Source organism: Herminiimonas sp. (assembly GCF_030655415.1).
The window spans coordinates 1-45,093 of record NZ_JAURVN010000008.1 but is presented as its reverse complement, the minus strand read 5'-3'; the positions used below and the strand labels follow the sequence as shown (position 1 = coordinate 45,093).

Here is a 45,093-nt window from a genome sequence, read left to right as displayed (position 1 = left end):
GGCGAAAAGGTAGCTGGGCCAGTGTCGAAGAATTCAATAAGTCGCAACGACGGTGGTCCATTGCCGGCGTAGTACTCCTCGTCGCGTCAATTGCAATTAATGTCCTGCTGGGGTTTTACAAAGAGGGGCATAAGACACCGTCACCAAGAAATGAAGCAGTGGCAGGAATGGATTTGTCCATGCCACCAATCACATCAGAGAACGTGGCACCGCCTGAACATGTGCATGATGAAACTACCTTGGCTAACGTAGATAAAGAGGGAGTAGATTTATTAGAAACGCGTTACGGTCATCTCACGACCAATGAACATGCTCAACTCATCCTCAATGGTCGTTTGGTAAAGCCAGCAGTCCAGGCGAATTCATCACTGTCGATCAAAGAATCATTTCGCATTGGAGAGGATCATCTCGTCCTTATTGAAAATCGTGGCGGATCGGCATGTCCCGCACTCTTTAATTTCGTCGCAGTTCGGGCGAACGGTGCGCAGAGCTACCCGACATTCGGAACATGCTCTGATATTTACCAGGTCGAGCGTATTGATAACTCCGTGGTCTTGACCATGCAGGGAGCAAGTAATCAGGCGCATCGATACGTATTTGTAAACGGCTTACTTATAGACAATGGCAAACAAGTAGGAACGCAGCCAACAAAGGATTTTTCTGTTGAGGCCGTCATTGACGACCCGGACGGTTTCACAAACGTACGCGCCCAAGCCAATGGAAAAAGCGCCATCATTGGACGTGTCGAGAGTGGAGATACATTCCAGACACATCCGCAAAATTCGGATTGGTGGAAGGTACAGATAGCAGGAGGCGCTGAAGGATTCATTCACCGCAGCCGCATCGTTCTAGTGCAGCAGAGGTTCTAACATCCTTCAATCAAAAAGGGATCAGATAAGAGCCGTTCAGAACTTGCAATAACCAAACCCAAAATTAATCAAGACCGCTTCGGCGGTCTTTTTTATTTTCGACTTTATATTTCAGCATAACCAGGAAGTGCCTACCTTTTATTGGCGTGCACTCTCCTCTGCTTGGAGAAACACATGACAAGAATTACTAACGCATGCGTAGAGCAAAAAGACGTAGACGTTCTCCGTCCCTGGAGCCAATTACTGCAGGACCTTACTGCAGTAGACGCCTGGATTGTACACAGGGCAATTGAAATCCTGGATGAACAAGTGATCAAACACGGTCCAAGATTAAGTAGTCCACAGGACGTAAAAGACTATTTGCGTCTGCAACTCATCAATGAGCAGCGAGAGGTATTTGCGGTGGTTTTCATGGACACCCAAAGTCGCGTCATTGCCTACGAACCCCTGTTTTTTGGAACAGTCCACCAGACGTCTGTCTATCCGAGAGTGATCGTTCAACGCGCGATGTCATTGAATGCGGCATCAATGATCTTGGCACACAACCATCCTTCTGGTAGCACAAAACCGAGTGACGCCGACAAGCAACTTACCAATCGGCTTAAATCGCTTCTGGAGTCGATCGACGTTCGCGTGCTAGATCATTTCATTATTGGAGAGGACGGCACATTCTCATTTGCAGAGCACGGACTACTCTTTTAAACCATATCGCGTCCTAAGCATGGATGATTTTTACTTGTCTACAGATGTTATGCGAGAGAGTAATACAACGAATACATAGCAGAGATAAAAGACAATTGAATGAGCCCAATCTACCAAGGGGGTGATAAAAGGACGCGCACTTAACCTTTCTCCATATCACCTCATAAAACGACAAGTATTACCTCATCGCTCAAACGCAGCCAGCGAAGCAACTCGCTGGCTTTTTTACGTAGACATAGAGGTAAATAAAATGGCAAGTTTTCATCATTGCATCAAGAGCGGAAAGAAAGGTACTGCAGCGGATCACGCTGCCTACATTGGTAGAAAAGGCAAATACAACCAACGTGAAGATTTGATTGTAGAAGGCCACGGCAATATGCCTGAATGGGCAAATAGCAATCCATACGCATTCTGGAGAGCAGGAGATAAACACGAACGCGCTAATGGTGCGGTCTACCGCGAACATGAAATTGCACTACCTTCCGAACTCACGCTTGAACAGAATCTAGACCTGGTCAAGGACATCATCGAAACCCTCATCGGCGACAAACCTTATCAATACGCAGTCCATGCACCTTGCTCGTCAATTGAAGGAGCAACCAACACACATGTACATCTGATGTTTTCTGATCGGTTGCAAGATGATATTGATCGACCACCACTATTCAAGCGATACAACGCGAAGCAACCAGAGAATGGTGGATGCAAGAAAGACAGTGGTGGTAAGAGTAGGATTTTGCTAAGGAAAGAATTGATTCAAACACGCAAGAACTGCGCAGATCTCCAAAATGCGATGCTTGAAAGTCATGGTCATACTAGCCGTGTTGATCATCGCACACTCAAAGCACAAGGCATTAATCGGTTACCCGAATATCATCTCGGTTCCACTCGTATTCAGGCACTGTCAGCCGATGATAAGGCCGATATCGTCAATGCCAGGAAAATTCACGGTCATTCTAGGCCGGAGTAAGCACATCTCTATTGATCTCTTCGAATCGTTCTCGTACTAAGAACTAGGTAGCGATGGCGTTTTAACACCTGACATATAAAAATGAGGGCGATTCGTGCGACTAATCGCGCAAATCGCATGCTTTTCTTGCGGCCCAAATTTTTTATGAATCTTTATGGTCGTTTTCTCCTCACGTTCTAAACAATCAAGAGACGGGAAACTTTGACCCGTGTCTACACATAGCCTTACCTAGCTTCTTCTTTTACAACCATGGAATGACAGCAGCATGATCTGTCTTGTACTCAATGAGCACGCGCAAATGAAAAAGAGAAAGGCTTTCATACCTTTCTCTCTGTATTGACATGGCATCTGATTACCAAGAGTCGTACTACTATCCAATCTGCCGAATGGGCAGATGCAGGCTATGGAAATACGCATCGTTAAGCATGACGTAATGTTCTTTCTTGTTTCCCATAAATATTGATATGCGTCTCTCTGCAATCAAGCAGTTCATCGCCGCGTTTAAGCGCCATGCCGGACGAACTGGACCGTTTCTCAACACATCGTTTCTGAGGATGATTGCTATGCCCATACACCAGCATTGATTGTAAAAGAATTGCTCAAGTTTTTCCGCGTCGATATGTTCTTGAGGAGTAGCATATTCAAGTGAAAAAACACGTTTGAATGCATCCAAGTGCCATCCCATGATGTCCACTGCACGCACCAATGTATCTACGGAGATACGTCCTTCCTGCTTCGAAAAGACATGAAGTAATCCAGCAACGCGACTTGTGGTTTCTAGCAGCTTGGATGCAAAATCCTTGATATCAGACAGATCTCCTGATGGACTTAACCTCATTTCAATTTGGTTGGAAAGATCAAACCATTTGTATGTCGCTTCATCAGAAAACTCTAGTATCGTACGCTGCTTGGTGTCGGAATCAATGTGACGTCCAAATTCCTCGAGTAACTCGCGCATTCGATCATTAAATTTATTCAGACAATCCCAGCTTTGCTCTCCGCCAAGAGTAAAACGCGTTCCCTGTGTTGACGCCGGACAAGCTACTATGTATCGTGCCCATTGACCGGAATTACGCATGACTTCACCGTGCTTGTCTAAAAGCTTCTGAAGCACTTTCGCTTGAACCATACAAGAGATAGTAGCGCGAGGGTTTCGCACTGCAACACTGACGTCATCGCTGCGATCTAACGATAACAAGGACACGCCATCCCATATCTTATTGAGAGTCGCCGTCATAGCGAGTACGCCACCTTTAATGAGGAGTGCGCCCTCATCGCTCATAAAACTGATTGATTCACCATCCCCCTCAAGAACGTTCATTACTGCGCGTTCGGTGACATCTTGAAACAAGATACGTCGGTATCTTGGCTTGATTGGTTTTGATTCAGTATGTACCTTTAGTTCTTGGCTAATTTGATCAATTGGCTCGCCGTCACGCACCAGCTGTTTTAGCTTGCGACTCAAACCTGCATTTACAGCCTTCCATATACCCAATTGCGCTTCGTACTCAACAAGAGCTGCTTCGAATATCTTTCTGCGTGCTTCATCGAATTTGCGGATCTCTGTGGATAAAAGATTGGCTACAGCAGTCTTACGCTCGCCAGATTCCGCGATCGAAAGTGAATAAAGTGAAAGCGGGCTAATCTTCCCAATAGGCAAACGTATATCGAAAAGCCCTTGAATAACCACAGACATAGTTGTCAAAAGTTCGGTCGCAACTAGGGCGTCCGGCGCCTTGGTATTGCCAATAATCTCTGCTGCTGTGTTCTGAGCAACGAGATGAAATCGGTCAACTGGATATAGAGGCGGCGGATTATCAATAATCATTTTCAACTCCGATCAATGATTTAGTCAGATCTGATTCACGCATTGTCATCTCCTTTAATTGATTCTTTTGGCGCAATCAAATCAGCAAGCGTTGGCTTCGATTTCGAAACAGTTGATCCGCAGGTTTCGCATTGCATGCGCTCACCATTTTCGATTCGCAACTTCTTCTCGTTTTCTAGCAATGCGCGAAAGCCGCCCATTGAAAGTGACAAGTTCATTTTTTGCAACTCCACAAGGATGGTTTTTTGCGGAACATCCCGATTGAGTGCACGCTCGATTCCTGGGAAAAGTTTCTGAAAAAGCAAAGTCTTTTGTTGCTGTTTGCTCGGTTGCAGACCATCTAGCAAAGCAATCAGTTGCTCTGTGTTGTCAGGACCAGCGGTTTCTATATTTTTTTGATGTGTCATTTATTTAATTCCTTAAGTTGTTTTACAGCTCGCAAGGAGCATTTATTGAACGTTAGTGCGGTGACTATTTGGCCGCAGCTGGGCAATTTCTCTCGTTGTATCAGTCAGCATTACTCCTTAGTTCATTAGAGGCACAGGTCATGCACAACAGATTCATATCAGTGTTCGTTTCTCCTTAAGTTCAGGTTGGAATCAATGAACGAAGTTTAGAAAATTCAAAAGCCGACCGATACGCCGCCAACAAGTAGAGGGGGGAATAAATTTTGTGCACGGAACGGCTGATCAACGGACTGTTGACTCAAAGACTGGAGGCAAGATATCCAGCGCAAAGCGCTGACATTAACTAGAACCGCCGCTATTTGACCGAGGATGAGCGACGGTGCTGAAGTGATACTGGCGAGGGAGGTTTTCCCGTGAGTTCGGGCGCTGTATCAGGGGGAGAGGAGCCACTAATTTTTGTGGCTCCTGTAGTGGGAAAAGCAGGGCAGTGAGGATTACTAATTAACTTACTTTTTTCTGTTTCTTTCTCGTATCGGAAAGAGTGATGCTGCGTCCGGCATCTTTGCTAACCACTTATCAATAGTTTTGCTGCTTTTTCCGACCAGTTTGGGCGTACCCTCTTGCGAGAATGACTGAGCGTCTTTGAGTACACTTCGCACTGCATGCGAGCGGGAGGTCCATCCGGATGCTGGTTTTTTATCTCGGACTAACTGAAATAAGTACTGACGAAGAGCCTCATATGTTCCGTCTTTGCCTTTTCCACCGGACTTTGCAAGCGATTTCTTAGTATTAACAACGGTCTTCTTAAGCAATTCATCAATACTCAAGCCGGATACGGAAATGCCGCACCAATACATCGCATCAGCTAAATAAGACCATGCAGTATCTGGAGCTGCCGCATTCTTTGCTTTTAACGCTCGCGAAAGATAAGTCGAGGAAACAATAATTGGCCCATGAGGTGAGCGTGCTATCCAATCATTTCCATTCTTCTTTAGCTCTTCAGGGACAAATTGACTAATGATTTCAACTGGTCCCTCTATCGCTGGATCGTCATGCAAGTCAACGACGTTCAATACTTCCCAATGAAAATCGCATTGCTCCGATTCAGGAGTTTGATTTTTGTAACATTTTTCAAGATTCAAGCGCGCTATTTTTAAGAAAAACTCAAAGCCGAGCTCGTGTCTTTCTGGGCGTGGAAAATTGCTCATTCAGTTCCTATAAAAGTTAATTCCAAATTAATTGTCTAAATCAGTACGGAATTTTAGGGTGATCTCTTAACTCAATGCATTAACATTTCTCAAGTTTTCTGAGCTTATATGATGCTTATTCGTTGGCTGAGGCGAGGTTTTCTCACTTCTAAAGAATCGTTGAACGGTCAGGAAGCTGTCCGCTGCAGCTGAGAACTAAAGCGGCCCTTTTACTATTAGCAATCGCAGATATCCTTCCACGGGATTTGACCGGCAATATCGCTGGTATAGACGCTCACCTTCACCCATATTTCTTTTTGTTTGCTTTGCATGGAAGGCGTGATCGCAATTAGGTTGGCATTGGTCGACGATGAGATGCCGCCGTGTTCCAAGCCCTCCATGTAAGTATCGTAAGTATTTAGCTGTGACACCGGCTTAAAGATCAGCGATGCACTTGATGATTTGCGTGACCGCTCATACTCCGGCTGGCTGACTTTGCCGTTCGGGTGGGCCACAGTGACTCTAAAATTTGGTAATATTCTAATCATGCACTATCATTAGTTACATGAGACAAGACAGCAAACTTTCTTCCATATTGCATGTGCTTTTGCACATGGCGCACATCGAACGCCCACTTACCTCCGAAGAACTTGCGGGGTACCTGCAAACAAATGCCGTGTTGGTAAGGCGTGTGTTGGCAGGTCTGCGGACTCGCGGTTACGTCGCATCAGATAAGGGGCATGGTGGTGGTTGGTCGTTAGTGTGTGACCTTCAAAAGGTGACATTACGAGACATCTACGAAGCAGTCGGCTCCCCTACCATCTTTGCGATGGGAAACCGAAGTGAAAATCCTGCATGTCTGGTCGAGCAAGCTGTCAACAGTGCTCTGGGCGACGCATTTCGCGAAGCTGAAGAGTTGCTAATTAGCAGACTTGGCGACGTCACCCTAGCGGATTTGTCGGTGGACTTTAGTCTTCGCTACGCAAAGCATAAACATACAAAGGACGTACATGGACATCATGACTTATGACGTAATTGTTGTTGGCGGAAGTTACGCAGGACTATCCGCTGCAACTCAAATGGCGCGTACGAGACGCCCTGTATTGGTCATCGATAGTGGACAGCGACGCAATCGTTTCGCCACACATTCCCATGGCTTTTTAGGACAAGACGGACGTGCGGCTGCAGATATTGCCGCCGACGGTAAGGAGCAATTACTGTGCTATCCAAATGCTACTTGGTTAGCTGCAAAAGCATTAAAAATTGAGATTGAAGAAGGTGCATTCTTGATTAAAACCGATAAAGAATTGGTGCGCGGTAAGCGCGTTATTCTCGCGACCGGTATCGTCGATACGTTACCCGCAGTTGAGGACTACAGGAACGCTGGGGGAAAAGTATCTTTCACTGTCCATATTGTCATGGCTATGAATTAGATGCGGGCCACATCGGCGTCATCGCAAGCGGTGAACTATCGATGCATCACGCTCAGATGTTGCCTGATTGGGGTACTGTCACTTTGTTCACCAACCAAAGCTTCGTTCTGGATGACGTTCAACGACAATCTTTGTTTGAGCGAGGCGTCACAATTGATGAAAATCGCATTCGTCGTATCAGCGGCCATGCAGATGTAGAGCTGGAAGACGGCTCGATGAAAAAGATGAACGGACTATTTACCCTGTCTCGCACGCACATGGCCAGCCCTCTGGCTGAACAGGCGGGATGTATTTTTGAAGCAGGACCGCTTGGGGACTTTATACAAGTAGAACCAATGACCAAGAAGACCAGCGTTCCAGGCATCTACGCCTGTGGCGATGCGGCGCGTGCAATGGGCAACGTAGCTATTGCCGTTGCAGATGGCGCACAAGCTGGCGTAGGCGCCCATTTTTCTTTGCTCTTTCCTGAGCATTGATAGTCTTAGCTACGAAGCCTAAAATTTCCGAATGAATGAACGTCCGCTATTGGTCGGGTGGATGAATTGATTCTGAAGGTGTCGAAATCATCACGCACGTGGTCTGTACTCCATCAATGCACTATCCAGATTATCTTTTAACAACGAGTCTGTGAGGCTAATCCTGCAATACATCTTAAACAAACAAATGTCTGCTTTGGCCGAAAGCAGACATACACATGGGAATTTGCTGCAGCGTAAAGCGCACGATGGGCATGCTTCACGCTTCAAACATCATCCTTTATCAGCGTGAACGGAAGATAAGTTCTCTCATCTTCTGTAATTTTGGATATACGACCGGTACGGTCAGCATGGTGCTACCGATTGCCATCAACAACAATGCCGTAAAGGTTTGGTTGGTGATGATGCCTTTATCCAGCAATACATTACAGAAAATAATCATGATTAAAGCCTTAGTCTGCAATAACCAACCGATGATTGAAGCTTCACCCTTTTTCCAATTCAAAATTCGACCAGCCAGATGAACCCCTGCCATTTTGCCGACAACAGAAACAACCAACAAGACCGCCGCCACTGCAAATACCGCCAACCCACCCACATCGAAGTTCGTCTTTAAGCCAGTACTTAGGAAGTAGACTGGCATGATAGACATCAGGACGTTGTGACGAAGAAAATCCATTTTCTTTTGGTCGAACCAGTCTGCATCCATCACCGCGCCGGCCAGGAATGCGCCCACCATGAAGTGCAAGCCAGCCCAGTCCGCAGCCAAGCCGCAAATAGCCAACCAAATCAGGCTGACAAACCAGCGGTCATTCTCTTCGAGCCATACCATCAAGCGGCGGAAAAGAATTGTGGCAATCGTGAAGCCAACCAGAAAGGCGGCTTGCCGGCCTACACGCGTCCAATCAAGCATAATGATGGCCAGCACGCCCCAAATTGCAATGTCATCAAGGCTCGCATACCGCAGAATGCGCTGACCAATTGGTTGACGTAGCACCTCGAGCTTTTCCATCAATAAAATCAGAATCGGTAATGCCGTCACAGCACATGACATGCCGATACCCAAAACGAATTGCCACGGCATGGAGTTCGGACCCATCCACCCTGAATAAAGCAGCAATCCCAGCGCTGCGATACAGCCAAAAAGTAATGGACTACCTAATGCCAGCCCTGCCGTAATGAAGCTTTCGCGACGGTGTGCCCATGCCTGCTTCAAATCAAGCTCGATGCCGGCAATCATTACGAAAATCATGACGGCCCACCAGGCGATGCCGTTAAGCGAATGAATGATGGTCGGACTAAAAACAAACTTAAAATAATCGGGATACATCGCCCCCAGAACGCCAGGCCCCAGCACGATGCCAGCCATAATTTGTACAACCACCAAAGGTGCGTAGTAATCTGTCTTAAAAATGCGCCAAATCAGGAAGGGGACGCTGAAAATCAGCAGCATCGCAATGAGGAAAACTTCGGTGGTTGTAACGGCGTGCATGGAAATGCCTTTAGCTCAGAGAGGTTGTATACAAGATTAAGATGCACGCGATTCTGGCACAGGGGCTAATGACAATCAAACACAGATTGAAATGTAATATCAGCAGGGGATTTGATGCGTCAGCTCAACCGCCTTCATTTAGCGGTCCTCTTTGCCGAGAGCGAGCGCTGCTTCCACCCACAGCGGACACTGTTGAAACTAACGCGTTAGCTCCGCGGCGGTCGAAAGTCGTCCACTGAAGCGATAGGTTGGCGTCACCTAGCGCACGCTTGTGAACGAGCCGACAGTATGAAGACATAGCCCGCCGTGCGACGAACAGCCTCAGGGCTTCTTCGGCTCCGCTACTTTACCGTGCGCCAGCGAAGTTGTCGTTATCCGCCGGGATCCACTGTAAGCACCAGCGGTTAATGCATTCACTTCGGTTCCCGTGCGATAGCCAAGAAACTTTCCTCGTCGTAGTGCTTTACCTCGGACCGCTGCCAAGTCATGCAGAACTTGCAGCGAATTTCTCCAAAGCCCTTCTTCATCGCGTCGTACAACTGTTACTTATACCGACAGAACTGTCTGATATGAACGGCAAAAGCCGGTATGCACGCAAGTGCCACTTGCCTGGAAAGCCTTATGGCTACTCATTCTCGCCCAATTTTCATTCAAAACATGTGATAAAAATCCATGAAAGAAGGCACCACTTCAAGCTAAGCAATTTAGTCTAATTTTGTCCGTTCTGAAAATGCCTCATTTGGATGGTAGGCTACTTCATGAAAAAATATTGGAGTGCCACGCAACAGGAGTTACTCCCGCTACCAATCCACGCTGTTTTACAAAAACCTTTTCGTTAGATTTACTGATGCATGAAGTCGAACGCGCATTGCAGCGCTTTAATTAATCTGCGTTGCAAATCAGAATTTCAAATCATCCCCTGCCTTAAATAATCCTTTGCGAGTAATAGCGTATGCTGTGCTGAGCGTATCGTTGATCCATGCAGTGCCTCGATATTTCCTAACGGCTAAGAAATAGAGGTGTTGCCATGATGCATGATTTTTTACTCAATAATCGAAGTGAACTTGAAAAGCGATGCCGAGCTAAAGTTGCCCAACGTCCCGGACGGTCTGCGACAGAGCAGCAATTACAAAGCGGTGTTCCAATGTTCCTCGATCAGCTGATCCGTACGCTAGTAATCGAACAAACCGATGATCCAATGGATAGCCGCAAAATCTCCGGTCCTTCTGGCGGTGGCGCTGCCTTATCCGAAGTAAGTACCTCTGCTGCGCAGCATGGAAGAGCACTTTTATTACTCGGTTTCTCGGTTGATCAAGTGGTCCATGACTACGGCGATTTGTGTCAGGCAATTACTGATTTGGCGTTTGAGCGAGACGCTCCATTTGAAGTTGATGAATTTCGAACACTCAACCGCTGCCTGGATAATGCCATTGCAGATGCGGTGACTGAATTTAGCTATTTACGTGATTCTGAGAATGAAGCTAAGCTGGCAGCTGATGCCGCTGAGAAGCTAGGTTTTTTTGCCCACGAACTTCGTAATGCTTTAGGCACTGCAACGCTAGCGTTTTTCGCCGCAAAGACGGGCAACCTGCCTTTAACAGGCGCTACAGGCAACGTACTTGATCGCAGCCTTACTGCTTTACGTGTATTAATCGATCGTTCTTTAGCCGAGGTACGTATAGCTGGTACGCCGGTGCGGGAAGCAAAAGTATTTTCCGTTGCAGATTTCATCGACGAAATTCAGGCCGCAGGTAACCTAGCAGCCAAGGTGCGAGGAAGTACCTTTACAGTAACCACAGTTGACAAGCTAATTGCCATTAAAGGTAATCGCGAACTTTTATTCTCCGCTGTGTGGAACCTTTTGCAGAACGCTTTCAAATTTACGCATGCAGATACAGAAGTAACGTTGAATGCCTATGCGTTGGCAGATCGCATCATGATTGATATTAAAGATCATTGCGGTGGTTTGGCACCTGGCACGAAGGAGAACATGTTTTTGCCGTTTGCCCAACATAGCAGCGACAAAACGGGGGTCGGGTTGGGGCTATCGATTGCCCAAGAGTGTGTTGCAGCTGATGGCGGAACGCTAAGCGTTCAAGATGTCTCCGGTGTCGGCTGCATTTTCACAGTCAGCCTTCCTCGCTATGACATTACCGCGGGATAAATCTTGGAGAATTTTCTAGCGTAGAGATACTTCAGTTCAAGTGACCCACCATTCGAATGTCTCTGATGGCCATAACGAGCACCACTGTTCTGTCTCATTAAGTCTTAACTGCGATTATTTAAAGTATAAGGTTACGCGAAACATTAGTTTGCATTTCGCGATTTCCATTGCTATATTGAAATTCCAAAATTAACCACGGAGCATCCAAGTGACCATAAATGAATGGAAAGAAAATTGGGTGAAAACGGTTGTTGATGCTGGCTTCAGCCCAAATACAGCTTTAGATACTTACAAAGCTTTGTACGGAAGAGATGGCCCAGACATTGAGAAGTGTGCGGAAAGTGAAGCGTTCGCATTGCTTGGAAAATTAGATACTCATCAGCAGCATTAATCAAAACGGCGCAACAAACGGATTACCAATTTCAACTTGTAACGGTAATCCATGCGATAGCGATCAACGCCTTGATTTCAACAGCAAATCTTTATTGCAAATCCTTCGCGCTTACTGCTGGCCGCCAATTCTTAATTACGACCAATTCATATGCCAACCTTGGCAAAGCAACATTTGGTTATAAAAGCCCGGCATTTGCATTTCACCGAGGGCAGCTAAGCAGCGATCTGATCTGTGAATGCATCAAATGACCAGTGGCGGCCTATAAAGGGCAAATGACTTGGATCGTCCGCCCAGCACTGGATTTGATGAAGGGCTTGGTCAATCTGAAAAAACTTATCGAAATAGGCGTCGGCACCGAGTGCCGCAGTCACCTGACGATAATGATCCGGCTTGTTCGACAGCATCGCAATCAGTGGCAGGTGGCTAGGTGGAGTAGAAACTTCATTTCTTAACCGACGAAGAACATTAATTCCATTGCCTGTGCGCAGCGAGATATCTAGCAATACCAAATCAGGTGCTAGATCGTAAATAAGTTTTAACGCGGACTCTTCATTATCGGCATAGCCGACAACAAAAACATCACTCAGCTTTAAAAGCACCTCACAAAGATGCTCTCTTATTAAAACAGAGTCTTCAATTAGAACGACATTCATAAGTTCTTTCGATTAGCCAGTGCCTTCACCGTAACACTAAGCGATCGATCAAAATGTCTACCTATGCCATCATTAGTCTTAATCCGATGTAGGACAAGCTGCGTGATCGCATTTGGTTATCGTCAGCTTCTTGATCAAATGGTCTTTTTACTATCACAGCCAGCATTTCCATTAACATCAGACATGCAGACTTGATTTCGGCCTGCAGCCTTTGCGTTGTACAACGCTTGGTCCGCCAACTTCACTAAGTCAGTGAATTTTTCCTGATATAGCACTGCTTTAATACTCGCCACTCCCAAGCTAACCGTTACAACTCGCTCGGGATTTGCAGCATGAGTGATGTTCAACAACTGCACCGAAGCACGGACCCTTTCAGCGATCGCCATTGCTCCTTCTGTATCTGTATCGGGTAGAAGAATGGCCATTTCCTCGCCACCATAGCGAACGCACATATCTGCAGGGCGCGAGGGAACACTCTTTATTACTTTCGCGATTAGAGATAAACATTCATCTCCTGTAGGGTGTCCGTATAAGTCGTTAAACTGTTTAAAGCGATCCACATCAATCATAACAAGCGCTAGAGTGCTGCGATTTCTTACAGCGCGATCAAACTCTGTTTTCAATGCAACATCGAACGCGCGGCGGTTCGCCAAGCCAGTCAGGCTATCTTCGGCTGCCATTGTTTCTAGATCCCGTTGGGCGTCTCTCAAACGTAATTCAATCCCTTCACGAAGATTGATTTGATAAATAAGGTAAATTCCAAAGGCACTTATGAAAATGATTATGACGACGCAGACTGCTACTAACCGAATTGTCTCGGCGCGCCACTCTGCGTAAATATCTGCCTTTGACATTGCGACAGCAACCAGGAGTGGGTAAATTGCACCATGGCGGTGACTATAAAGGCGTTCGGTACCATCGATGCGCGACACAAGCATTGCCGTACCGACTGGACCCCTGCTTCGATATTCATTAAATACCGGCCCTTTGGAAATACTGGTGCCAACAAGCGATTCCACGAAGGGTCGCCTAGCCAGTAATATTCCGTCGTCGGTCGCCAAAAAGATGGCTCCCGATTGCCCGATATCAAATTCTTCGTAGAACCGTCGAAAATAATCTAAAGAAATCGTCGCAAGCATGACACCCGCAAAACTGCCGTCGGGATGCTCTAAACGTCGCGACAGAGTAATGATCCAGGTTTGCGTAGTTTTACTAAGCACAGCAGGACCGACATACGGACCTCTATCAGCGTAATCACGATGGTGTTCGAAGTAATCGCGATCCGTATAACTTATGCCCGCAGGCGGATTTGGATGGGAGTTGATAATCGGGTGGGCATTCTCATCAATAACGATTAACCCGGAAACAATTTCCTGCTCTGCCACCCTACGCATCAAAAAAGGCTTTAGGGCCGCAGGCTGAATATTACTCATCCCCACGTTTTCTATTCTTTCTACGAGCGCTGCTAAAATATTGTCAGTGCTGCCGATCGCAGCTTCTGCATGCTGGGTCAGTGCCCGTGCCATATTTGCAGTTAGCACTTCTGTTTGCCGTAACTCGCTCTGGCGTGCTTGCCAACTATCCCATACGACGAGTGAAGTCAAAGATACAGCGACAATTGCGATAAACGCTATAGCTCGCGAGATCAAAGATTGACGCTTGGCAATGGTCGGTATAAATAAGGAATCAGACACAGGATCCTATTTTCTATTCGATGATGCGTTATACCTGAACAAGTCTATTGCCAATCAACCCTGTGAGGAAAAACTCGACTATGACCGCGAATGTCCACATCTCATCGGATGATCGAATATTAGGTGTTCGGCGAGCCATTGTACTGGTTAGCTTCACCTGTCCCAAAGCGGACATTCCACCCAAGTACCATTAATACCTTCATCTTTATTTTTCAGTAAGAGGTTTATTAAAGTTTAATGAGTGGAATCGAACATAGTTGGTGAGGTTCTTGGAAGAAAATGGCGTAAATATATGTCCACTGTTCAATAATGCCAACAATCCTTATTGCCGACGATAACCTAGATTTTAGAGATGTTCTTGGTGATTTGTTTCGTGCACACGGATTTGATGTGCTACTTGCGGATGACGGCCAACACGCTTGGGAACTCCTGCAGGTCAGCATTCCCGATATTGTTTTATCAGACATTCATATGCCCCGCCTTGACGGAATTTCGCTTTGCGAGCGAATAAGAAATGCACCTGATATATCCAATATTCCTGTTGTACTTCTCAGTGGCAATCCTCCTAAAACCCGTCCCACGTCCGTTTCTGACGTAATTTGTAAGCCGGTTCAATTAGAAGAATTGATGGCAACTTTAAATCTCGCTCTACAAAAAGCTAACGGCAAAATTTGAAAAGGCGCAGAAAATGGTTTGGCCACTGAATGATCGTTCGTCAGTGGACGTAGCGCATGCATGTTATATTTTTCAAGGCATCACACCCTTTATGGTTAGCTCACTAACGTCCTTTGACGTGTGTATTGCGAGAAAGAATGAATGAATCTTCAGCAGAGAAATAATGTGCACATATTTGGCACGGGACCCACTACCATTGTTTTTGCCCACGGTTTTGGCTGCGATCAAAACATGTGGCGATTTTTAACCCCGGTTTTTTCAAAAAACTATAAGGTCATTGTTTTCGATTTGGTCGGAAGCGGACAGTCAGACCTGAGTGCTTACGACAACAAGAAATATTCAACTCTCCATGGATACGCTGCGGATCTGATAGAGATTCTTGATGAATATGCTGACGGCCCCGCAATATTGATTGGTCATTCTGTAAGCGCCATGATTGGCGTGCTAGCCGACGTGGAGAGGCCAGAATTATTTGCAGCGCATGTGATGGTAGGACCATCGCCTTGTTATATCAATAGCGATGATTATGTAGGAGGCTTTTCGCGAGAGGATATTGAATCTTTATTGCATTCTCTCGAAAGCAATTACCTTGGCTGGTCTAGTACTATGGCCCCCGCAATTATGGGTGCGCCAGGCAAGCCCGAACTGGGGGCTGAATTAACGAACAGCTTTTGTAATACTGACCCAGAAATTGCCAAGCAATTTGCCAGAGTGACTTTTCTTTCCGATAACCGCGCTGATATCGTTAAAGTGCAAGCACCGACACTCATTTTGCAATGCTCCGATGACTTGATTGCACCGCAATGCGTCGGTGAGTACATGAACAAAGTAATGGCCAACAGTACGCTGCGTCTTATCAATAACATCGGCCATTGTCCTCACCTTAGTGAACCGGAGCAGTGCGTCATTGAAATTGAAGAGTTCATTCTCGCATTTCAATCTGGTCAGTATGCCGACTGAATCAAAACCTGACACAGATATGCTCTATGAGCAAGCAGCCTGCGGTTTGCTGTTGACGGACGCTGACGGATTAATACTGCGTGTCAACCAAACGCTTTGCCGATGGTTAGGGTATGCCTCCAATGATCTTGTTAGCAAACGCAGAGTTCAGGATCTACTCACTATAGGTGGCAAAATATTCCATCAGACGCATTGGGCGCCACTTCTTAAAATGCAGGGCTCAGTCGCGGAAGTCAAACTGGAATTCATTCACTCAAGTGGGGAACCCATCCCGATGATGATGAACGCGATTAGCGACTCCTTTGACGCCGATATTTATCATCAAATCGCTCTTTTCATCGCCACTGATAGACACAAATACGAGCGGGAGTTGCTGGCAGCGAGAAAGAATGCTGAGGAAGTTCTTCAAGTTCAACTTGCAGCGCAACGAGAACTTGCACTCGTTGAGGCGCGTTTTCGCAATGCTGTTGAAGCTGCGCAGTTACATATATGGCACTTTGACGCGCAAACGGAAACACGTCATTTTGACGGCAGTGTCCGTGATCTTCTGGGCATCGACGAAACTCAAGAAATCTCTGATGACATATTTCTTCAGTCGATTCATCCTGAGGATCGTGAACGTGAAGCACTTTCATTGAACGCCACAGTAGATGCAGGTGCGGCCGGCTCCCGTATTACTTACCGCCTCAATGGAAAAGATGGTGTTCAGAGAACTGTTCTCTCTGCTAGCCGCGCCGTTTTTGATAACGACGGCACCTTGCTGCAAGTGATTGGCATACTCCAGGACATAACAGATCAGGCGCGGCGAAGCGCGGAAGCAGAAGACCGCGCATTGTTCGCGGAGCAAATGATAGGCATCGTTAGCCATGATCTGCGTAATCCTCTGTCGGTAATACTTAGTGGAACAGAGATGTTGAGTCGGATCGGCTTAAACCCTGATCAGACGCGGGTCGTACAGCGAATCAAACGGGCGGGCGACCGTGCCCACCGATTGATTTCCGACCTTCTTGATTTTACGGTGGCGCGCTTGGGATCTGGACTTCATATCGGCCGCCAGATGGTCGATCTGCACTCGCTGGTGAGTGATTCAATTGAAGAATTAAAACTCGCTTTTCCGAATTACAAAATCGAACATCGGGAAACCGGTACAGGGCTGTGCGAAATCGATCCCGACAGATTGGTTCAGGTCTTAGGCAACCTAGTAGCGAATGCAATTGCATATGGCAGCAGCACTGAAGCAATTACTATATCAACTACAGTTGAAACAGAAGTGATCTTTTTGAAAGTTCACAATTTTGGCGAGCCGATTCGTGCAGATTTAGTAGACACGCTCTTTAAACCAATGACGCGGGGCGTCGATGCACCCAGCGGGGCGAAAAGCGTCGGACTAGGACTCTTTATCGTTCAAGAAATCGTCAGCGCACATGGTGGAGAGATTACGGTCACGTCTTCAGCGGAAAGCGGAACAACCTTTTCCATTTCCTTGCCTGGAGTCCACAGCAGTGTTGCAAAGTAAGCAGCAATGCCTATAAGCCAAACCTTGTACTGTTCATGGGTTCTGTTCCCTAGCTGAAGGGATATGATCGTAAAACTCGACACGCATACGCATATCACCCATCGTCTCAACATGATGGCGCTGTTCTGGTAAAACAAGACCTGAGCAAACTGATGTCAGAATTTGAATGTCACCCGTATCGTCTATGACATAGCAGACGCTGCCTTCAAGTACGCGGATGACACCCCACGTACCGATTTTAGTTTGATGCGATTTGCGAAGTTTTTCGGGAAGAGTGCTTTGATCAAAAATTGGTGTCGCTTTATAGAAATTAGTTGTTGTCACATCATTTTGCATCTTGCCTCCTAAGCGTCTCAGCTCACCATAGCAGGCATTACGCCTAAGATGCTAAAAGAATGCTTACGACGTATCGGTTGATAGATAGCAATAACGCTTACTGCATCATAAAGGTTATGTCTGCTTGTGGCCGATAGCGGACGTCTTCTTCCGACTCAAGCGGACATTGCCTCAGATGAAAATAGTGCACTTAGTCCCAAAAACGTTCTAAACTCTGAATGACAGAGTTCGATCAAAATTTGTACCGTGCCGTCGCCGTTACAGTACGCTCACGACCGGGATAACATTCGCCCTGATAGCAAATCGTGTGGTATTCCTTATCGAAGAGGTTGCTGACGTTGAGCGCCCAACGCCACGAACCAGTTTCATAACGCAGCAATGCGTTGAACAAGGTCACGCCACTTTCCGCAGAGCGATTGTCTTCATAGTTTTGACGGACACCGATGTAATTGGCGCCGGCACCAATTCCCCATCCTTGCGCCAATGCGTAATCGACCCAGATCGAGGCACTCTGCTTAGGAATAGCAACAGGCTTCTTGCCGACTTCATCCGGATTAGCGCTTTCCAGTACCTTGGCATCTATCAAGGTGTAAGAAGCTACGACATTTAGACCGCGCGCTACTTCCGACTTGGCTTCAAATTCTAAGCCGCGCGAGCGCTGCTTGCCGATCTGGCGATCTTCTCCGGTCATCGGATCTGAAGTGACGACATTGGTTTTGCGCAAGTCAAACAGCGCTGCAGTAAACAGCGTGTTGGTATTAGCTGGCTGGAACTTCACCCCAATCTCGTTCTGCTTACCCCTGCTAGGCTTGAAAGAATTGCCATAGGCATCCACTCCTGCTGTCGGCAAAAAGGATTCCGCATAGCTGACATACGGCGCCCAGCCGTTACCAAACAAGTAGGACAAGCCAGCACGCCCGCTAAAGGCATCGTCCGTCTGTTTGGTAACGGTAGATAAGCGAAGATCATCGGTCGTCGAACGCACATGATCCTGGCGACCACCCAGCGAAATGACCCAGCGGTCCGCGATCTTGATTTGGTCCTGGGCATAGAAGCCAACCTGGTTCGTAACCTGTGTGAAATTCGCCAAAGGAGTTGTCGGATCCGTAATTGGCAAGCCATACACCGGGTTCAATATATCCAGATCTGGTCCAGCATCGCGAAACCGCGAAGCAGTACCTTCCAGCCTGGTCCAATCGACGCCGAACAATAGATTCTGCTCTACCTCACCGCTGCGAATTTTTCCGTGCAACTGCGTATCGATAGAAGCTTGCTTGAGTTGATCGTCCCACGATCGCTTTGTACGGGTATAGGTTCGCCCATCCGGTTGCAGTGTATCGACCCAAAGCGCGCGACGATCCATAGAGATGTCTGTATAGCGTGAATTCTGTTTGAACGACCATTGGTCGTTCAATGCGTGTTCGAACTGGTAGCCTAGCGAATTCTGCGCCTGCGCGAAACGTGAGTATGAGTAATCGCCCATCTTGGCGCGCGTCGGCTTCAGGTCGGCTGCCAACGCATAGTAGGCATCTTCGCCTGATTCATCCTTGAGGAACTCGCCCAGTACTGTCAGCGAGGTGGCAGCATTCGGCTGCCAACGCAACGACGGTGCCAGATAGTTGCGCGTGCGATTGATCTTGTGCCCGTCTGGATATTCATCTTGATCGTTGCTGTCTAGCGCCACGCCGACAAGGCGATAACTAAACTCGCCATTGTCACCAATCGCATCACCCAGATCGAAGGCCAGTTGCTTGCGATCAAAACTACCGTACTGCGCTTCTATTTCACGTATGCGTTCACCAGTTGGCTGCTTACTGGTGCGATTGATCACGCCGCCCGCATCACCTTGGCCATACATCACGGAAGACGGTCCGCGCAGTACCTCGACGCGCTCCAAACCATACGTTTCAGTCATGCGGTAGATGATCTCGAAGCGCCGCTGCGCCAAGCCATCGCGATAGTTGCCGCTGTCACCGGGAAAGCCACGCATGGAAATGTATTCCCAGCCGCGTGTATCCGGTCCATAAGTATTAACTGCAATGCCAGGTGTTTGCCCGACGATATCCATCATGTCTTGCGCGCCGCGCGCTTCCATCTCGGCACGTCCGATCACCGAGATGGATTGCGGGATTTCGAGTATCGGCGTAGCGGTCTTGGTACCTGTCGCGCTTAGTCTGGCAACATAACCATCGACCGGACCAGTCGCAGTTTCTGTCTGTGCACGTACTGTTACCGCTGGCAACACACTGGCCTGGTTCGCATCAACAGGGGCCGCTTTGCGCAACACAAAACCGCCACCCGGCTGCTCTACCGCATCCGTTTCACTGCCGACTAACAGCATACGCAAACCTACCGCAATACCGTGACTGCCACTCAAACCCTGAGTTTTTTTGCCACCGACCAGTTGCGCATCGTAGGAAATATTCACACCAGCCATGCGCGAAAATTGCTCGAGCGCAGGCCCGAGTGAGCCTGCCGCAATGCTGAAAGAACGTGACTCGCTGGAGCGCGCCTGGCTCTGCGCCTGCGCGGCAAGCGGCAAAGCAGTGCCACTGACAGCTACGAGAACAGCGATGGAAATCAAGGTGCGTCGCGGTAGGCGCATACGCGATGTGGCAAGTGGTCGGGACATGAGTTTTCTTTCTCTACGATCAGGTTAATGATGCTTCTGATCTATAGGCCGATTGAAAATCGAAATCCCCTCACTTTTTTGAAAATATATTTTCTTGCGCAGAATAAAGACATATCAAGCCGAGCCTTCCGGACCAACTTTCACCCAAAACCGAGTGTAATAAGTCACGCTAACCGGTTGCGTCTGAAACAGAAAACGCAATACCTGATCGGTATCGCGCACATGATAAATACCCGATACGCGCAGATCGGCGACTTGCGGATCACAGACAATGCGGCCGCTGCGATAACGTGCGAGCTCTGTCAGCAAATCCGCCAATCGCATGTTTTGCCCCGCGATCACACCATCAACCCAGCCGTCCTGACCGAAGGCTTGTACATCAGCAGCGGTCACGGCGTGGCCGGACAACCACCAGCTTTCACCGACATTGGCGATGGCAGCGTTACCGCCTTTTCCCGGATGCATACGCACCGCACCTTCCTGTACGCTGACGCGAGCGCGACTTTCGTCCAAACGCACCACAAACCGGGTGCCGATCGCCTGCATATTTCCAAAAGGCGTATCAACCCAGAACGATCGTTTGCTGGCAAATGCACGATCGCCGCCAGTAGTGATCATGATTTCGCCGCGACGCAGAACGATGCGACGTTGTGCCCCATTCATATCAAAACTGACTGCCGTATCCGTATTGAGGACGATTACCGTGCCGTCATCGAGATGCATCGTGCGCTGCTCGCCAACACGCGTGCTGGCATCAGCCACCATGCGTTGCCACGGTAATTGATCCTGCATCGTCCATCCAGCGCTGACAGTTACACCCGCCAACATCAATAGCTTGAGTGCTTGACGGCGATCGACGCCATTGGCCTTGCGCTGTACCTCTACCGCTTGCAATGCATCGCGCGCGAGACCGCGCGGCACGGCGGCAAAATCCTGCTTGATCGATTGCACGCGCTGCCACGCACCGGTATGCGAAGGATTGCTCTGCAACCATTGCGCGAATGCTTCGCGCGTGGCGTTGCTCGGCTGATTGAATTGGAGTTTGATGGCCCACGTAATCGCGGCGTCGATGACAGACGATGGAATCTCGTCTTTATTATGCGAGTCAGCCGCGTGCATTAACGGTGAAGAAGTTCTCATGCGCCGAACCGCAACGTATAGCAATGACGCAAGGCCGCTGCAATGTAGCGCTCAACTGTCGCCAGCGAGACACCGATACGCTCGGCAATTTGCGGACAGGTCAAGCCTTCCAGTTGCGCCAGCAAAAAAGCCTGACGCACAGTAGGTTTCAATTGATCGAGCATGCGATCGATCGCCACCAAAGTTTCGAGAAACAACATACGACTTTCCGGCGATAGCGCTTCTGCTTGGGGCAACTGCGCCAGGGTTTCCAGCCAGGCCCATTCCAGTTCGCGGCGACGCCAATGTTCAATCACCAAGCCACGCGCAATCGTGCTCAGATAAGCACGCGGCTCCACTACATCAACGCAGATTTGCCGCGCCAGCAAACGCATGAAAACATCCTGCGCCAGATCCGCCGCATCGAACGCGTTACCGAGCTTGCGACGCAACCAACCCTGCAGCCAACCATGATGGTCACTGTAGAGCGTCTGGATTTGCTGGTTAAGTACAGATTTAACGGAAGACATTGCGAAGTAGTTACATGCAAATGAGAATTGTTCTCATAATAAAGCATGCAACTAGGTTTTCGCAATCAAGACATGTTCAATTGTTGCAGGAAGCGCACTGCACCCTTTACACACCCGCTTTTGGCCGGAAGAAGACGTCTAGTTTCGACCCAAAGCTGACGTTCAATGTTTTTGTCGAGTTGCACTTGCTTAAACCTTTTTAAGCAATGTCAAAATCCGATGCTCCATGCTTTTGTGACATAGTGCGCTCATGGTTTTATAAAAGATGCATGTCTTCGTGCGACACACACGTTACATCGGCGAGTCAGTCGACGTTATTAGTTGGTTGGGCGGCTACAACTTTCAGTGGACGCGAAATGACTTTTATTTTAAGTTTCACTCAATATAAACATCGCTAACACAGCCAACATCATCATCACGGCGCATCCCCAACCTAGCAGTTTGAGTTTCCCACTGATTACGAAATCGCCCATAATTTCAGAATTGCTTGCCATCAGCATCATGATGACAATGACGGGGACAGCAACGACGCCATTAACCACTGCGCTCCAATACAAAGCCTCGAATGGGTCAATAGGCAAAAAACATAGGCCGCAACCCATCAACGTAGCCCCTGCAATAATTGCATAAAATTTCTTCGCAGCTCGAGGCTCCTTTTCCAAACTGTTTTTCCAGTGAAATGTGCCGGCCATCGCATATGCCGCAGACCCTGCGAGCACAGGAACAGATAGCAAGCCGGTACCAATAATGCCGCCCGCAAATACCCAAAAGGCGAAGTCGCCTGCAACCGGACGAAGTGCCTCAGCCGCTTCAGTAGCGGATTGAATTTCCTTGCCGCCTTGTTGATACAACGTGATAGCAGCCGTTAATATGATGAAGAAAGCAACTGCGTTTGAGAGGCCCATCCCTACCAAGGTATCCAGCTTGATGCGTTGAAGATTGTCAGACGCTTGCAGTGGCGCTTGTAACAACGGCTTGTCGTCCTTAGCTGCGATAATATCTTCCACTTCCTGAGAAGCCTGCCAGAAAAATAGATAGGGACTGATGGTCGTACCGAGAATTGCGACGACTGTAGTCAAATATTTCGGTTCTAGTGATATAGGCGGCATCACTGTTTGCTTTAGTACCTCCCACCATGGCACGTGAATAACAAATACGGTCGCAACATAAGCGAGTAAAGCAAAAGTAAGCCATTTCAAAATTCTTACGTAGCGCACGTACGGGACAAAAATTTGTAACAAAAGCGAGGCTATGCCAAAACATAGCGAATAAAACAAGGCCGGCCCACCAACAAGAATCTTTAGCGCTTCCCCCATGGCAGCAACGTTTGCCGCAATGTTGATCGTATTTGCGACAAGCAGAAGACTGACAATTATATAAAGTAGCCATACTGGATAATGCTTTCGAATATTGGTTGCTAGTCCATGGCCAGTCACACGTCCTATTCTTGCGCTTATTGCCTGCACGCCAACCATTAGTGGATAGCTAAGGAATAAAGTCCATAGAAGACCAAAGCCAAACATTGCGCCGGCCTGCGAGTATGTTGCGATTCCACTTGGATCGTCGTCCGCCGCGCCGGTTATCAATCCGGGGCCGAGTTTTTTTAAAATAGATTTTTTTTCGTCCGACATAGGCTTTACCTCCCATGAACTCCATTTGAATTAAGCTTTTATCGAGTTTTGGGATGTAGAATGCAACAGTAGAATCTATAGTTCTGTGCGCACGGTAACGTTCGGCTGCGGTGATTTCGGACGCGAAGTCTGTTTTTGGCCGATAGCGGAATACCTGCTTATTTCAACGCCTCATCTGTTGATTTGCATCGAAAACTGACCCACTTAGCCGCATAATTTGCATCGAAAACTGACCCACGTTTAGAACACAATCCTACTTACCAAAGTGAGTGGGAGATTGGAGTGATCGACGTGGCATTACTTGGAATTATTCGACGCTGGCACCTTCGTGACCAGGTCTCATTAAGGGAGATATCCAAACGATTGGGCATCTCTCGAAATACCGTTAGACGGTATCTACGCGCTGAAACTGTCGAGCCAGCCTATGCTGATCGACGTTCCCCAACTTCTCTCGACAAATATGCTTTTAAACTTTCAGCCTGGTTAAAAACCGAGGCAACGAAGTCACGCAAGCAACGACGGACTTTGAAACAGATGCATATCGATTTATGTGCATTGGGATTTGAAGGGTCGTATGACCGGGTCGCAGCCTTCGCCAGACAGTGGAAGGTGGATCAGTTGGAGAGGGTCAACTCTGCGAGCAAATCAACACCTTAGTTCTGTTTTCAATGCAACCACCTTCATAGTGAACATTTCTAATCAGGATTCCTGCAGCATATAAGTGTCGTACTCTAAAGAATTTAGCTTGCGGTCCATGATGTAAACACCCGCCATAACAACTAAAAGAAGTGCGCCAGCAAATCCATAGCCGTAAAAGCTCGGCCCCAGAGCTATCGTCGCAAAAGTAAATAAACCATTCAAGACTACAAATCCAGCGGTCAACCACAACACAACTTTTCTGCGATCAAGATAAAAGAAAATATTCAATATTCCGAGAAAGACGACCTGCAAACTAGCCGCGACAATGTCAACGTACAAGAGTGGCAGGTATAGTTCAGAAATATCAAGTGCACGTAATATTGTTCCTCCCATTACGAACAGTAACAAGATGGCGATCGATTGGATCTTGATAATTTCAAACAGACCAATACGTATCGAACGAACCATCATGTTACGCATGCGTTCAATCTGCTCTAAAGAACTGCCATCACGCACCGCATCATAGAACGCGTGATGAAACTCAACGAAATCGGTTTCGATCCGCACTAGGAAGACTGCCATGCCTGGCAAAATACCCAAATACGCTAGAAAAATTGGAATGTCATAAATTACGGAAGCATGCAAAGGCCCAATAACTTGCTGGCCAGTTTCCGAATACCAGAAAATGAATTTATCGACCCAGATACCCAAATTGTAAAAGAAGCCGATCAAGAGGAGACTTGGGTATAAAAACCGACCCTCGAATAATTCAAACGAAATAAAAATTGGACCAAAAAACGTGCGATAGATGGGCAATGTAAGTCCAGCCAGCAAAAAAATCTGTCCGATCAAAAAGCCGAAGATCAATCCTTCCAGTCCCCATGTCGCAAGACAAAGTGCCATCCCCACCGACAATGAGTAGCCAATCAAGAATGTAAAAACGATTTGCTTGTACTGCTTCATCCCACTCAAAAGAATGACGGCGATCCAGACATTGCTGGTGACGGCCAATGTAATCATCATCAATAGTCTGTACGCTACGGTCTGCTCAGGAAAAGCAAATAACGCGAGAGGCAATGAAATGAGGAGACTCATCACAGTCGTTATCAATACAACGCCGTGATAATTAGAGAACACCATGTCAGGCCTGTTCTCGAATAACCGGTCCGATGTGAACCTCGTAAAAGCAAGCTGCAAAGGCCCCGTTAGAACCAAGCTAACTGCAATGACATAGGTGACTGAAACTTGAAACTGGGTAATCTGCCCACCTGGCACAACGAAAGGCAAACCCAAAATACCAATTAACAGGATGCCGACGATCGAGAGGATCCATGAGCCGGAACTGATAATGCCAGCGTAAGAATAGGCGCGTAAGGCACCAAACAACGTGTCTTTTTTTAATATCTTGCGAAGCTCAAAACCAATTCCAGCCATTATCTGCTCCCCGCTACTGCCATAGGACAACCCATTGGGCGTGGGTCAACGAGCGGCATTTCTACCGGCTGTTCAAGCAAGGAAGAGTAAAGTTGACGATAGCTACCAACCATCAATTCTTGGGTATAAAACTGCTCTACCCTCGCAATCCCGGACTTTTGGGCGGCGTGCCAAAAAACGTCGTCACTCAATAGCTTTAACGCTGCATTTGCCAGCGCGACAGGATCCGCAATTCGCGTGATTATTCCCGCAGGACCTATTGCTGCATCTTCTCCCGCCATACCTTCTATTAATTGGCGACATGAACCAACATCGGTTGCGATGGCGGGGACGCCAGCGGCAAAACCCTCCAATAAAACGAGGGGTAGTGCTTCACTGATGGAGCTCAGTACAAGTACGCCGCACTGAGGTAACAACTCCTCGATTTTTTGAAATCCCAAAAATTTAACGTGCCTGGTTAAATCAAGGCTCTCCACCAGATTTCGACACTCTTGCGCGTATTCGATATCCTCTGTCTCTGGTCCCGCAATCCATGCCTCAGCTTCCGGCATTTCGCGTACGATAGTGAGCATCGCGCGGATGAAGTTCTTGATATCCTTAATCGGCACTACACGGCCAATCAGGCAAATTACTTTAGGCGGCTTGTCCGGACGCAAAGAGCGGCAAGCCCTTAATCGCGCCACGTCAACGCCATTGGGAATTGTCATCGTGATTTCTTCAGGTGCGCCATCCGCTAACTGACGCTGACGGTTGCCTTCGTAAAGCGCCACAATCTTAGAGCTTGAGTCATAACAGACATGTCCAAGTGTTTCAAAAAATCGTACCCACAGATCACGGAAGTATCCGACCTGTGAAATATCTTTTTCAAACATGCTGCGATTATCTTGAATCCACTGATTCTGAAATAAATCAATCTTGCGTTCTTTGGTATATATCCCATGCTCCGAAGTCAACAGCGGGCGCCCAGTACGATGACTAAGAACTGAGCCGAGAAATCCCGCATAGCCTGTGGATACCGTGTGATACAGCCTAGCGCGAGGCATATTTTTTGCGACCTTCATTAATTGCCATAGCGGACGATGCATCAAGCGAACTGTCCAGAAGTAATCTGTAAATGACGGGTCAGTACAATGCAACCGGTATTGCTCTGTGATGTAATCCCAAGACAGCTTACTGTAGAGGAAATTTTTCTCACTCAAGCTGCTGTCGTCGTCAGTTAAAGCCAGACATGTCTGCATTGCAAAATTGACTTGATCACGGCTCTGCGGATTGCGTAAAGCTTCATGAAGATTTTCAACATTTTTGAATGCATTGCTATCGCCCTCACTTGCCTGTACTACATCCCGCTCGTTTTGTACGCCATATAGGTAATGTGCCTCAACGTGCACCACATTAGATGGCAGTTCGTATGCCAAACCTTGATAGTCCTCTTCACGACTTCCAATGAAAATACACGCGAACGTATACTGAGGGAAAGCCAGAATCATCTGATTGACCCATGCAGAAACACCACCACGCACAAAAGGAAATGTTCCCTCAAGCAGCAATGCGATGTCTGCCGATTCGGCACGAGGTAAGCTATTTATCATGACGTCCAGTACCGCTGCAGTGGTTGAAGAAATGGCAAAGTCGAACGATTTTCAAATGCATTCAAAGCAGAACGCACAGAAGCGTAATCCTTTTGCAGATAGGCGCATTCAGCAAAAAATGGGAGTAAGCGATCGCTTGGAAAACCTGCCTCCGCGGCGCGCTGCAAGTGAAGTTCTGCTTCTTCCGGCTGATGGCGAACTAAAGCAAGTCTGCCGCGCATATTCCAAAGAGAAGCATTATTAGCGTTTAACACAAGTGCTTGCGCCGCATGAAGATCGGCTTGCGCAACGGTATAGGTATAAATATCGTCCTGCACCAGATTTTGGTAAACCAGCTCCCAATGCAGTTGTGCAAGATGCATATGAGTGATGTAACGCCGCTTCTCATTCCCATCATCAGATAGCTTGGCCAAACGCCTCAATTCAATATGAATTTTTTGCGTGATATCCTTTTCCGCGCTGTCCAGCATGGCATACATCAGCAATCGCACATCTTCGACTGAATCCCACAAAAACTCGCGCAAAATTGGACTTGCGGTTCTCTTTGGTATGGACTGCATCGCGAGCAATGCAGTCAAGCGATCAGCTACAGGTGCATTCCGATTCTCCAGTTGCACGCGCATGCGCGCTCCTGCACCATGCTTGATACGTTCAATCAAAGTCGTTTCAAAAGCGGGCAAACTGACTTCGACTATATTGGTAATTTCGGGCTTGATGGGAAATCGATAAGCCAGAAAAATCGCTGCAACGCAGACGATCATTCCTCCAAGAGGAATCGCCAAGGACAAAATGAAAAGGTAGATGGCAACGGACCGTGACTGCTCGCGATATATTGAGGGCAACAATTTGAGGGAAGCGAATGCTACGATCAGTGCAAATGCAATCTGCAATGCAAAATAAATCAGCAGAGCTGTCGAACTATCACCGGCGAGATACCACAACAAAGAGTTCGGATTTTCTGCGGTCATCGCGAATGCGTTAGATGTCTGCATGGATTCGATCAAGCAAATTTTTCAAAGCACCGGTATCGACGGAATTAATCAGCACCGATTGAAACGCAATATGAGCGCGAGAAAAATCCAACCCAAACTGCGCTTGCAAACTCCGCTCTGCCCGCAATAAATAGCCTGACAAAGCATCATCGTCCGTCAGCGGCATCAATACGAAAAGACAAAGATTTTCTCCAGACTTGATGCGCCATGACACGTCGAGTGCACGCACCATACGTCTCATGTGAGAAAACAAAGTTTCTTGAAGATCCCCAGGACTGAAAGTCAAAGCGACGATGATAGATGCAACGCCTGCATCCCTTTCCAGTCGAGAGAGACGAATATATTCCAAGGCGAAATCCTGAGGGCAATTAGGCACTTCGGCAAGAAGGGAACTAACCGCAGCTACAGGTCGCGCACCGTCCGCGTAATACCCTGCCAGAATGAGCAAAAATTGGAGATTATCCTGATTCAAAGATAGGAACGGCATATGCTTGACCACAACGATGCCAACAACATCTTCGGCGCCGCTAAGCAACGGTACGCAGGCGATGTAGTCACTTGTACCATCACGCAATGAAGATGTTTGCAAATGCGCTAAGGTGTTCTTCTCCAAGCAAGCCGTCACCAAAGGATCAGTTATATCTAGCTCAAACGGTACACCGACGGCTGCCGTTGAAGCCGTCATCAGTCGACCGTCCCGCAACGCGTACATGGCTGCAGACTCAAGCTGGCAAGCGTGAGCGGCAAATTGCAGAAACTGGGAAGCTCCTGGAAGATCTTCCACATCATGCTGCTGCAAAGTGACCTCACGCATTTGCAGTAGTGCAGTACGCAATGTAGTGGGTTTGGTCAAAAGATCATTTTCTAAACGCTCATGTGAGATTTTGAGGAGAAAATGATTTTTCGTCAGCGTGCTTAGACGATCACTTAGATAACCGTTGACGGAATGCGCACGTGCCATACGCCCCGCCCAGATATCGCCAAACTGTCCAACAATAAAAATTAATAACAGACCACCAAGAAAGAACGCCTGCGGGAATGCATGTGTAATTGCACCAGATGAAAGAAACCCGCCATAAAAAGCAAGCCAATCAGCAAGAATGAGCAGCGCACTGAAAACCCCTAACAAGGTCCCGTAGCGCAAAGCAATGACGATTGGGAGTATCCAAGCGTACGGAAATCCTGCATTGAGGAACAACGGATCTTCAGGCACAAAAATCCTGCCAATGGCCAGTGCGATCAACATTGCAATTGCCGACTCCACCACCGCACTGAATCCAGTAACGGCAGGAGCAAGCAGCCGACTATAGAACTCCGATTTGGCGATGCCGCGCGATCTACCAGTTGGAGTGTCAGCCCCTGACTTTGAAGGGGCCTCCGCCGCAGTTTCGCGCAGCAATGCCTTTGGATTGGAATTCATGTTTTATTCCCGAGCCTTTCTAATAGCTTGTACTTTTCTATTTACTTCAGAAGCGGACTCAGCAAACCACGCAGCAAATCCTGTCCAACACCGGAGACCGAGCTACGACTCCAACCTGTTTTGTTTCCGGCAGCATTCCAGACGACCTCACCCGTTTCCAGATTGACTAACTTCAATGAGACGCCGACTGCAGGTTCTCCATCAACGCCAACCTTGTAACGCCATTCTTGAACAGACCCAGTCAAACCAAACTTCATTCCTTGTGCACGGGCGTTACTCATTGCCTGTTCTACCGAACTGTTGTCGATCGGCTGAAACAATGCATCTCGATTCACATCAGCCTGATAACGTTTGACTGGGTATTTGCCGCCCGCGAGCAGCAGGGATTCGGTCAGTGCTTCGACACGTGCTCCTGCCTGCGGGGTTTGCGTTAAATTAATTACCGGCAAAATGGCTATCTTGTCGCCTTGTGTCAGTGAAGGCGCAGGTGACGACACCACCGTCGCACACCCAACCATTAGCGATAACAATGCCAGCGCAGTAGCAAGTCGTTTGAAAGCACTCGTAATATTCATCATCTTGTTCTCCTATCTATGAGCGACACCTGCACGTGCAGGCATCCTTCTCGGTTGCAGTTCTTTAAAAATACCAGCGGTAACGCACGCCAATTTCGGATACGGGAGTACCCCCATTCGCACCTTTTGCTGAACGATCATTGCGGTAATAAAACACTGCATGGTCGTTACCAAACACCGTTCCAGCTAGCCCCGCACTTCCCGTTGGCCCCCATCCACGCTGCGAATCATGCAAAAACCCAAACTCTAAAAATGGACGCCACGCATGCGTATAGTCGGTCATGAGATTGGTGCCAAAGCTGAACAGCACACCCTTCTGGGTAAAATTAGTGGGCATTATTTCGCCTGATGTCGCTACACCATCAGGCGACAGGTTGCCGAAGATAGGTCCTGCATCATTTCCCAAGGCACGATAATTGGCTCGTGTATAAATACCCCTGATCATGAAGTCTGGATATTCCAGTCGAATGTTGTACGCCGCCTCTAAATCAATCTGACTTCCTTTACCTACTGCGTGCCTGCTTTGATCGTAATAACGCGCAGTCTCGACTCGCATGGAAAGAAGTTCACGCGTCCCGACCCGCCATTGCGCGCCCACTGAAGCATCGTCCTTCACGCCGCCGACGCGTAGTTCAGCAGTTTCTGTTGCGTACTGGTTGAAACCAGCCGATGCGGTCCAGTTCACACTATCCTGTTGATTCCAGGCCGAATTAAAACGTGCATGGGTGAAGTTTTTTACGGCACTGCGGGAGCCTGCCTCGACAGTTACGCTGGCGTCGCTATCACGCCAAGTCAGACCGGCGAGTGAGGTCCGATCCGATCGGGGTACGTTTACCAACACTGTAGGATCGGTACTATCCTGCTGCCGGAGGACTTCATTAGCGCTCAATGTCCAACGATCATTGAGGCGCAAGCTCACACCAAGATCACTTTCCGTTATGTCCAGCGGCGCCTGACTAAGCTTTCTTACGCCGCCCTCGACATAATGCGCATTAAGCAAACCGAATTCGCGCACTGCACGCTGAAGTTCTTCACTATGCGGACTTCCGTCGGCACCGTTGAAAGCCAAACGTTCTGCTTCGGACCATCTGTCCAAGCGCGCATTGGCTTCTATCCGACTTAGCAGCGGAATGCGATCGGGATTCTGTTCCAGCAAACGGTCGAGTTCTTTGCGGTCATCCATCGCAAGTGCCACTGCTACTTCAGCGTAGGCGGGCCGTTGCATTTCATCGCCGTACCGTTGCGCCATCCATGAACGAGCCAACTGATACGGCTCGTTTGAAAGAGCCCAAGCTAATGCAACATCGGTAGCTGCTCTCTCAGCAGGAGCACTTCCAGGCGTAACTGCTATTGCACGTGGAGCAGTGGAACCATCAGCTTGCTGCTGAGGGAAGTCGCTTTGCACCGCCGGGCTATTGTTATATTGACCTGAGCGAAGAATGTGTAGCAAAAGGTCGCGTGAGAAATCGCCTCCTGCATAAGGCTGAGCAAGCGTTGCAGCAACCGCGTGTAATTCTGCGATGACGTCCGCATCTTCATTTTGAAATTCTTGGTGCTGATCATCTGCAGCAATAGGTTTGACTGGGCCAAGCAAGGTCTCTCGGCGCGCGGAAATCTGATACCACGCTTGGCGACGGATATCCCACGCCTGATCGGGCTGACCAAAAGTTTCCAATGCTTCCGCATAAGTCAATTGCCATAAAGGATCACGATATTTTGTCGGCAGACTCTTTTGGAAAAAGTGCAAGGAGTTTGCCTCTTGCGACAGTTGCAAATATCCCGCTGCAAATGGCGACCATAGTTGAGAATCGTCCTCCGCGTCGGCGCGCCAACGTTGCAAGGCTAAGCGCAGCTCCTCTTCGGATCCACGATCAATCAGCGCCCATATATACGCAGGGGCAGCATCGCTATTACGCTCGTTTATCGCTACTGCCTCGCGCAACGTTGCCAGCGACTCATTATTTCTACCTGTTTGTCGCTCGTATTCAGCCTTCGCCAGCATGAATTCAAGTGATTGCTTTGCATCGGTTTGTTGCTCGGTAGTCAAATCCGCGAGCAAGGCATCAATCCGACTCCAGGCACCAGCACGGGAATACTGATAAACCGCCTGTTGCAATGCAGAGATGCTTCCCGATTTGCGGAATGCGCTTTCTGCGATACGAGCCGCATCAATTGGAAAAGAATTCCACAAAGCGATCATCGCCTCCAACTGATCATCGGTCCCTTCCTTGTCCTCGATCAGACGACGTGATGCGAACCGCGCTGTTTCGCTATCGCCTGTGCGAATAGCCATGTTCATCAACACACGCCAATAGGTATAGTCGTTTGCGTCCGCGTGATTTTTGGCACGAACAAGAACTTTCAGGCCCTGATCAAATTTGCCTTCTACGCTGTAGAAGTTGGCGATCTTGATCGCGTAGTCGCTTCGTGGACCATATCGCTGGTCTAGTTGCAGCCATGCTTGCAATGCCAGTTTGTCTTCGCCAAATCGCTCTGCCAGCGTCGCATAGCGTTCCAACAATTCCTGTGGATGCTTTGATTTTTCTGCATGTGATCGCAAAAACTGGAGCGCATTTTCTGGATCGCCCAGACGTTCATAGGTGGCGACGATTTGGTCGACCGCAAGCAGCTCTTCTGCGACACTAATTTCGCGATGCCGCAATGCCTCGATGTACGTTACGTCATCATACAAAGCAACGGAAAGGCGTTCGACAGCCTTCCACGCTTCTGCACTCTGCGTATTACGTGCGAGTTTCAGCCATGACTGCAATGACGAAGAAGGTCGGCCCACCCATTCATTAACAACGGCATCCCGGCGCAACCAGACAGAATCATTTGGATTACGCGTCAATGCACGTTTGACTACGTCAAGTGCCCTATCAAGTTTTTTATCTGCTACAAAAGCTTCATATGCCAGCGTGAAATCGGCGTCGATATCGCTACGCGCTGCATCCTTTATCTGCGCTTGCCGTTTCGTGCTACCTCGTTCATTGGCGACAGTAGTTTTGACGGCTGACTGTGATACGCGCTTAAACCCAGTCGTCTGCACGGATGCAGAATCAATCTTGCGACGCAGTTCATTACCACTCACTCCGTCAAGATAAACCCATGCACGCTGCGGCATTTGTTGGTAATCATTGATGCGCCATGAGAACTGCGCTTCATTACTTATCCGCTTCTGAGCATCCTTCGCACTACGCTGCAAAGGAAGTGCTAGTAGAAGCTCTGCATATTTACTAGCTAAATCTGGACGATTCGCTGAGCGCGCCATACGTATCAACACGCGCAAAGTTTCCGGATCGCGCTGCAAACCCGCGCTCAAATGCTGGTCGACGTTTTTCATTGCCGCACTCAGCAGATTCCCGGATTCCATTATCTGCATGCCACGTAAAAAAAACTCGCGCTGCAGAGCTAACGTCGGTGCCGACTTTTGACTTTTGAATGCCGCTTCAGCCGCTTCTACATAACGTCCGTCGGCTAATGCCCAATTTAAAGACAGTTCTCTCCATCCAGTTGTATCTTTTGGATCCGCTTTAGCCAATCGATTGAAGAACTGCCCCGACAGCTCAGCCAATCCTATTGAATGTGCACGCATCGCAAGTATCTTCAATTCGGCGGGCGTCCATGACAGAGATGTGCTTTTCTTAAGCATGTCAATGAAGCGTGACAAAAGCGTGGCGTGCTCGGGAGTATCTTGCTGCGTAGCCCAAAGCTGCTGCTCGATCAGATCCATATCAAGCTGCATGATCGTCTTGCCGAGTGAAGGATCTTTAGAGCGAGTAATGTTATCAATCAGCGGCCGCGCCTCGTCGATGCGTCCCGCCCGCAGGTACTGCGAGGCGAGTAAGGATTGCAGTTCGAGATCCTTATCGCTGATACGCAACCACGCCTCCAAATACGCGATGCTTAATGCGTTTGGCGGCTCATCTTTAACGCGCTGAACAAGGCCTTCGTTTACCAACAATAACCAACCCGATAGTCCCACCACACCGCCAAACAGACCGATAAATAGTGGATGTATCAAACGCTCCCGTTTAACCGCCACAATCGACCTCGATTCTCGCGGTTTTGCTGGCGTCGAAATTACTGCCAAATATCAAATCACTTTGAGCACCCTTCGCAAGGAGCCGGGCGGAATGCCCGTTTATGGAGACAGCGCATTTGGCGGCGCGCGCCAACTTTAATTGAGGTTTGACGTGTGATTGGAAATTGAAAGACAACCCACCATTCGTTCGAATCAGATCAGAGATCCGTCCATTTGCTGAAACTACATAAGGTCCACTTCCCTCTTCCTTGCCAATCTGAAAACGAGCACTATCGCCACCAAGATGCACATAGGTTCCTTTTGCACCGAGCGAATAACCAGCGACGCCACTGGCACTCGCCATCGATGGCTTAGTACCTTCTGGGATGCGCATTGTGCGCAAATTACCAGCGCTTCGAATAATCCATTCGTCTCCTTCGACTGCCATTGCCAAATTTTCAAAGTCGAGAACTTTTAACGCGTATTCAGTACCGTAAATTGGAAAGTTTGGTTGCGATAATGCATAGTCATATACCTTCTTCAACCCTTTCAACGCAGCCAGTTTCGTCGCACTGTAAGAGTGGTAGTAAATATTGACGGGTTTGAATCGATACGGCATATCCGTCATTTGAAATGTCTCGATTACCCTCTCGAAACCATAGAACGGACCTTTCCAATCGTTGGTATAAATATTTTCGTTCTGATTCGGCGCAAAAATCTGAAAGGCATTTGGGCCTTTATTAATACCCAGTGGAGCAATCTCAGTCCAACTTGGCTTTGATTTTGTAATTAAGGTATCGCCGCCGTTCATGTTCAATACTCCAGCGGCATATGCCATACGTACAGCCTCGGCCGGTGGATCACAAGACCCTGGCCATAACACCATTTTCACGGGCTTAGCCGGCGTTGTTAGTTCGTTATTGATGTACGAGATAGAGCCATTGATTTCCCGATCATGGCTGTACGTGTAGCCCGGAATTGGCAAATGAAAATCTTTGGGAAGTGGGCCGGTAGCACGTCCTGCTTTTATTTCTGTATACGCAACCGTCGCGTCCCATTCATAAGGATGCGAAAAAGTATGGGTAGCAACTTCGACATAAGGAAGCACTAGAATTTTTCGCGCAATGGCCTCAAGTTCTTTTGAGCTCTCAGGATATAAACCTTGAAGGCCTGTTTCGCCCTCGATAATAGACATCGTCGTCGGGATCTTGTAGTGCGTGAAAATCTCGTTATAGAGCACATTGCCCGGATAGTTAGGGCGATCTGTACCTGAAAAAAACTCGGTCCGCGACGCGAATCCGTCGCCGTCAATATGCGCCAGCAATAGTCGCGTTCCATTTTCAGTTGTGGTATCTGGAACCGGCAAAAGCGTAAGTCTCAATGCGCGGCGGAAAAATTCAATTGGCTGAATCGCCCATCGTGTTTGCTCAATTTCATCCATTGACACTACTGCATAGGGAGAAAATACATATCCCCCCCAAGGCGTTATAGCGGCACTGTCAACAACATAATTGCCTGCAGTTATTGTCAACAAAGGCGTGCTGTCTTTGCCGCTCCTGACAGGCACAATGTTGGATACATTAGCAACGGGCATCAGTTCGAAGCCCATAATCGGGTCGCGTGCCGAGACCTCGAACTTGCCCTGCGGTTTGGCCGTTACGCGCTGTAGTCCAAGCTGTCTTCCAAGTGCGCCATCTACCGGCAAGCCAAACTGATTCATAAACGCAATGGGAATACCGGCCTTCATGCGGTCACTTATCCAATTAGTGAAAGTCCGCGAGTTAGGTCCAACATCTCCGTTAAACCAAACCACAATACCGGCATAAATATCGGAAGAAACAGCAGATGGAAGTGTTTCCTTAACATCCGCAAACTCGACCTTGTATCCGAGATAGTTGAGCGGCATGGCAAGAAAACGCACGCCTTCAGAATTATGGATATTGGTATCGGCTGCGCGGTCTTGGATAATCAAGACCCGGCGAGGAACCACAGTAATTGAGCTACGCCCTACCGTTTGCAATCCACCGTCGGTCACATACGGAACGATGTTATGTGTCTTGATTTTGTCGATTGCAAATTGCTTGCATGCGGTATCGGCGGGATCACAATAGTCGATGGCAATGACAGGCAAACGATAGACATCACTGATTGTTTTTGCCTGGCTTAGCAGCCATTGACGATCAGCCTCATTCACCTCGACGTAGCGTTTATCCGTTTGATTCCAACCACGATATAAAGATTCGAACGTAACCGCAGATGCAAGTTGGGCAACGTCAGGCAAAATTTCAAACCCGCGATTTAAGATCAGCTCCGCATCTGGATATGTAGATTTGATCAAGCGAATTACAGCGATCAATCCTGCCTGCTGGTGTGCAACTGCCTCCGGAGTTTTGGCCACTAATTGGTAACTGTCTAACGTATCCAAGAAAAATCCTCGGAAGCCCCTCTCCCATAACGGCGCAATAACATTCTTCAGATAAAAAGACGGCCACCCAGGCGCCGATTGATCGACCACGCTTGCCTGCCACACTTCGTTTTTACCGATTAGCCACTCGCGGGGAATAAGTTTTGCGTAGTCTCTGTTGCGCTCAACTTCCCCAACGCTTACATACGCCATCCACTTGGTACGTGATGAAAGTTGTTTCGGCATTACATTGCTACCAGGGTCAACTACGACGCGATCAAATGACTGCAATTCGGGGATAGGCGGCTGACTGCCGTAATAAAAGGCGATATTGCCAAAAGCAGTGCTCTGTTCGGCGGGTGCCGCTTTTGCAGAGATTGCAAAAAGAAATGTGTAGAGTGTAAGCGCGGCTAGCGAAAGAAATTTTGTTGCTGGTGTCATAGTGCCGGGTCGGTTGTATCTGAGGGATATGTACCAAAGATGTCATCTACTAAATTGGGAAATATCAACTTGATATGCTCCCGCATTCTTTGCACCAAACGTTTGAGCGCCGAGCGATTCTCTTACAAAGAATTACAATCACCTACTTGATTTCCGTTAATTTTTGTTAATGATTGTTAAAAATTCCTAGGGGCAATGCATTGGCGCAATAACATTTATCCCTCTGCAACTTAATGCTTGTAAAGTCGACTAAGGCGTCCTTTAGCGCTGATTTAAATAAATTGAAAATTACAGAAATATGAAGATGCAGAAAATTTTGGTTACGGGAGCAACGGGTTACATCGGCTCCCACACGTGGGTGGAATTACTTAATGCCGGTTACGAAGTCATCGGAGTGGATAATTTCATCAACAGCCGGCCCGTCGTGCTGGAACGTATTGCTAGCATCACAGGCAGGAAGCTAAATTTCGTTGAGGGGGATTTATGTAATCCAGAAACATCGCGCGCCGTTTTTGAACAGCACGACATTTCGTCAGTTATTCATTTTGCGGCGTTAAAAGCAGTAGGTGAGTCTGTCCAAAAACCTCTCGCCTATTATGCAAACAATCTGAATAGCCTTTTGACCGTATGCGAAAACATGGGCGATGCCGATGTAGAGCGATTAGTGTTCAGTTCTTCCGCCACAGTCTATGGAGAGCCCGCGTCAGTACCTATCACTGAAGACTTTCCGCTTTCTGCAACCAATCCATATGGCATGACCAAGCTTGTCGGGGAACAAATTCTTCGAGACTTAGAATTATCTGATCCTTCGTGGAAAATCGCCTATCTCCGTTATTTCAACCCTGTTGGCGCGCATGAAAGTGGCCTGATTGGTGAGAATCCGTTAGGTACACCTAATAACCTCATGCCTTATATTGCGCAAGTTGCTAACGGACGTTTGGAGAAATTATCGATCTACGGGAACGATTACCCAACACCTGATGGCACGGGTGTTCGCGACTACATTCATGTTGTCGACTTAGCTAAAGCTCACATTGCAGGATTGAGATATTTGGAAAATGAGTCCAAGAGCATTACTGCCAATATCGGCACCGGTGTCGGCTATAGCGTGATGGAGATGGTTGCAGAATACGCACGTGTTAGCGGTCGTGAAATACCTTTTGACCTCGTCGCACGAAGATCTGGGGATATCGCCGTATGCTATGCCGATCCAACTCTTGCAAAAACAGAATTGAAATGGCAAGCGGAGAAATCTTTGCAAGCTATGTGTGAAGACTCATGGCGCTGGCAATCCAATTGCTAGACTTTTTTACTAGTGAATTGCCGTTCTTTCCTATGCATTGAGAGTCTTTGCAACGAAGCAAGGATGCCGAATGAAAAACAAAGGCGATCAAATGGTCGCTTTTGTTTTTATATGAACGTCAGCTATTGGCCGATTGCAGACGCAGGGAAAAGCTCATAATGCAACGATTGCCATGCCGGAGTTACCTTCACCTGCGTTTTGCCGCGATTTAAAATATCGACCTGGTGGCATGCCGGTGTGCCGAGTGAAGGCGACAGTAAAAGTGCTTGATGAACTGTATCCGACCAGAGCGGCCACTTCTGCAATTGTTTTTTTTCGGTCAAGAAAATTTCTTGCCAAGGCCATCCGCCAGGACAAAAGATACTCCATTGGGGTGATGCCCAAGGCTACGCTGAATCGCTCAAAAAAAGTGGAGCGTGACATCGCCGATTCTTTCGCCAATAGTGCAACGGTCCATGGCTCTTCCGGATTTTCATGGATACGTCGGAGTGCGCTCGCCAACCGTATATCGGCGAGTCCGCGTAACAAGCCCGGTGACGTCACTGCATTGTTTGACGAGCGTAGCGCTTCAATCAGCAGCACCTCAAGGAGCCGTTCAAGTACTACTTCCTTGGCGGGCCGTTGCGAGCGAGATTCATCAATGACCAACTGGACTAATGCCGATAATCGAAGGTCACCTCGAATGTGCACAAGCTTCGGTAACAACGTCAAAAGTAAAGCAGAATCAGGCGAAGTCAAATGACAAAAGCCGACTAACGTTCTCACGTCTGCGTCGGCTGATAGCGAGCCATTTCGATGTTCGCCATTTTCTAGCAGCGCAGGCTGCGACTGCCACTCGTGCTCCAAAGGGACTTCGAAACTAGATGCTGAGAATTTCGACATGGAAGGAATCAGCACGAAATCACCAGCTTCGACTACAAGCTGGGACTCATCTACCGTGTAACGCAATTTTCCTTCTAAAACGACGCAACAGAATAATGGGGCATGGTCAAATTCACCGCGCACACCCCAACGCCCCGCCCCAGTCACAATTTTCGAATACGCCATCTTCGGCTGAAGAAGTGTGACGACGGATGTTAGGGGGTCAACCATATCGGACTCTTGCGAACAAATTTAGGACTTTCTATTGTAGATGGTTTAATTGATGACGGCTATCGTTGTGCCTCCCTCACAATAAAAGGATGCACATGAAAACCATTTTAATCACTGGCTGCTCTTCCGGATTCGGCTTGGAAATCGCTAAATATTTTTTGAACCGCAATTGGAAAGTCATTGCCACCATGCGTACGCCAAGCGCCGAAGTTTTGCCAAAGTCAGAGCATTTGCGCATCGTGCAACTGGATGTGACTGATGCAAAAAGCATTCGTAGTGCTGTTGAAGAAGCTGGCCCTATCGACGTCCTAGTGAACAATGCAGGTGTCGGAATGCTGGGACCGTTTGAAAGCACCTCGATGGATGCGGTACGCGATGTCTTTGAGACGAATACCTTCGGCACAATGGCGATGACCCAAGCAGTCTTACCGCAATTTCGCGCGCGCAGAGCAGGCCTTGTCGTCAATGTGGCATCGTCCGTAACTCTAGTAGCTTTACCGCTGCTTCCCGTCTACACGGCAAGCAAAGCTGCAGTAGTCGCATTCACCGAATCTTTGGCACTTGAGTTAAAGGAATTCAACATCAGGGTTGGCGTGGTGTTGCCTGGCATGGCACCAGGAACCGCCTTTGTCACCAATGCGCATGCGAGAGTCGCGCACACGTTCCCCGATGACTACGCAAACACGATGAACTCGGTACTTTCTGGATTCCAGAACTACGAAGGTTCAGTGACGCATGCGATTGATGTTGCCGAAGTTGTTTGGCAAGCGACCCAAGACAGTTCGACTGCATTCCGCATTCCTGCCGGTGCAGATGCGATTGAATGGTTCAACCGTATTTAGATAAAGAATGAGCCGGACGCTAAGAATGCAATACGCCACTATGTTTGCGTATTGCATTTCGCACGTCCGTTATTCTCCGATGGCAGGAGTCCGCTCCCGATCAAAGCGGACATTACCAATTAAGCACGTGCTGTAAGGGCAGATTACGCACTCTTCGTCATGTTTCAAAAATTCCCGCGTAGGGTCAACGTAAAGTTGCGTGGTTCGCCGTACATAGTTCCCTGGTCAAGCAGGTTAAAGCGCGCATAGTATCGCTTGTCGAACACATTGTTTAAAGAAGCGGCGACTGTCCAGAATTTACCGCGGGCTTCTGTGTAGCCATATTTAGAGTGCGTATTTGAACTAACAGATAACGCAACACCAGCATCAGCTGGAGGCAGTTTTCAAAAAGCAAACTAGAGGCTTACCTTACTGTTCATTTATGGAAGCGCTGCCTATTGCAACCTTACCCACGAATCGAAAAATCCTACTTACTTTTGTGAGTAGGAAGGTTCGAGCAATCAGCACAGTATCATTGGTTCCTAATTAGCCGATTGCTATCCTGTTTTAGATTTCAATTACGTAAATTTATGAGACGACCCGCCTTACTGAAAACAATGGTGGATCAGATGATCCTCCACAAAGCCGGGGCTAAACATATCCGCCAGTTTCATAATCTCTGGGCTAAATTACCTCCCCGCGCGCCCACTCCATGCCCTATATGTTATTTAGAAGGAAAAGACCAGGCGCTGGTGGAACTTCCGCTAAATATTGACGTGGAACTTTTTAAATGTGCTGTTTGTAACTCTTTATTTGAAAATTCTCAAAACTAATCTTGATGTGCATTGAAGCGGAGAATCTTCAAGCAATTTGGGCATCGACCCTGACTGAACGTCTGGCTACTGAAGACCTCAAATTGACCCTACAGACGCTTCAGTTGATATACGCGCGACTAGAGATACCCGTACCAACGAGGTTAAGCAAACCATGAAAACAGTTGTGCATGCTGTTCGGGGGCCTTCCTTGACGACTGTAACGATATTTGCTACATCCACTCTCGTTGTAGCACTATTCTTGAGCCATAAGGAAATCGCTGTAGACAAACAAGCATAGCCTACGTCATTCCATTGCTGCTGCTGTTCATGGCAACGACCGGCGGCTCTGGTTTCGCATGATTCGATCGTGTACGTGCAGGGTGCAATTCAATACTTGAGGCTTAGCGTGCGCAGATATCCGAAATGAACTCAAACCGTAGCATTTTCTTTAGAGGGTACTTTGACCCAAATTGTCATGCGCACGCCCCAAGCGCTCTCAAACGAAATGATCTTAGCAATCAACCGTTCATCAAGCACATGGTCGGCAGACAACAGCAAGAAATTATCCTGCCCGATTAAATCGCGTGCGATGACCATGCCGGGTTTTAATTGAGATGTGAATATTTCTACATGTGATTCTGCTGTTGGACTGATAACGCCTGTAATGACTTCCTGAAAGGCGAGTATAACGGCGGGATCGTAGCGTTTGCCTTCGCCTCGGAGCACCATTTGAAATGCTTGATCATGGCGTAAGTGCCTTTGCAATAACGTACCGTTTTGTAGATTTTCGTAGTCGCTGGCAATGGCAAGAATGCGAGCACCTAGTGGTATGTTTTCTCCAGCAAGTCGATCAGGATAACCGACGCCGTCAAAGCGCTCCTGCTGCGAGCGAATGAGGTGCGCAATGGCCGCCATATCTTCTAGCGGCATTAACAATTGCTCTCCCCTTACTGTGAATTTTTGGTATGCGCCAAGCGTCTCCCCACTCATTTGATTGAGCGAGGTCGCCAGCAATTCATCCGAAAATCCGATTTTTCCGATGTTGTGCAGCAAACCAGCGACGAATATTTCTTGCGTATCTTGGTAGTCTAGATTCATGCGTACCGCAATAAGTCGGGCAAGCTCAGCAACACGTCGTGAGTGACCGGCCAAATGGTCGGCACGCATCTCGATCAGGTTGGAGAAAATTTTGATCGTGGTCAGAAAACTGGTATTTAGTTTTTTATTGACGCCAATCAAACTTTCATTGGTTTGTTTTAGCTCAGTCGTACGAGCCTCTACTTGCTGCTCAAGATCGTCATGTGCGGCCTGCAGTGCCAGCTCAGCAGATTTTTGCTGGGTGATGTCTTGCAGTACCTCAATAGCTCCAACAATCTGTCCTGCTGGATTATGCAGGGCCGATGCAGAAAACGAAAGCCAACGTCCTGCCTCTCCCAAATGCGGGAAAAAATCCTCAATCTGGTAAGTACCTTTAATTACGCTGGAGCGCCGCGGCTTGTCGCGATAGAGAACATTGACGCTCTGTTCGATCGTACCGGATACGATTAGGTCGGCCAGCAAAGGCCGTTCGTGCAAATAAAGAAATCGCCAATGGTTGCTTGTGCCCACCATTTCTGCCGCTGTCAATCCACTAATCAATTCGCAAGCGCGATTCCAGTGCGTGATGACATGTTCGTTATCGATCGCAAAGGTTGGAACCGGACTACCTTCGAAGAATTCGGAGACATCCGCGCCCATCGTGCTGGCGCCTGTAGATGAATCCGGATTGGATTGACTGCTATGTACCATTTCACTTCCCAGATGTTAGAACACGCTCTTATGACAATTCTTTAAGCGTAGCCACGTTTGCAACGAACTATAAAGCCGCTACCATTTTCCTACTTGGTGGTTAGAGAGAAGATGTACTCGCGTAGATGAATAGTGAATCATCTACCAGGTCTTTGAATCGTTAGCCACACTCGTTATACCCGGCCCATACCGGTTGACTGCGCTCAGTAGTGATAACCCATTCTGAAAGTTCATTCAGCATCGTTTGCGCTTGGTCGCGACTGATATCTTCTCTATGTAGTTTTCCCCAGAGATGTTCCAAAAAGCGACCAAATGGATAGGGCCAGTAAACGCTGTCTTGTTCGAAGGCACGATAAAAAAGCGGCACCCCTGACCGCGAACAGTTCCCATCGATATCGCCGTGTTGTATATGCCAACCCTCGGCTGTATTATTCAAAATATAAGTGAAGTAATTATCCCGACGTCGAGAAAATACTTTGAAATGAAATGATTCAATTGCTTCAGTCATTATCTCTCTCATTGGTTTTATTGCTTGAATTTAATCGGACCCTAAGCAATCGTCCTCTGGCAATGTACGTAATTGCCGAATGCTTTCTGCAGTGGGGCCGACCTTGGCCGGTTTGAAAAAATTTGTTGCAATAGGAACCCTCGTGCCATCGCCTCGTTACGCGCTTGCGGGTAAAGATGCAGTCAAGGAAAGTGCGGCCAGAAACAAGATGCGATGCATGATGCGCCTCCTAAAAATCTATTCGTAAAAAAGCGCTCACCTTTTAAAGGATTGAGCGCTTTTTATGGATTGCCTTTAATTCCTTGCCGTATGCTTTTAACGCTTGTGCATTATTTTCTAACGGTATCTTCGACCATTTGGATATGTTTGTTGATCGTCGCCAACATCTTCTCACCCAACGCCTTCACCTCGCTATCGTCAGCGGTGGTCGTAACTTTCGTCGCTAGTGCTTTGGCGGCTTTGTGATCTTTCAAGCCTGCATTTGTCAGATAAGCTTTATCGAATTGCTTGCCTTCCAGCTTGCTCAACTTTGCTGCGGCATCCTTGTGCGCCTTGTCAGGTTCGGCCGGCAGCGCAACTCCTTTGGTATCAGCAAGTTTCTTTACGTCATTAAGCCCAGCAGTATGATCGTCGATCATGTGCTTCGAAAATTCAAGCACATGTTCGTCCTTCGATTTGGATTGCGCGAGCTTGCCAGCCTCAATTTCAGCGATGTTTGTTTGAGCCAGTTTTTTAAGGAAGTCGCTATCTTTTTTCGTTGCGCTCGATTTGGTTTGTGCGGGAGCATCGGGTGCAGCAGTTGCTGCTGTAACGCCGCCTAAAGCAAAAGCTGCAACTAATCCCAGCGTGTGAATTTTTCCTGTGAATTTCATTGTATTTCCTTAAATTAGAGGGATGAGGCGATATGCCATGTAATGCTTCTGCTTCAGGTAAATAGATGGATAATTCGCAGTCGCTGCCTATCACTTACCGGGAAACATATCACTTGTACCTGACCAGAGAATGTACGATTTCGTACATAGATAAAACGATCATTGCTATGTGATTCAACATGCATCAAAAGATCTAAACGTGTTCTGAAAAATATTTTATAGGTGTTGATCTGCTAGCAGAATTGACCCTCTCTAACTGATCCATCTTCCACTGTCTGGCGAAGGCTGCCACACGGTCATACGACCCTTCAAATCCCAACGAACATAGATCGATGTGCATCTGTTTCAAGGTCCGACGTTGTTTACGTGACTTCGTTGTCTCAGTCTTTAACCAGGCTGAAAGCTAGAAAGCGTATTTATCGAGTGAAGTCGGAGAACGTCGATCAGCGTAGGCTGGCTCGACAGTTTCAGCGCGCAGATAGCGTCTGACGTTATTTCGAGAGATGCCCAATCGTTTGGATACCTCCCTCAAAGAGACCTGGTCACGAAGGTGCCAGCGTCGAATAATTCCAAGTAATGCCACGTCGATCACTCCAATCTCCCACTCACTTTGTAAGTAGGATTGTGTTCAAACGTGGGTCAGTTTTGGATGCAAATCAACAGCTACATACTTTTTTGTGAATCCGATTATATGGGGGCTCGCAATGT

34 protein-coding genes and 3 pseudogenes are annotated in these 45,093 nt (G+C 47.9%); 13 read left to right on the top strand and 24 right to left on the bottom strand.

Going from position 1 to position 45,093, the window contains the following annotated elements:
• From Q7T66_RS06655 to Q7T66_RS06645, 3 genes are all read left to right on the top strand, one after another.
• The coding region (locus Q7T66_RS06655; protein WP_304932549.1) for an SH3 domain-containing protein at positions 1–869 on the top strand (869 nt) is incomplete at its 5' end.
• Positions 870–1,043: 174 nt separating this feature from the next.
• Positions 1,044–1,571, top strand: coding sequence for a RadC family protein (locus tag Q7T66_RS06650; RefSeq protein WP_304932548.1), 528 nt, complete (start codon positions 1,044–1,046; stop codon positions 1,569–1,571).
• 250 nt (positions 1,572–1,821) lie between these two features.
• Positions 1,822–2,541: a MobA/MobL family protein gene (locus Q7T66_RS06645; protein ID WP_304932547.1), complete on the top strand. Its 720-nt coding sequence runs from the start codon at positions 1,822–1,824 to the stop codon at positions 2,539–2,541.
• A 370-nt stretch (positions 2,542–2,911) separates the two neighbouring features.
• Here the strand turns inward: Q7T66_RS06645 and Q7T66_RS06640 are convergent, their stop codons facing one another.
• The 4 genes from Q7T66_RS06640 to Q7T66_RS06625 all read right to left on the bottom strand — a co-directional run bounded on the left by Q7T66_RS06640 (position 2,912) and on the right by Q7T66_RS06625 (position 6,478).
• A complete protein-coding gene (locus Q7T66_RS06640; protein WP_304932546.1) occupies positions 2,912–4,369 on the bottom strand; it encodes a YfjI family protein in 1,458 nt (485 codons plus the stop codon).
• Positions 4,370–4,404: 35 nt separating this feature from the next.
• Positions 4,405–4,776, bottom strand: a complete 372-nt coding sequence (locus tag Q7T66_RS06635) for a hypothetical protein (RefSeq protein WP_304932545.1) — start codon at positions 4,774–4,776, stop codon at positions 4,405–4,407.
• Between the two features lie 506 nt (positions 4,777–5,282).
• The gene (locus tag Q7T66_RS06630; protein ID WP_304932544.1) at positions 5,283–5,984 is read right to left on the bottom strand and encodes a hypothetical protein; all 702 of its coding nucleotides are present in this window, start codon (positions 5,982–5,984) and stop codon (positions 5,283–5,285) included.
• 215 nt (positions 5,985–6,199) lie between these two features.
• Positions 6,200–6,478 carry a hypothetical protein gene (locus Q7T66_RS06625; RefSeq protein ID WP_304932543.1) on the bottom strand — a complete coding sequence of 93 codons (279 nt, stop codon included), beginning with the start codon at positions 6,476–6,478 and terminating at the stop codon, positions 6,200–6,202.
• 50 nt (positions 6,479–6,528) lie between these two features.
• Between Q7T66_RS06625 and Q7T66_RS06620 the strand changes: the two genes are divergently transcribed.
• Both Q7T66_RS06620 and Q7T66_RS06615 read left to right on the top strand, forming a co-directional pair.
• On the top strand, positions 6,529–6,993 hold the full coding sequence (locus tag Q7T66_RS06620; protein WP_304932542.1) for an Rrf2 family transcriptional regulator: 465 nt from the start codon (positions 6,529–6,531) through the stop codon (positions 6,991–6,993).
• Positions 6,983–7,872: pseudogene (locus Q7T66_RS06615) on the top strand (NAD(P)/FAD-dependent oxidoreductase). Before Q7T66_RS06620 ends, Q7T66_RS06615 begins: the two are co-directional and overlap by 11 nt.
• Positions 7,873–8,155: 283 nt before the next feature.
• Here Q7T66_RS06615 and Q7T66_RS06610 read toward each other — a convergent pair.
• Complete coding sequence (locus Q7T66_RS06610; RefSeq protein ID WP_304932541.1) at positions 8,156–9,364, bottom strand: cation:proton antiporter; 1,209 nt, start codon at positions 9,362–9,364, stop codon at positions 8,156–8,158.
• 1,027 nt (positions 9,365–10,391) lie between these two features.
• On the opposite strand from Q7T66_RS06610, the gene Q7T66_RS06605 reads away from it, so the two are divergent.
• The gene (locus Q7T66_RS06605; protein WP_304932540.1) at positions 10,392–11,528 is read left to right on the top strand and encodes a HAMP domain-containing sensor histidine kinase; all 1,137 of its coding nucleotides are present in this window, start codon (positions 10,392–10,394) and stop codon (positions 11,526–11,528) included.
• A 208-nt stretch (positions 11,529–11,736) separates the two neighbouring features.
• Entirely contained in the window at positions 11,737–11,919 is a 183-nt protein-coding gene (locus Q7T66_RS06600; RefSeq protein ID WP_304932539.1) for a hypothetical protein, read from the top strand.
• Positions 11,920–12,134: 215 nt separating this feature from the next.
• Here Q7T66_RS06600 and Q7T66_RS06595 read toward each other — a convergent pair whose 3' ends face one another.
• Both Q7T66_RS06595 and Q7T66_RS06590 read right to left on the bottom strand, forming a co-directional pair.
• A complete protein-coding gene (locus Q7T66_RS06595) occupies positions 12,135–12,575 on the bottom strand; it encodes a response regulator transcription factor (protein ID WP_304932538.1) in 441 nt (146 codons plus the stop codon).
• 134 nt (positions 12,576–12,709) lie between these two features.
• Complete coding sequence (locus tag Q7T66_RS06590) at positions 12,710–14,269, bottom strand: sensor domain-containing diguanylate cyclase (protein WP_304932537.1); 1,560 nt, start codon at positions 14,267–14,269, stop codon at positions 12,710–12,712.
• A 309-nt stretch (positions 14,270–14,578) separates the two neighbouring features.
• On the opposite strand from Q7T66_RS06590, the gene Q7T66_RS06585 reads away from it, so the two are divergent.
• From Q7T66_RS06585 to Q7T66_RS06575, 3 genes are all read left to right on the top strand, one after another.
• Positions 14,579–14,944 (top strand): response regulator, encoded by a 366-nt coding sequence (locus tag Q7T66_RS06585; RefSeq protein ID WP_304932536.1) that lies wholly within the window; start codon positions 14,579–14,581, stop codon positions 14,942–14,944.
• Positions 14,945–15,085: 141 nt separating this feature from the next.
• Positions 15,086–15,904, top strand: a complete 819-nt coding sequence (locus Q7T66_RS06580) for an alpha/beta fold hydrolase (protein WP_304932535.1) — start codon at positions 15,086–15,088, stop codon at positions 15,902–15,904.
• On the top strand, positions 15,894–17,420 hold the full coding sequence (locus Q7T66_RS06575) for a sensor histidine kinase (protein ID WP_304932534.1): 1,527 nt from the start codon (positions 15,894–15,896) through the stop codon (positions 17,418–17,420). Before Q7T66_RS06580 ends, Q7T66_RS06575 begins: the two co-directional genes overlap by 11 nt.
• A gap of 33 nt (positions 17,421–17,453) precedes the next feature.
• Here Q7T66_RS06575 and Q7T66_RS06570 read toward each other — a convergent pair whose 3' ends face one another.
• The 5 genes from Q7T66_RS06570 to Q7T66_RS06550 form a co-directional block, all read right to left on the bottom strand.
• Positions 17,454–17,756, bottom strand: a complete 303-nt coding sequence (locus tag Q7T66_RS06570) for a DUF1971 domain-containing protein (protein WP_304932533.1) — start codon at positions 17,754–17,756, stop codon at positions 17,454–17,456.
• Between the two features lie 232 nt (positions 17,757–17,988).
• Positions 17,989–20,388, bottom strand: a complete 2,400-nt coding sequence (locus Q7T66_RS06565) for a TonB-dependent siderophore receptor (RefSeq protein WP_304932532.1) — start codon at positions 20,386–20,388, stop codon at positions 17,989–17,991.
• A 114-nt stretch (positions 20,389–20,502) separates the two neighbouring features.
• Complete coding sequence (locus tag Q7T66_RS06560; RefSeq protein ID WP_304932531.1) at positions 20,503–21,528, bottom strand: FecR domain-containing protein; 1,026 nt, start codon at positions 21,526–21,528, stop codon at positions 20,503–20,505.
• On the bottom strand, positions 21,525–22,037 hold the full coding sequence (locus Q7T66_RS06555) for a sigma-70 family RNA polymerase sigma factor (protein ID WP_304932530.1): 513 nt from the start codon (positions 22,035–22,037) through the stop codon (positions 21,525–21,527). Before Q7T66_RS06555 ends, Q7T66_RS06560 begins: the two co-directional genes overlap by 4 nt.
• A 368-nt stretch (positions 22,038–22,405) precedes the next feature.
• Positions 22,406–23,668: an NRAMP family divalent metal transporter gene (locus Q7T66_RS06550; RefSeq protein ID WP_304932529.1), complete on the bottom strand. Its 1,263-nt coding sequence runs from the start codon at positions 23,666–23,668 to the stop codon at positions 22,406–22,408.
• A gap of 282 nt (positions 23,669–23,950) precedes the next feature.
• Between Q7T66_RS06550 and Q7T66_RS06545 the strand changes: the two are divergent.
• Positions 23,951–24,319: pseudogene (locus tag Q7T66_RS06545) on the top strand (helix-turn-helix domain-containing protein); the annotation flags it as partial.
• Between the two features lie 48 nt (positions 24,320–24,367).
• Here the strand turns inward: Q7T66_RS06545 and pelG are convergent.
• From pelG to Q7T66_RS06510, 7 genes are all read right to left on the bottom strand, one after another.
• The gene (gene pelG, locus Q7T66_RS06540) at positions 24,368–25,741 is read right to left on the bottom strand and encodes an exopolysaccharide Pel transporter PelG (RefSeq protein WP_304932528.1); all 1,374 of its coding nucleotides are present in this window, start codon (positions 25,739–25,741) and stop codon (positions 24,368–24,370) included.
• Complete coding sequence (pelF, locus tag Q7T66_RS06535) at positions 25,741–27,330, bottom strand: GT4 family glycosyltransferase PelF (RefSeq protein ID WP_304932527.1); 1,590 nt, start codon at positions 27,328–27,330, stop codon at positions 25,741–25,743. Before pelF ends, pelG begins: the two co-directional genes overlap by 1 nt.
• Entirely contained in the window at positions 27,327–28,220 is an 894-nt protein-coding gene (locus Q7T66_RS06530) for a lipopolysaccharide N-acetylglucosaminyl transferase (RefSeq protein ID WP_304932526.1), read from the bottom strand. Before Q7T66_RS06530 ends, pelF begins: the two co-directional genes overlap by 4 nt.
• An 88-nt stretch (positions 28,221–28,308) precedes the next feature.
• A complete protein-coding gene (locus Q7T66_RS06525; RefSeq protein WP_304932525.1) occupies positions 28,309–29,742 on the bottom strand; it encodes a PelD GGDEF domain-containing protein in 1,434 nt (477 codons plus the stop codon).
• Positions 29,743–29,783: 41 nt separating this feature from the next.
• Positions 29,784–30,320 (bottom strand): penicillin-binding protein activator LpoB, encoded by a 537-nt coding sequence (locus Q7T66_RS06520; protein ID WP_304932524.1) that lies wholly within the window; start codon positions 30,318–30,320, stop codon positions 29,784–29,786.
• A gap of 61 nt (positions 30,321–30,381) precedes the next feature.
• Positions 30,382–34,410, bottom strand: coding sequence for a tetratricopeptide repeat protein (locus tag Q7T66_RS06515; RefSeq protein WP_304932523.1), 4,029 nt, complete (start codon positions 34,408–34,410; stop codon positions 30,382–30,384).
• A complete protein-coding gene (locus Q7T66_RS06510) occupies positions 34,352–37,186 on the bottom strand; it encodes a bifunctional glycoside hydrolase 114/ polysaccharide deacetylase family protein (protein WP_304932522.1) in 2,835 nt (944 codons plus the stop codon). The genes Q7T66_RS06515 and Q7T66_RS06510 overlap by 59 nt, the downstream gene beginning before the upstream one ends.
• A 304-nt stretch (positions 37,187–37,490) precedes the next feature.
• Between Q7T66_RS06510 and galE the strand changes: the two genes are divergently transcribed.
• Complete coding sequence (gene galE / locus Q7T66_RS06505; protein WP_304932521.1) at positions 37,491–38,489, top strand: UDP-glucose 4-epimerase GalE; 999 nt, start codon at positions 37,491–37,493, stop codon at positions 38,487–38,489.
• 153 nt (positions 38,490–38,642) lie between these two features.
• On the opposite strand, the gene Q7T66_RS06500 is transcribed toward galE, so the two are convergent.
• The gene (locus tag Q7T66_RS06500) at positions 38,643–39,581 is read right to left on the bottom strand and encodes an AraC family transcriptional regulator (RefSeq protein ID WP_304932520.1); all 939 of its coding nucleotides are present in this window, start codon (positions 39,579–39,581) and stop codon (positions 38,643–38,645) included.
• 95 nt (positions 39,582–39,676) lie between these two features.
• On the opposite strand from Q7T66_RS06500, the gene Q7T66_RS06495 reads away from it, so the two are divergent.
• On the top strand, positions 39,677–40,423 hold the full coding sequence (locus Q7T66_RS06495; protein ID WP_304932519.1) for an SDR family oxidoreductase: 747 nt from the start codon (positions 39,677–39,679) through the stop codon (positions 40,421–40,423).
• A 1,223-nt stretch (positions 40,424–41,646) separates the two neighbouring features.
• On the opposite strand, the gene Q7T66_RS06490 is transcribed toward Q7T66_RS06495, so the two are convergent.
• The 4 genes and pseudogenes from Q7T66_RS06490 to Q7T66_RS06475 form a co-directional block, all read right to left on the bottom strand.
• Positions 41,647–43,005 (bottom strand): HD domain-containing phosphohydrolase, encoded by a 1,359-nt coding sequence (locus Q7T66_RS06490; protein ID WP_304932518.1) that lies wholly within the window; start codon positions 43,003–43,005, stop codon positions 41,647–41,649.
• A 160-nt stretch (positions 43,006–43,165) separates the two neighbouring features.
• Complete coding sequence (locus Q7T66_RS06485) at positions 43,166–43,513, bottom strand: hypothetical protein (RefSeq protein WP_304932517.1); 348 nt, start codon at positions 43,511–43,513, stop codon at positions 43,166–43,168.
• Between the two features lie 329 nt (positions 43,514–43,842).
• Entirely contained in the window at positions 43,843–44,385 is a 543-nt protein-coding gene (locus Q7T66_RS06480; protein ID WP_304932516.1) for a DUF4142 domain-containing protein, read from the bottom strand.
• A gap of 211 nt (positions 44,386–44,596) precedes the next feature.
• A pseudogene (locus Q7T66_RS06475) lies at positions 44,597–44,977 on the bottom strand (IS21 family transposase); the annotation flags it as partial.
• Between the last annotated feature and the right edge of the window lie 116 nt (positions 44,978–45,093).

What these genes read in the sequence shown, in the direction of transcription:
- Q7T66_RS06525 (WP_304932525.1), bottom strand. Translation starts at nt 29,742, where the DNA reads ATGAATTCCAATCCAAAGGCATTGCTGCGCGAAACTGCGGCGGAGGCC.
- Q7T66_RS06575 (WP_304932534.1), top strand. Translation starts at nt 15,894, where the DNA reads ATGCCGACTGAATCAAAACCTGACACAGATATGCTCTATGAGCAAGCA.
- Q7T66_RS06520 (WP_304932524.1), bottom strand. Translation starts at nt 30,320, where the DNA reads ATGATGAATATTACGAGTGCTTTCAAACGACTTGCTACTGCGCTGGCA.
- Q7T66_RS06630 (WP_304932544.1), bottom strand. Translation starts at nt 5,984, where the DNA reads ATGAGCAATTTTCCACGCCCAGAAAGACACGAGCTCGGCTTTGAGTTT.
- Q7T66_RS06605 (WP_304932540.1), top strand. Translation starts at nt 10,392, where the DNA reads ATGATGCATGATTTTTTACTCAATAATCGAAGTGAACTTGAAAAGCGA.
- Q7T66_RS06650 (WP_304932548.1), top strand. Translation starts at nt 1,044, where the DNA reads ATGACAAGAATTACTAACGCATGCGTAGAGCAAAAAGACGTAGACGTT.
- Q7T66_RS06560 (WP_304932531.1), bottom strand. Translation starts at nt 21,528, where the DNA reads ATGAGAACTTCTTCACCGTTAATGCACGCGGCTGACTCGCATAATAAA.
- Q7T66_RS06565 (WP_304932532.1), bottom strand. Translation starts at nt 20,388, where the DNA reads ATGTCCCGACCACTTGCCACATCGCGTATGCGCCTACCGCGACGCACC.
- Q7T66_RS06585 (WP_304932536.1), top strand. Translation starts at nt 14,579, where the DNA reads ATGCCAACAATCCTTATTGCCGACGATAACCTAGATTTTAGAGATGTT.
- Q7T66_RS06555 (WP_304932530.1), bottom strand. Translation starts at nt 22,037, where the DNA reads ATGTCTTCCGTTAAATCTGTACTTAACCAGCAAATCCAGACGCTCTAC.
- Q7T66_RS06500 (WP_304932520.1), bottom strand. Translation starts at nt 39,581, where the DNA reads ATGGTTGACCCCCTAACATCCGTCGTCACACTTCTTCAGCCGAAGATG.
- Q7T66_RS06570 (WP_304932533.1), bottom strand. Translation starts at nt 17,756, where the DNA reads ATGCAAAATGATGTGACAACAACTAATTTCTATAAAGCGACACCAATT.
- galE (WP_304932521.1), top strand. Translation starts at nt 37,491, where the DNA reads ATGCAGAAAATTTTGGTTACGGGAGCAACGGGTTACATCGGCTCCCAC.
- Q7T66_RS06510 (WP_304932522.1), bottom strand. Translation starts at nt 37,186, where the DNA reads ATGACACCAGCAACAAAATTTCTTTCGCTAGCCGCGCTTACACTCTAC.
- Q7T66_RS06610 (WP_304932541.1), bottom strand. Translation starts at nt 9,364, where the DNA reads ATGCACGCCGTTACAACCACCGAAGTTTTCCTCATTGCGATGCTGCTG.
- Q7T66_RS06550 (WP_304932529.1), bottom strand. Translation starts at nt 23,668, where the DNA reads ATGTCGGACGAAAAAAAATCTATTTTAAAAAAACTCGGCCCCGGATTG.
- Q7T66_RS06490 (WP_304932518.1), bottom strand. Translation starts at nt 43,005, where the DNA reads ATGGTACATAGCAGTCAATCCAATCCGGATTCATCTACAGGCGCCAGC.
- pelF (WP_304932527.1), bottom strand. Translation starts at nt 27,330, where the DNA reads ATGATAAATAGCTTACCTCGTGCCGAATCGGCAGACATCGCATTGCTG.
- Q7T66_RS06485 (WP_304932517.1), bottom strand. Translation starts at nt 43,513, where the DNA reads ATGACTGAAGCAATTGAATCATTTCATTTCAAAGTATTTTCTCGACGT.
- Q7T66_RS06635 (WP_304932545.1), bottom strand. Translation starts at nt 4,776, where the DNA reads ATGACACATCAAAAAAATATAGAAACCGCTGGTCCTGACAACACAGAG.
- Q7T66_RS06495 (WP_304932519.1), top strand. Translation starts at nt 39,677, where the DNA reads ATGAAAACCATTTTAATCACTGGCTGCTCTTCCGGATTCGGCTTGGAA.
- Q7T66_RS06640 (WP_304932546.1), bottom strand. Translation starts at nt 4,369, where the DNA reads ATGATTATTGATAATCCGCCGCCTCTATATCCAGTTGACCGATTTCAT.
- Q7T66_RS06645 (WP_304932547.1), top strand. Translation starts at nt 1,822, where the DNA reads ATGGCAAGTTTTCATCATTGCATCAAGAGCGGAAAGAAAGGTACTGCA.
- Q7T66_RS06595 (WP_304932538.1), bottom strand. Translation starts at nt 12,575, where the DNA reads ATGAATGTCGTTCTAATTGAAGACTCTGTTTTAATAAGAGAGCATCTT.
- pelG (WP_304932528.1), bottom strand. Translation starts at nt 25,741, where the DNA reads ATGGCTGGAATTGGTTTTGAGCTTCGCAAGATATTAAAAAAAGACACG.
- Q7T66_RS06580 (WP_304932535.1), top strand. Translation starts at nt 15,086, where the DNA reads ATGAATCTTCAGCAGAGAAATAATGTGCACATATTTGGCACGGGACCC.
- Q7T66_RS06480 (WP_304932516.1), bottom strand. Translation starts at nt 44,385, where the DNA reads ATGAAATTCACAGGAAAAATTCACACGCTGGGATTAGTTGCAGCTTTT.
- Q7T66_RS06620 (WP_304932542.1), top strand. Translation starts at nt 6,529, where the DNA reads ATGAGACAAGACAGCAAACTTTCTTCCATATTGCATGTGCTTTTGCAC.